The sequence below is a fragment of the Variovorax sp. ISS6 genome, assembly GCF_056523145.1.
The window spans coordinates 1-57,152 of record NZ_JAWRZC010000003.1 but is presented as its reverse complement, the minus strand read 5'-3'; the positions used below and the strand labels follow the sequence as shown (position 1 = coordinate 57,152).

The window sequence follows — 57,152 nt, the reverse complement described above, 5'->3', positions numbered from 1 at the left end:
GGCCAGGCGTGAAGTAACCGCGGTCACGGGCCTCAACGAAGACCGTCGAGTGAGGTGGACATACGGACACGATTTCGCCCACCCGCACTGCGCGGCTCGTGTCGCGGTAGACGCCTCGTTCAATGCTCGGCGTGACGTTCAGAGAAAGGCCCATCAATCGACAGACGCACAGCGCAATGAGGGGGAGGGCGGCCATGCAGCCGACTACCCATGCAACACGAGTAAGCATTTCAACCGCCAGCGCCAGTTGGAGCGTGCGATCGAATGGTGTCGCTGATGGTGGGCGCCGGCACCGCAGCTCGAGCGATGAACGTGTCGTCCTGGAAGTAGAGCGTCTGACGACCGTAAATTGCAGGGTTGCCCGCAACGTAGACGACCATGTCGCCGGGCTCAACGATCTTCTGATCGTCATCCGAGTCCTTGATCGGGCCCTTCATGCGCTGGCACTCATCGGGTGTCAGCAATGGTCTCTGCACTTCTTGGGTGGTGCGCGACACCTGCCCATGAAAGAAGCCCGCTCGCTTGCCGCTCGTCGTCACCTGCTCCTTGATCACGGTCGTCTGTCCCGTCTGCTTCGATAGGTACTCGGCGGTCTCGACGCGGTTGGGCGGGAACGCATTCTGCACATGGCAGTTCGATGTGATCGTCTCGTCAGGTCCGTACCCGGTTTCCTTGCTTTTCAATTGATTGATGTCCTGGCAGATTAGGTAGGCCTTGAGGCCGTACCCTGCGATGAACGCCAGAGACTCTTGCAGGATTTCGAGCTTGCCGAGGGCGGGGAATTCATCCAGCAAGAGCAGCATGCGATGTCGATAACCCTTTACCGTCTGAACATACGCTGACGACTTCTTTCCTTTGCTTCCGAGAAGGCGTTCCCACCAGGTCGGTGGTATCTCCTTGCCGTTCGCCAGCTCGAACTTCATCTTGTCCGCGAGAAGTCGGATGATCATGTTCAGCATCACACGTACCAATGGCCGAAGACGGTTTTTGTCTGTCGGCTCGGTCACGATGTAAAGAGACACCGGGCAACGATGATTCATTAGGTCCTTGATCCTGAACTGACAGGTGCGCGTGTTGTGAGCCACCACAGGATCGCGATAGAGCGACAGGTAGGACTTGGCGGTTGAGAGAACGGACCCGGCCTCTTCGTCGGGCCGATCGAGCATGTCGCGACCAGCCTGGCCAATCACCGGATGGACTCGGCCGTTGACATGTCCGTAGGTCGTCATCTCCATCCACAGTTCGCGCACATCACGATTCGGGTCTGATAACAACCGGTCTACGGATGTCAGATTTGGCTCAGACCCGTCGGCGCGCGCGACATACAACGAGTGCAGGATGACGCCGACAAGCAGCGCTTGCGACGTCTTTTGCCAGTGGCTCTCGAGGCCCTTGCCGTCGGGGTCGACGAGCAGCGTGGCCAGATTTTGGACATCGCCAACCTCAGACTCGGTGCCCACGCGAATCTCACTCAGCGCATTCCACGCGACGCTGCCGTTCATGCTCGCCGGCTCAAACTTCAGAACTTTGTTCGCCGCGTGCTTCTTTCGCCAGCCCGCGGTCATGGCCCAGAGCTCGCCCTTCAGGTCCGTGATCACAGCGCTATGTCTCCACGACAAAAGCGTGGGAAGCACTAGTGATACGCCCTTTCCGGAGCGGGTGGGAGCGTAGGTGAGAATGTGCTCGGGACCGTCATGTCGCAGATACCTGGTTCGGCCGCTCGGATCAACCCAGCCACCCACATACACGCCTTCTTCGGTCAGCAGCCCGGCGCCCTTGATGTCCTTCTCCTCGGCCCACCTTGCCGAGCCGTGCAGGTATACATTGGCCTTCGCCGTGTTCTGGTGCACGTTCATTGCGATGAGAGTCGCGACGAACCCGAGTCCACACACAACCCCGGCAATGCTGCCCGCTTGAATGAAGAGTTTGGGATACCACTCGTACCAGTCCCAAGCCCATGATGCGAGTCTCCAAAAGGGATACGCCCCATGAAAGTTCCAGCCAAGACGTGGGTGGAAATGGGTCTGATAGGCGAAGAACTGGGTGCCTGACCAAAGGGCGATCGCGAAGATGGCCAGCACCACGAGGGGCATCGTGATCGGATGCGTCTTCTTGGAGGCCCGGACATTCGGTCCGATTGCGTTGTTGAACCGCTTGCTCATCGCGCTCGCCCTCTTCTGACTAGTTTGCCGGCCGCATCGAGTGCAATCTCATCCCCTCTTCGCAACCTACGCAGCCTGTTCGCAGTGGCGGAATCAACCGCCAAGACTTCGATCTCCAGGCCTCGGCTAACGAGCGCGAGTTCGACGCCATTCACATGGCGCAAACCCGCGAAGTAAATCGAACCTGACTGGCCTGGAGTATATCGACTGTGTTTCGGTATATCCGTTAGTTGTTGGCGAGTAGCGTTGCGTTCAGCAATGAGCTTGTCGACCGCCTCGATCTGGGCTTTCTTTAGTTCACCGGGATCGACGGGCCGTCGCAGAGCTCTATCGCCAGCGGCTTCTTGCTGTGCCAGCTGACCATGTGCATCACCCTGCAGTAGCACTGAACGTCCACTGGCGTCTTCAACCAAAGGGAGAACGGACAGGTTTCGCAAGCGGTCCTTTGCTTCGGGCGGTCGCTCTCGGCCAATCGTCGAAGAGTAGGCCGCAGCTGGTCGGACTGATCCATCTCCTCGTCCATCAGCGCGAGGGAGCTCCCGTTCTGAGCTGTCACTGACGCCGGCTCGCTCGGCGTTTGCTGCTGGTCGACGAGGAGCATCGCCTCTGCCATCAGCTCCTCGGGTGTTTTTTCCGTCATTGCTCAAGTCCTTTCTGAGGTTCAGCAAGCGTTGATATTCCTGCTGCATTTCGGGGGCATCGAATTCGAATGGCGTCGGCATTGCCGCGGCAATTGCGGCGACGCGAGTCTTGAAGTCTTGTGTGCCTTCAACATGCAGGCGGTTGCCGAAGCGCGCCGAAGCATGCGCAAGAACGGCATGAAGGGCCCGAAGGTCCTTTGCCCGCGAGACATGCAAGGCCGTGCCGCGATCCCGCACAACGGCGTCGCCTATTCGAAAGATTTCCGTACCGTGCTTGGTGATCGAGTCGAGCTCGGCGGCAAGTGGGGCCGCGCGTCGCTCCCCAAAGAGAAGGGTGTTCGCCGCTCGTGCTTGAACGGTTGCTCGCGCGCGCATTGCCTCGACCGCCCTTGCATCCCCATTGACCGCCTGTGCTGCGAGCCAGTCCGCCCAGGTGAGGCCCCGGTGGCGTGACCCAATCGCTCGGCGCGCCGCGGATGACCTCCCGCGGGCACGCGAAAGCTCCTCTTTCAAAGCCTTTGAGGCCAGCGCGTAAGAAATTCGGCGCGACATCCGATCGCCACCCGCCAGCCGTATGGCAGCTCTTCGCAGAGCATTGGAGGCCCTTATGCTCTTGACCTCTCCAACAAACTCAGTTCGCGCAACACCACGTAGTTCATTGCGTGTGTTTGTCGCGTCCTGCCTCGCTTGTTGATACTCGGCATAAAGGTCGGCGGTGTTGATGCGAAAGCCGCGAGGCTGCTTCTGGTACCGCTTCCTTGGAGCGCTTTCTGCCGATGGATCTCCGGCTTCAAGTGGGCCGAGCCGCTTCTCGAGTTGCTGCAGTCCGAGATCCCTCGCTACTGAACTGGCTTTTACGAAGGTTCCTTTCGCGTCGCCAATGACGAGGCCGTTGCCTCGGCGTGCCAGCGCGAGCCCATGCTCCTGCAAGACGGTATGTAGGTCCTGCCAGGTGGTGGCGCTTCTGATCGAGTCGAGGCATTCCCGACGAACCCATGTCAGGAGACTTTCTTGCCCTGAATGACTCTCCATGTCGAGTGCAGGTGCTTCGCTGCCTCGATTGAGGAACTGGTGGTTGTCGACTTCGAGCCCGAATTCCTGCTCAACCTGAACGCAGGTCTCAGCAAGCTTGATGCGATCGTAGTACGGGGTGTGGACGGTGAGGCGCTCGGGATGCACCTTGTTAATGGCGACATGGAGGTGAACGTTGTCGGTGTCGTAGTGCGCTGCGCTCACACGCTGATGGTCCTCGAACCCCAGCGCCTTGCAGAACGCTTGCTCGATCGCTACCAGTTGCTCCACTGTCGGGTCTTCTCCGGCACGAAAGGAGATCAGGAGGTGGTAAGTCTTGTCCGCTCTGGATCGCGTGTTCTGAAGTTGAACCGCCTGCATCTCCAGCGCCGCAGCGGCGGCATCAAGCGATTCACAGTTCGTTATCTGGACGTGGCCAACGCGCTCTTGCTTGTCTTGCTCCCCCGTGATGTACGCGACCAAATCTGCGATGTCGCTCTTTCGTGTGACCCGCATCGCTACGTGCTTCGCAACTACCACGAGATTTAGCCGCTAAATCTTGCTGTTCACGACGCCGTGGATGAGCAGAAGCATTTCCCGCTGGCAAGCCTGGATGCCATCCAAGGTCGAAAGAATGACTGTTCGAAGCTCGTCCTGCGAAAAGCCCTCCAGCCTTTTGTCGCTTGCGAGCCAGAGCTTCATCAATCCACCAAGCCGTCCCAGGTCGGCATTGACCTTCGAAAGCTCCCCTACCCGCTGATAGTCGAGCACGCTTCGCACCGTGTACCCGAGGCCAATCTTGCGCAGGTAGCTCGAGGCACTCTCCCCCGTTGCGGCGGCCATTTCTGCTATCGCTTGTTTCTCCATCGGCGTGACCCACACGTACACCGGGGAGCACTCTCTGCGAGGTCTCGGCTTCGTCTCTTCTTCCATGGCGTCCAAAAAAGATGCGGCAGCAGCTCGGCCCCGCAGGGCAGGAACCGTTGAGCGCCGAAGGTGCGAATAAGGGGAGCGCTGTATCTGGACGGGCTTGCCCGTACAGGTACAGCGCACATCCTGCCCCGGTTCCCGGGGTCATTACGCCAAAGGATGGTACCACTCGCACCCGATTTATCCGCGATGCTTCGCACGACTTACATCGATTTATCGAATTTCATGCCATCGAATCCTATAATTCCTGTGACCGCACGGCTTCATGCGTCGGTCAGACGGCACTTCATTGGCTCTTTATGAAAGAAAAATCGGATGACGATGAGCTACGTCGACGAGCTCAAGGAATGGGTCAACGGTAAGGGCGGGAACGGTCGGGCCCGCAACCTGGTGACGTTCTTGGTAGTTCAGGACGACGTGTTAGCGGCGCGGGAAGCGGGTTTCAGCGTGAAGGCTATTTGGGCCCATATGTCCGAGACGGGACGCGTGAAGTTTGGCTACGAGACCTTCCTTGGCTACGTAACAAGGGAGGAAAAAAGGGCCTCTCAGCGAGAGGCCAGCGGGCGCCAGAGCGTCCGCCCGGCCGCCGGCACGGCGGCCCGCCGCGGCAACGCCGCGGCCGATTTTTCAGAACAGGGGACCTTGAACCCGCCCGCTCCCGAGATTGCCGCAGGAACAGAGCCGCCCCTCGATACACCGGACGACAGGCCTCCAGTCATGCCGACCTTTTCCTTCAACCCTGTACCCACAACCAAACGATAGGAACCAAAAATGGCCAAGATTCACATGTTGCTTCAGGGCAAGGGAGGTGTTGGCAAGTCGTTCATAGCGACGGTCATTGCGCAATATCTCGCCTCGCACAAGCGTCCGGCGCTATGCATCGACACGGATCCGGTGAACGCCACGTTCTTCGGGTTCAAAGCGTTGAACGTCAAGCGCCTAGAACTCATGCAAGGCGACGAAATCGATCCTCGGAACTTCGACGCGCTGGTCGAGCAGATTGCCAGCACGAAGGCTGACGTGGTGATCGACAACGGAGCCAGCTCATTCGTGCAGCTGGCGCACTACCTGGTGACCAACACCGTCCCTCAGCTCTTGCATTCGATGGGTCACGAGCTCATCCTCCACTCCGTCGTGACCGGGGGCCAAGCATTTGAGGACACGATGCACAACCTGACGGTGATCGTCCCTCAATTCCCGACGGAAGCGAAATTCATCGTCTGGCTCAACCCTTTCTGGGGTCCGATCGAAGACAAGGGCAAGACCTTCGAACTACTGCCCGAATATCAGAGCATTAAGGATCGGATCTCAGCCATCCTCCAGATCCCGCCTCTGAAATTGGAGACCTTCGGACGCGACCTCTCGGAAATGCTGCAGGAGCGCCTCACCTTCGACGAAGCGATGGCTGACAAGAAGAAGACGATCATGAACCGCCAGCGGCTCAAAGTCGTTCGGGACCAGCTCTACGGGCAGCTCTCGTTCTCCAAAGTCATGTGATGGACCGCACAGGCATCGAGGACCTGGTCCGCGAGATTTCGCAACGCCATGGTCTCACCCTGGGGCCCGACGATCCGATCCTCATCCTTCACACGTTGAATCAGCGCCTGCTCGCTGACAGCGCCGCAAAGCAAGAGTCCCTTCTTGATGCCTTCCAGCAGTCGATGGAGGCGGCCTCTACCCGCTGGTCGCAGGAGGCAGGCGAGCGATCGGACCGTATGTTGGGAGCCGCACTGAACGGCGCCAGCAACCAACTGGTTGAGGCCGCCGCAGTGATTGGCGAAGAGGCGGCGCAGGCCCTTCGAAGCCAAGCGCAAGCACTCGCTTCGACTGCAAGAGGCGAAATCGACGAGATTCGCAAACTGAGCAGGTCAACATTCCTTGCAGCAGGCCTCGTCCTGATTGCCGCGATCGTGACCCTTGCCGCCGCCATCATCGGTCGGTGAGCGGGTCCGATTGCAGGCGCAGCGCCCGTGCCCCCTGCCTCCTGGTTCGCTGCTGTTCAATCAACCGAAAATGCTCGGCGTGCCGCCGCCGTGCTTCCTCACCACTGACCCAGCCTTCGACGAGCTCACGCGAGGCGTGGCGCAGTTTTCTAAACGCCAAATCCTCAATGGTGGAGCCTGTCGGAGCCAGGCCGTCGCGTATCTCTCGGACCTTTTCGAGGCGGGCCTGTGAGCGGACGATGCGGGACGTCTCGTTCTGATGGCGTTGCTCCCAGGCGAGGCGAACCTTAGCCCGGCTGAAGCGACTTGGTCGGGATTGCTCGAGGTCTACGAGCGAGGCCTGTAGCTTCTCGACCAGGGTTTCTAGCCGGCCCTCCAACCGCCCTATTTGGTCGTGCTTCTCTTCAACCTTTACCAGTAGCGCGTCCTTGAAAGTCGCTTCGTCCTCCCCCGGCGCTTCCTGCGTCTCCGCCACCGCCTGCGCAACAAGAAGTATGCTGCGAGAGCTCTCTAAGCCCTCCCCCGCCGGACTCAATATGGGCGGTTTTTGGACTCGAGGTATGTCGTTTGCGGCCAATCCGATCTCCGGAATTTAGCCGCTAAATCTCAGCGGCTTCTAGCCCGCTTCGGCATCTGCGGCATGGAAACAACCGCCCTGCCCTGCTTGTACTCCACAGTCAGGCCGGCACCGTTTTCCGGCACTTTATCGAATTTGCTTCGCTCATGCCGGACAATATCTTGTCCGACGAGCTGATAGATTGATGTTGCATCGACGTGGAGCACACTTCCGGCAAGAATCACACCGGGATCCGCTTCCTTTGCGGCGAATAGGTTGTAGTAGTTGGGCCGAATTCCCTCCGCCTTCTCGACCTTCTCGACACGCCATTCATTCGGACCGTCCTCTACCTGGACGATCTTGCTGCCGTTCATGACGACGAGGCGTTCTTTCTTCATTGCTTGCCCTTGAGAGAAAAGTCGCAGCCCTCACCCCTGGGCGCCCGACCAACGATTCTAGATTGACGAATCGACTTCCGATCCGCCACTCTTCACACTTTAGGTAAACCGGTGAAGTTATACGAACAAACGAAATCCCGCAATCAGTGGAACCCGGAACCGCGATGCGCTGACCGAAGTGAAATTTAGCGGCTAAATTTCCTTGTGTTCAGATTCACCAGAAGTAGCGCGCGCCGAACGCATGCGTGACGATGGCCAGGCAGCCGGTCACGACCGCATATCCCAACCGGCGGTAGGTGCGATGACGCTCGCGGTGGTTGAGCCCGCGAAGCCGAAACGAGTCATCTTTGAAGCCGTTGTAGGGGTCGCGATCCCGAAATAGGGAGAGTCGGGGCATGGCACGCTCCTGGACTCTAAATCGACTTGCCGATTTGCAGGGCCAGCTCTTCAAGAGCAACATTCAGCTCCTGCTGAAGTTCGGGGTGATCGGCGGAACGTCCAAGCGATAGGGCCCGTGCCGCCCGCGCGACCGCGTTCTTAGCAACAACAAGGTCTGGATTGCCGGCTTCAGCGGCACGAACTCGAGGCACCAGCCAGGCCAGCAGCTTGTATGGGCCCTCCACGTCTCGGTCAACATCGCCCATCTCGCCAAGCATGCGCTCCCGTTTCCAACGGATTGCCGCGCTCAGGACGTGCGAATTGTGGGGTTCGACAACGAATTCGGTCCGGAAGGAGTAAGGCTTCGAAGTAGTGTGGTCGATCGCCATCGACTCGATCGTGGCGGTACCGTCGTTCCAGCTCCAATGGGCCAGGTAGTTTCGCTGCGCCAAAACATCCACGGCTTTCCGCCCGTCTTCGTCGAAGACCGTGACGATCTCCTCCGGCATGGAGTAGGACGCCTCCCGCTCATTCAACTCGACGCAGAGCCGCTTCAAAAACGCCTCGTACGTCGAGGCCGGCATAGGCGTCGCACCGTTCTCCCAGTTCACCACGGTGCGATCGCTGCATTCCAACCAGCCAGCGACGTCTTTCACCGCCAAGCCATGCATCCTGCGCTGCTGCCGCAGGTTCTCGCCAAGGGGGCGTGATCTCAAACCAACCATGATCAGGACCTTTCCATAGAGTTTCCTACTATGCGCAATTCTAAAGAAACGAAAACGAACGGTCAAGCTTGAGGCACGCAAGTCCTTGATTTTCAAGGAATTCGCTCGACACTCATCAAGATCTCCGGATTTGATTGGGATAAATACCGGTATTGATTATTGTAGTTATCAATATCCAAATCTCTTGACGCCGGCAGTCTCTTGCGGAGAATCAGTGTCCGCGCACCACGGGCCGCGTGCGCGGCACCTACGTCCGCCGACGCGACGTTGCATTCGGAGGACATCTTCCCGCGGCGAAGACCTAAAAAACTGGCGCCCGGCGACTCTCCGGCGCCGATCTACTCCAAGAAGAAAGAGGTGAGTCATGCTCCCAGAGCGCCCGCGTGCCAATAAAGCGACTTGATCACGCCGATCGATGCCGAACCGAAAACTTCACAAGGCCCACTTTGCCTTCATGAGGGCCCTGACCCAGGGCATCGACGCTCGCAAGGCTTGGGATCGATATCTGCAGCTAGAAGGCGAATCCATCGACGTCCGCCGCGTGCGCTCAACCATCGCCTGGATTCGAAACGAATTTGCCGCGGCCGCGAAGCGCGAAGAAAGACCTGGCACCGCGCGCCTTGTCCTCTGGGACATTAGCTCGGTACCGGATACGCCGGCTGCTCCGTCTCTCGAGGAATTCGCAGCAGCAAATGGACTTGAGGACTTCTCAATCGCGGAGCAAGAGGCCGCCTATGCCCAGGCCGTCGGCGGACCAACTGCGAAGCGAAGTCCTAGGGCGCGACTCATCGAGCGACAGCTGCGCGCGCTCTACTGGCTCGAGGAGCTGGTCGCTGATAATCCGAGACCAGGTGACGGTGTCGGCGCTTGGTTCGCGAGCTCGCTGGCCTTAAGACTCGAAAACGCAGGCATTCCTACTCTCTACGCATTGGTGGAACGCATCAATGCGATCGGGCTGCGCTGGTGGGCCTCCATACCAGGAATCGGTGCCACGAAGGGCCAGCGTATTCAGGCGTGGCTCGTCGAGAACAGCGCCGCCTTGGGCCTGACGCTTGGCGGCCATGTCGCAGTAAAACGCTCCTCCCTCACGGCGGTGGACCTCAATGTCGTGGTTACCGCGAAAACCGGTCTCGTCCCGCTTGAGAAATTCGTCTTGCCCGAGAGCTTGAGCGGCAAATCCGGACGCTTCAGAGCGCCGGCCGCGCTGTGCAGCCTGTCGGCAACGAACGACTTGCAGGCAATCGAAGCCTGGCTCTCCAGCAAGCGCAGTGGAAGCCGCGGGCCAGGGTTGACGCCGACGCAGCGCTCCTACCGAAAGGAGGCCGAGCGGCTATTGCTCTGGTCCATCCTTGAGCGCGGGCTTCCGATCTCATCGCTCACGGCAGAGGACGCTATTGGGTTCGCTGCCTTCCTGGCGTCACCACCAGAAGCTTGGTGCGGACCTCGGCACCACGAACGATGGTCTCCACTTTGGCGACCGTTGGAGGGGCCACTCTCGCCATCAGCTCTCAGGCAAGCGATCACTGTGGTACGAGGCCTGTACACCTTTCTGGTCGCCCAGAACTACACCATCGCTAATCCGTTCGCGGCAGTGGCTAAGCCAGCCGATCGGCGGAAGCGTCTTGGATCCGATCGAGCCCTGTCGGAAGACCAGTGGCAATTCGTCGAGAACAGGCTTGCTACCCTAGGCGACAGTACGCACGAGCGACGCGTCCGACGTGCGATCCAGTGGCTGTACGCAACAGGCTTGCGCCAGGGCGAGATCCTCGCGGCCCGCTGCGGTGACCTCGAAGAGGTCCAACCCTCAAAAAACGGCGGTGGCGGCTGGCTGCTCAACGTCTTAGGCAAAGGCCAGAGAGAGCGCCAGGTACCAATACCGGGCATCCTTGTAGTCGACCTGCAGGCAATGCTCGCCCAAATCTCCAGGCCTAGCGACACGAGGGCTCTTGCGAACGCTAACATTCCGGTTCTCGCCAGCTTCGAGCTGGGGCCGGAGGGGCTGCAGCCCTGGTCAGCCGCAGGCCTGCACAAGGCTCTGAAGAAGTTCTTTGCCGAGTGCGCTCGAGCAGCCGACCCCTTCGACGCATCACGACTGGTCCGAGCGAGCACGCATTGGATTCGACACACCCACGGCACGCACGCCGCGGCGCGCGGGATGGAGGTGACGATTGTGCGCAACAACATGGGTCATGCTTCACTGGCAACGACTTCAAACTATCTCACCACCGAGCGCGACACGCGAATTGCTGCGATCGAGAAATTCTGGTCCGATCGACATGCACAGTAAATGCGATGTTCTTGCGGAGCCCTACCGCACTCCGCGGGCGACTTATTAGATGGGCCAGCCGGGCAAGCGAGCTTTGCCGCGACACGGTCTTCAGGCACCATCCGCATCGCAGAGATGGCCAAAATGAAAACGCCAACACATCGTTTGCCACCCCGTCTACAAGTCATTCGGAAGTGCGCTCCGTTCGACCTGTCTCCGCTGCGCGGGGACACGCCAGGATTCGCTCTGCTTCTCGCGAGCGCGATTGAGCAACTCTCTGAGCTTCCAGATCTTTCGGAAGCTAACAGCGTCGCTGTGATGACAGACTTTGGGGGCGAACATCCTGGCGCGCAATTTAAGACGTATTCGTTTCTGTTCTTCACCGCCAACCTCTCCGGTCCTTTCGTAAAGGAAGTGAGCGAACTCCGAGCAAGCCACAGAATCCTCGACCCATACAGCGAGTTCAGGTACAAGCGGCTTGCATCCGGAGGCCGCAGCCGAGCGCTGCCAGAGTTTCTCCGCTTGGTCGACAGCTTGATCCATGGCGCCATCGTTACAGTAGCGGTCGATAAAAAAATCGAGTCATTGTTTGGGGGCGCCGCTCACATCGAGCAATCATTGGCGGACCTAGGCTTCGGCCACTGGAAAAAAGGCGCCGGGGAAAAAGTTCTTCGAGTCGCCCATATGTTTGGAATCTTCGGTTCTTTACTCGTCGGACCGGTTCAACCAATCATCTGGTACTGCGACAGCGACGCAATCAACGAAAACACGCAGGGGCGCAAGTTCGACGACACACAACGGCTGCTTTTCACCGCGCTTCGGATGTATTCGAAGCACAGGTCGGCAGAACTGAGGTCCGGAAAATCCTTTGCGGAAAAATCGTTTCTTGACGACTTCTTGAGCGTGCCGGATTTCGCAGCTGGAGTAGTTCAAGACCTTTTGGCTGAATACGAAACGGGGAAGAACCTGGCCGTAAGCACCGAGAAGGCCCAAATCATGAGGTGGATGGCCTGTGAAAGCAGATATCTCTCAAAAATCACCATCCAAATCTTTCTGCGGGGAGATGAAATCCTGACTCGAAAGGTGGATTTTGCGCCTGCCGAATAGTCAATGAACATTGGAGCCTCTTATGGGTAATCGATTGTCTCATCACTTGTTGCAGATGTTCCAATCCGCGATGGCCTGGCTGTTGCTACCTATAACAATCGGCCACTGCTCAACCGCGATCACCAACCTTATGCCCGTTCCTCTCTCACGGAATGTGGAAGTGGGACAAGGATATTCGGTCGCGATCGGCTCGTTCCGCGGCCTTGCAGTGGACCCATCTTTAGCAAAGCAGGCTCCCTCTACCTCCATTGATTTAGACTTGGATTACATTGACAACTTTAACTCACTAGCGAGATTCTTACGGATCGACGCCGCAGCGAGCTATGGAGCCGCCGGAATGGGGGCGAATGCTCGAGCATCAATGCTTCGCGAAAGCACCCTGGACCGACGAAATGCTTATGTCGCAGTGCGTCATCGCGTGGAAAGCCACACAATTAGTCTGTCGCAATTCCGAATCCTACCGGATACTGCGCGCGCCGTTCATTCGTCGGCTGAATTTCTCCAACAATTCGGGGACGCGTTTCTAACTGAGGTGCGGTATGGAGGTGATTTCGTCGCACTTATGGAGTTCTCCACGACCGACGCCTCTCAGACTGAACAATTGAAGACGGACATCAGCTCTCAGATCGGAAAATTTCAAGCTGGCGTTTCAATAGAGCAACGCGTTAAGTCATTGGTGAAAGAGCGTTCGGTCAAGGTCCGCTACGTTCAAACTGGTGGCGATGTCGGTCGAATGAATAAGCTGGCGGCCACGTCGCTTTTCGAAGGAGGCGTAGTTCTTCTGAGCCCTGAACAGCTGCTCGCCAGGCTGCAGACCTTCACGGAGGAAGTGAGAGCCAACCCTACTCAATCTCGACCGTTGGAGGGCACGTTGGGCGATTACGGCCTTATTTCAAATTGGCCGGGCGAGTCCGGGAAACCATCTCCTGCGACTGCCTCACCGCGTTTCAGCGCCTTGATAAGAAGTCTGAAAATGCTAGAAGCAGAACAGGCTTACATGAATGGCCTAAAAACTCCAGTGGCCGCGAAACGATACATTAGCGATTTATCATTTCGACTTCAATTCGTAGACTTTGCGATAACGAAGGCGCGACAATTCGTAGAACATATGGCAGGAGGAACCTCGGACGGCGTATCGCCAACTTTGCCTTCCTTGCGCCAGTTCTCCATGGAGTTAGCTTTAAATCTGCCTTCCGACATTTGGCGAGGCGATCATTCAGAAGTCTGCACTTTGGATGAGGAGGACGTGGAGCGTGTGCGGAATTGCTTATTTGGAACTGGTCGCTTCTTGCCTCCTTCTAACGACTGGCCTGTTTTTGGAGGGCACGCGCTTTTCTCCGCGATGCTTGGCGAGAAGCCCGAACACTTAAGGGAAATGCTGACGGTCCCGACTTATCAAGGGAATTTATATGTCCCGGTAGTCGCTCCCATCAACACAGCATGGCTAGTAACTCAGGTCGGCGACTGCGCCGCAAAAAACGATCCGCGCGAATATGCTCGAGCCCGTTGCGCTGAAGTCTTTCCAAACAAGAAAAATGTGTTTGGTTTCACGCAAGCGGTTCCGGGAACGTTGCATGATGGGAACGCCTGCGGCTATATAAAAGTCAACGTCGCATGCTTAGAGTTCCTTGAGCCTCCTGCCATCCCGTACCCGATTGATGGCTTCGCGCCGCTCGACCAGCCCGGGTCGCCTTCGCCAGGGCGCATCGTGCGAGCAAGTGGCGTGGATTGGATTGAGACTTCAATCCAACCGCCCTGCGATGAAGGCGGGTTCGGCTTTGTGACCGTTTCCATAGAAAGTGAAGAAACTGCGCGTCGGACCTTTCAGTTGTTTTGGTCTTCAAGAAGGGGTTCGCCCGACAATTTAGTTTTGCGGCACCCGCTTTTCGGAGGAAAGCTCGGCCCCAAAGAGGAACTGACAGCCCGGCCAGGTGCGACGAACTGCCTTGTCACTGAGATCCCGGATTCTTGAATTCGTCGTCTTATAGATACTCCCACGCGAAGCGCATGCACAGCGGACTTGCTCCGCGCGGAGTTCTTTTTAGCTTTTCAGCCGGCGCATTTCTTCCGCTAGCACCCACAGCCCGCGGTTCAACTTAACCCCTTGATCGATGCCCGTAACCGCGCGCGTGCGGGTGCGGCGGTTCAGCGCTGTACGGCCCTCCAGGCCTCCACGCACGAGGTTTTCCTGAACTCGGTTGAAAGTGGTCCACAGGTCTGACCTTCCGTCTTCCATCCGACGTGGCGTGAGGATCTGTGCTTCCGTCACGGGGGCGGGCGTCGTGGGTTCGTACTTGAGTGCCAGCGCCGCCCGCGCAAACGCCTGTTCCTCGCCTCTGTTGAGCGTCAGCGCGCGCATGTCGTCTCGCACTTCCCGGACCAACTCCATGCCATCGAGGACCTCGAATGCGCCTTCAATGACCCGGTTCACGACCTGCCCCTTGTGCGGTATGCGCACGTCAGCGACCACGTCCCCACAAACAAGCCCGTTCGTGCAAACAAACCTCAGCATGCCAGCGAGCAGCTGATAACTGCTGCTACCGTCATGGGAGTTCAGAAGCACGACTTCGCCGGACTCGGCATCGCGCGCGCTCGACGGGTGGCGGAGGCGAAGCATGTGCTTGGTGTATTCCCGTCGGCCCTCGTCGCGCACCCGCGTTTGCGCCACGAAAAACGGCTGGAAGCCCTCGCGCCGCAAGCCCTCCAGCACCTTCGCGGTTTCGATGTACGCGTAGCGATCGGAGCGGCTCTCGTGTGCCTCCTGCGCAAAGATCGACGGCGCGACCCGGCGGATTTGATCGTCGCTTAGAGGGGTGGAGCTGTACAAGCTGGGCGAGTTGGGAGCGAAGGACGAAATACGCATGGGATTCTCCTGAATGTGCGCCGTGTGTGTTGGTCGCCCCTGAGCAGGGCACTCCTCCATGGAGTTGGACTTGAAGCGAAGCCGGCCGCCGTTGCTTCGCGTTCATCGCCCGGTGAACGGCAGCGCACGGGACAGCGGGCGAGCAAGGGGGAGGGTCTGTAAAGGCGCAGCCTTTATGGATACCCCCTTGCAGGCGCAGCCGGTCGCCCGATGACACGGGCGCAGAGTCACCGGACAGAGCGATGAATGCGACGCAAAGGCGGCGCGTCGAGTCGACGACGGCAAACCGGAGGAGGGGAGACCTGGTGGTGCGCGCCGCGGGCGCGCCTGGCTGTGTTGGCAAGCGCAGCGCGCAGCGCCGGCGGTGCCGGCGCGGAGGCGTCAGGGATGGAAGCCCGAAGGGGCGAGACAAGCGCAGCGCCGGCTCGATGCGCAGCACGACAGCCCGGCCCGACTATGCCGGGGACGCCCCTTCTACGGGCTGCTGACGACCACGGTCAAGCGGCGCCCAGCGACGCTAGGGCGTAGGCGCTGACGGTTGACGACGAGGATAGGCCGTCCCGACCCAGCGCCTTGGGAGGACACCCAGCTCTAACCGGCTGCTGACGAGGCGGGACATCCGTGCCCCTCAATGCTAGGGCGTTGGCGTCGACGGGAGCACCAGCGCGATGCGCTCGCGGAGGAGTTCTTGAATTTGCGCTGCGCTGGCGTCCAGCGCCCTGCGCAACTCGGCCTGCTCATCATGGGCCCGTGCTGCAGCCTCGCGCGCCCGTGCCGCTGCGTCGCGCGCCTCGGCGTCTATGCGCTCACGAGCCTCGTCGGCGGCTTGTGCTCGAGCCTCTGCGGCCTCGCGCTGCGCTTCTGCCACTGCGGCCAGCTTGTCGCTCTGTGCCTGCGCGGCAGCGGAGGCCTTCTCACTGTTCACGCCGGCCTCTCGCACGCTGACCAACTCAGCGCGAAGTGCAATCAATTCTGCCTGCAGTCTGGGCATTTCCTCGAGCTGCAATATCGCGCGCGCCAACGCCTGGCGAGCGGTTTCCGCCGCTTCGCGCTCGCGCAGCGCTCGCGCGTTCGCTTCCCGCACGTCGACCTCGGTCTGTGCCTTCATTGCATCGACTTCGGACTGCAGGGATGCGTTGCGGCCTATCTGCTGCTGCAGTTCGTCGCGGATCTTATCCAAGGATTGCCCCAGCTCGGAGGCGAGGGCTTCCGCTTCCGAGCCGGCCCGCGCCAGTTCGGCCGCATCTTCCTGCAGAGCGGCAAGGTCGGCCGCAGCCTCTTCGCGTGCCGTTGCTACGGCGACGGCGATCTGTTCCGACAGAACTTGCACGAGACGGGGATCGATCACCACCGGCGCCGCCGCAATGGTGTGCGTCTCCTTCCACTGCGCCAATAGCGGCGCAACGTCGTTCGGGCTTCCGCCGCCGATGGCTTTGATGACGTTGCGCACGCTCGGACGCTGGTTGCCTTTGGCCAACTCGGCCGCGGCCTTGAAAACGGCTTCTTGGGTAACGATGGTTTTGGTTGCCATGTTCGATCTCCTGAGGCTCCATCATAATAACAACATGTGTTATTAATAACAATAACAGTGACGTTATTTCGTTACGTGCACACAGGTGACTCGATGGATTCGGCGGCGGCCTTGACCGGCCGCCTCGACCCTTCATAATGGATAAACGTTTATTCGTTCTGATCGGCGGTTCTCATGCCGCCTGGGACAACCAATGGCTCAGCACATCCGACACGCCAACCGAGAACAGCACGACCGGGCCGTGGTGAAGTTCACGCGGCCGGACCTGCTCTGGCGCGGGCAGCTCGGCCCGCGCGAGGTCCCATTCAAGGATGGGACGCGCACAGTGGGACCGACGGTGCTGGATGTCGTGATGCGTCGTCTGGCAGAACGCGTATCTAGTGATGAGGGGCAGGGCGATAACGAACAAGCCTCATGTAGCGCCGCCTGGTCTATGCGCACCGCGGCGGAGTTCATGGAGCGCGATCCGTCTAAGCGCGTTGACCTGCATCCCTTCAAAGTCGGCCTGGTCAGCGGCGGCCGAGTGGTCGACGTCGACGACGAGTTCGTACATGTCGAAAAGACAAGCTCGGTGAGCATTAGCGCCTACGCCTTCCGCCTGGCAGTGGGCACGCTGGGCAGCGTGGACGCCGCCTACGCCTCGATCGCCGCCAAGGCCACCCTGGCGTGGCGCGCGGACCTGGCACGATCGAGAGCTTTGTTCGATGCAGTGCGCGAGGCTCCGCACGGCCGGCTTGAAGAGACCGAGGAGCTTGCAAAGCTGCGCCCTGCTGGCAGTATTTCCGACCAGATAGAAACTGAGGTGCTGCGCGAGGCCTGCGTGATGCTGGGCGTCGACCCCGACTTGCACATTCGCCGCCCGCCGGGTAGACCTGGCCGCGCCGCGGCTGGTGATACCGAGCAGGGCGACTTCATCTCTGTGACGGTGGTGGATGGCGTTGTGAGCGCAAAGACCATCCGCGCGATCGCCGGCATTCCAGCGCAGGCCGAACTGAGCACACTGGCGGTCCTCAAGCTTGTGGCGCTACTTGACGCGCTGGTAAAAGGCGGCGCTGAGGCCGATGCAGATCTTCTGGAGGCCTACTTGGATGCCGTCGCGCCTGAATGGCGCGAAAGCGTCGGTGGTGCCAGCGCGACCTCCGCCGCGGCTAGCGATGACCCGTACTCGATCCTCGGGGTGCAGCGTGGGATGCCCCTTGATGAAATCACAGCGGTCTACCGGCGTGCGATGCAGGCGATGCACCCGGACAAGGGCGCATGTCCGCCGTGGTTTGCGCAAGCGGCGGGATCGGCCTATCGAAAGATCAAACAGGAACTGACCGGGAGCTCGGCATCATGAACCTCACCCCAAAACAACCGCCCGGCGAGCTGGCGCGCAAGTCCAACGCGCTCGACAAGATACGCGCTGCCAAGCCGGCGCGGCCGCAGGCCGGCAGCGCCTCGGCGCCAGCTCCTGCACGCCGGCCCCGCCTGATCTTCGGAATTGACGCCACGGCCAGCCGTGAAGACACCTGGGACAGTGCCAAGCGCATCACGGATCGCATGTTCGATGCGATCCCGGGTGCACTGGATGTTGCGCTCGCGGTGCATGGCGGCAGCCAGGTGCACACCTTCACGCAGTTCTCGGCCGACGTGGCGGCGTTTCGCCGACAGGCGGCGACGGTGAGATGCGAGAGCGGACAGACCCAGTTATGCGCGCTTTTGACGCGCGCCCTGGACGCTGGCGGAGTACGCGTGCTGTCTTACATCGGCGATGCGTTCGAGGAAGATGCGCAGGAGGCTTTCGCGTTGGCCGATCGCTGCAAGCTTCGCGGCCTGAAGGTGGTCATCCTTGCCGACAAGGCGGACGAAAAGACGCTGGAAGTTTTTAGCGGGATTGCAGCGCGCAGCGGCGGTGCCTTGATGGATTTTAGGGCCTCGAATCTGGACCTAATGGGTGAGGTGCTGCAAGCCATAGCAACGCTGGCCATTGGCGGGCGAAAGCTGCTGCTGGGCAGCAGCACGCGGGGCGCGCAGCTGCTCTTGCAGAGACTCGGGCCATGACTTCGCCCGGTGCTTAATGCCTACCCTTCGTTCGTAGGCTGACCGTCCAAGCCATACGTCACTCCGACGGTCATCGTCCAGATGCCAAGCTGGTCGCAGCACTCGGGCGCATGCAGCCCGACCAAGAAGGGCTCGCCAGGTATGGGAAGTACATGGGTGCTCCCGTCCATCGAAGTCACCAGAATCTCTGTCCCATCGGGCATTTGCATTCCCCATGCGCTGCAACCGCCACCGGTCTCCCACTTTTTGAAGCCATAGTGGCTCGGACTGCAGGGCCTCCCGTCACAGGAGGTCGGGTTGATGATTCGCTCGCCTTCGTAGAAGAACCCGGGAAAATGCACAAGTCGCGCAGTGCCCTCGCTCGAGGCGCCGCCGCTCTCCGGCCCCTTCACCGATTCTCTCCTTGCGCAGGGCTTGCAGGCGGCACGTCAGGCGTCGGCAGCAGTGATTCATACTCCATGGCGCAACGAGTGCAACGTGCCCCGCGATAGACCTGCTTCATGTAAGGCTCGAAGGTCGAGGCCTTGCACTCGTCAATCCGAAAGCTCGTCTCTCTATTGAAACGCATGCCCGGATACTGGTCGAACACCGGCACCAACTTGTGCCCAAAGAAGCGGCAGATCAGGTTGAGCGCCTTGGCAGGCGCCGAAGTGGTTGCAGCCATCGTTTCGATTCTCCTGTGAGTCCGCGCCGTATGTGTGGGTTGCCCCTGTGCGAAGGGCACTCCTCCATGGAGTTGGACTTGAAGCGAAGCCGGCCGCCGTTGCTTCGCATTCATCGCCCGGTGAACGGCAGCGCACGGGGCAGCGGGCGAGCAAGGGGGAGGGTCTTGTAAAGGCGCAGCCTTTATGGATACCCCCTTGCAGGCGCAGCCGGTCGCCCGATGGCACGGGCGCAGAGTCACCGGACAGAGCGATGAATGCGACGCAAAGGCGGCGCGTCGGGTCGACGACGGCAAACCGGAGGAGGGGAGACCTGGTGGTGCGCGCCGCGGGCGCGCCTGGCTGTGTTGGCAAGCGCAGCGCGCAGCGCCGGCGGTGCCGGCGCGGAGGCGTCAGGGATGGAAGTCCGAAGGGGCGAGACAAGCGCAGCGCCGGCTCGATGCGCAGCACGACAGCCCGCCCCGGCTATGCCGGGAGACGCCCGCACCCGCCTACATGTGCGCCATACTTGCCCCATGGCTGCCGAAATGCCCATCCCGAAGATCTATCTTGCGGGCCCGGACGTATTCCGGGTTGATGCGCGAGGGCATTTCGAAATGCTCGCTCTGTGCTGCGAAACCCATGGACTTCAAGCGCTCGTGCCGATCGACAACTCCGACTCGAGTGACGGCGACGACAGCGATCGTGCAAGCACGATCTACGCGAGGAACATGCAGTTGCTGAGAAGTGCAAGTGGCGTGATCGCCAATCTGTGCCCTTTCAGAGGGCCTGAACCAGATTCCGGGACGGTGTTCGAACTGGCTGTGGCGGTGGAGCGAGGCCTTCCCGTCGTAGCGTACGGTTTGCCGTGCGAGCCGTACTCGACGCGCATTCCGGATTGCGCGCGCGATTCGTCAGGAATCCTGCGAGACAAGTCCGGCATGGCGGTTGAAGAGTTTGGACTGCCAGTGAATTTGATGCTCGCAAAGGCTGTCCGCATTGCGCCAAGCGCGCGGGACGCGATCGCTGAAATCGCGCGCGTTCTCGCGCGGGCTTCATGAGTCCGGCATTGGCCGAAGCCGCTCGCTAGGCTGCAGGACCTCGACCAAAGTACCAGCGAAGCGAGCGCCAGAGGCGAAGTGCCGCGATGTAGACATGGCCCGCGAGTTGAGCCTATTGGGTCTTCGAACGAGGGCATGGGAGCTTCGGCCCGCGGTCCGACTGTTTGGTCGGCCGTCATGGCCAGCAGCGCTTTCGTCCCTTGCTCCCATGCATCGATCCACATGTCGTAGAAGGCATCGCTTGAGGCAAGCTCCGCCCACGTGAAGGCGTCAGTGCCTTCTTCCATCAGCACCCAGTGGAAGTGGCCGGGGTCAGGTTCGTCGACGTGTAAAGAGATCCGACGGAGATGGGTCACTTCAGCTTCTCAGCCAGGTACTTTCGCACATCGTCAGCCGAGTTGCCGACGGCCTTCACCGCGTCGCGAAGTTGAGTCTCACTGCATCCGAGGCTTTGCGTCCAAGAACGAACCTCGTGAGCTTCGGTCAGCGATATCAGCTTGCGGTCGAGTCCGGTCTTTTTCGGGTCATCTGTCATAGCGGGCCTCCTGAGGTTGTGTACTTCTAGACAAGCATGTGAGGCACGGACGTAGGTCATAGCCGCGAGAGGCGGACAATGCAAGATGACGGCGTCTGCAACAGAGGCACGTTGTTGGACGCAAGCACGCAGACGCTTCGCGGCACGTTTTGCAGGTCAAATCTTCACCTTCTGCAGCCTCCTGAAAGCGCTGAAATGTCGGATGGCCCCTTGCTGATCTCCGCTATCAGCGTAAAGCATGGCGGCGTTGCGGTGAGCATCCAACAAGTCCGGTTGCAGGCGCAATGACTCCTCATAGCTGGCCAGCGCGCCATTCACGTTGCCCACTCCTTCCAAGGCTACGGCGCGGTTGAAGTGGATCAACGGGTCGCCAGGGCAGTATCGCGCACCGTCGTCATACAGAGCGACGGCAGACTCACATCTGCCGGATTCGCAGAGCATGAAGCCCAGGTTGAGGTAAGCGTGGGCATACCCGGGATCGTCGACGAGGACATGCCGGTACAGCGCCTCGGCTGCCTCAGGGTCAAGCTCCTCCAAGCTTTCCGCGCGCGCAAAACGCTCGGCTAGGCTCGATTCTCTCGAGGCCGTATCTTGGTGCCTTTCAGGAAGCACGGCGAGCGTACTGCCGCCCGCGGTGATTTGTAGATCCAACACGAGTTGGCCGGTGTCTGGCTCCCAATGCGCATCGGCCGATCGAACGGTCACACGGTCACCGGTGGCAGTGATTCGCAAGCCGTCAAGGGGCATGGCTTCCGGCACAGACTCCTTCAACTGACGGAGGGCCTTCAGGATTTGACGGGTAGGAATGTGAGCACTGCGCAGCTCTTGCGCAGAACGAAGAAGCACCAGGTCTTGAAAGGAAAATTGCCAAGCTTTATCCCCCTCTCTGGGCGGGGTCACAAAGCCCAGTTCCATCAGTCGGAGCACCGCATAGCGGGACAGCCCCAACGAGCCTGACACCGCGCCGGCGTGGGCCACTCTTCGGGTCACCTTCTTGCTCGAGTGCGCGGCGCGCCGTCAGGCGCAATCGCTTTTGCAGCGGGCTTGGGAGCCCGTTTGGCTTTGCTTGCCGGTGCGCGCAGGGGGGTGACAACCCGATCCGGTCGACTGGTTGCACTGCGCGAAGGCTTTTCAACGCTCTTGCCTTGCTTTTCGAGGCTCGCCATCAGCATCTGCGTGAGGTCGATCACCTGTGCAGAGCTAGAGTCTTCAGGGTGCTCGGCCGCAACGATTTCCTCGCCGGCGATCTTCGCGTCGATGGCGGACAGGATGCGTTTTTTCTCTTCATCCTCGAACATCGTTGGATCGTAGCTGTCACGCGAGATTCTGCTGGATGAGCTGCAGCGCGAGCTTGAGCTCGGCCGCGGACGGCTCCAGTTGCTCGATGCCAAGATCCTTGATCGATCGAACCTCCTCGGCGTACAGCAACTGCTGCAGAACCAGGCCTTCGTCTTGCGCACGGACCTGAACCACGTACTGCTTCGCCTTCCAGGCCCACTTGGCGAGCGCGCAGCGACCGCTTTCCTGCATGGCTCTCTTAAGGAGGTTGTAAGGTTTCCCACCGCGCTTGTCCGGCGCTAAAAAATACGGTTTGTCGTAGTAGATCGGATCAACCGCATCGGCCGGAATGAATGCAACGATGTCAATAAGATGGCTTGCTCCGTCCTCGAGCGCCTTGAGTTCTTCCGGCTGGAAGATGACGAAGCGGTCTTCCTCGAACTCGTAGCCCTTCACCATTTCCGCGCGAGGCACGATCTTTTTCGCGTTGGACGCCGACACGTACTGCTGCTTCACCCGCTCGCCGCTTTTCGTGAGCAGGTTGAACCGGACCGCTGCCGAGCTTTCGGTCGCGGTGAACAATCGCACGGGAATCGATACCAGGCCGAAGCCGAGAGAGAGCGAAGCAATCGAGCGGGCGGTGGTGACCATGACGAGTTCCTACAACCTGTGAAAGGAAAACATGCCATCTTTTTGAGCGCTCAGGAAGAGGCGGGATTCGACGGCGTTTGCATGATGTAGCGCAGGCCGCGCCGAGCCACGTCTACCGCTTGAAGCCAAGCCGCTTCATCGCCTCCGCCAAAGGCTGGCGCGTCTTCCAGTAATCTGCCCAAGGATCGGTCGTCTGAAAGGACAGATGCTCACGGGCGGTCCGGACATTCCACTGTGCGCCGCTTTTCAGCTTCGAAAGATCATCCCAGCTCACGGGGATGGAAACCCCCAGTCCCGGCCGAGCACGCGCTGAAAAGGCCGCTGCTGTCGTGGCACCCTGGCCGTTGCGCAAGTAGTCGATGAACAACTTTCCGACCCGGTTGCTCGGCCCGCTCTTCGCGACGAACCGAGTGGGAATAGTTCTCGCCATGTGTTGCACGATGGCTTGGGAGAAGCTTTTCACCGTGTCGAAGTCATAACGTGGTGCGAGAGGCACCACGACGTGCAGACCTTTGCCGCCACTGGTCTTCAGCCATGAGGCAAGGCCCAAGGCGTCCAGCATGGTCCGAACGAGGGCTGCCGCCTCCTGGATGTGCTCCCACGCGGTCCCCTCACCGGGGTCCAGGTCAAAAATCATGCGATCGGGCTTATCGATCGTCTTGGCCGACGAATTCCAGGTGTGGAACTCGATCACGTTCATTTGAGCTGCCCCTACCAAGGCCGAGGCGTTCCCGACCTCGAGCAACGCCTTGTGGCCAGGCCACAAGGCCTGCGGCAGCTCATTGATGCCGGGGATTCCGATTTTCTCGCCATGCTTCTGAAAGAACAGCTCTCCACCAACGCCAGAGGGACCTCGAACGAGCGAGCACGGTCGACCTTTAAGATGGGGAAGGATGAACTCAGCCATCGACTCGTAAAAGCGGACCAGATCGAGCTTGGTCACGCCGGACGCCGGATCAATCACACGCTCGCCGTGGCTCACCTTGATGGAAGCGACAGGCGGTTTGGCCTTTCCATCCGTGCGCTCTGTCGGGTCTGTTGCCTCCGGCCCGGCAACAACCTTCGGCCGTTCGCGGACAATCGCTTTCGCCGGCTTATCGTCGCGCAGGCCGATGAACGAGGCGTGCCGGATTTGGCCGTCTGGCGTCCACTCAGCGAAGGTCACTTCTACCAGAAGGGATGGCTTAACCCAGCGTTCCGACCCTACTTTGCGCTTTGACCATCGACCAGGCTTGGACAGGGCCCCTCCAAAGGGGGAAACATCGACCCTCAGGGGGACGAGTTTGCGCTTGATCTCAGCAGCTTCGTCGCCGCTCCATCCGGTTCCGACGCTGCCCGCTGGTACGAGCGCGCCTTCGGCGCTGTGGACGCCAAGGAGGAGGCTTCCAATTTGCGCCGTGTTGTCGCTTCGATCCGTAAAGCCGCAGATGACGAATTCCTGGCGCAGCTTGCACTTGAGCTTTAGCCATGTCTCGCTCCGACGTGAAACATAAGGCGCATCTGCGCGCTTGGCGATCACGCCCTCGAGCTGCATCTGGCAAGCGGAGCGCAGGATGGAAGTCGGGTCCGCGGAAAAATCAGCACTGAAGCGCACATGCTCGGATGCTTTTTCCTCGAAGAACGCCCTCAGCAGTCCTCGGCGCGCCTTCAGCGGAAGCTCACGCAGGTCCGCCCCTTCAAAGAAGGGCGCATCGAACACGAAGTAGACGATGTCGCTCGAACTCTGACGTTTATCAAAGGCGTTCTGCAGTGCGTTGAAGTCCGGAACGCCGTTCGGGCCGAGGACGACAATCTCGCCGTCAAGAAATGATGAAGTCAGCTCCAGTTGCTGCAGCTCAGCGACCAGTCCGGGCATCTTCCCGGCCCAGTCGTGCCCGCCTCGCGTGATAAGGGCGACGTTGCCTTTGTCCAAGCGGGCCATGAGCCGGTAGCCGTCGAACTTGATTTCGTACAGCCATTCCCCAGCACTCGGAACTCCCGCGGCGAGGGTCGCCAGCTGAGGCTTGATAGTCGCGGGGAGAGGCGATGTTTTCGCTCTTGCCTGCGCCGTCTTTTCATCCGAGGTAACCTTCTGCCGCGAGGCTCCTGCCTTCGGTTTGGCGGAGATCTTCTTGAGCGGTTTGGCGATCACGCTGTCGGGAAGCGCGGTCACGACGTCGTATTCCGCATGAGGCCGCGCGAATTCGTCCTTCTTCTTGAACAGGATCCAAGGCTCTTGCCGTTCGCCCCCTTTGGCGATCTTGACTAATTCCCATAAGCCCTCCAGCTTCTGGCCATGAAGCCGGAAGACAAGCTTGCCCGCCGCAATGCCGGCGCGCGGGTCGCCCACGGGCTCCCAGATGCCGTTGTCCCAGACGATCACGGTTCCCGCCCCGTACTGTTTCGGCGGGATCGTGCCTTCGAACGAGGAGTAGGAGATCGGATGGTCCTCGACATGGATAGCCATCCGCTTTTCTTTGGGATCGAAGCTCGGGCCCTTGGGTACTGCCCATGACACCATGACGCCATCCAGCTCGAGGCGAAAATCATAGTGAAGCCGCGACGCGGCGTGCTTCTGAACGACAAAGGTGAGGGCGTTCGGATTCGCCTGGCCACCTTCGCTCGGCTCACGAGTGACGGAGAAGTTACGCTTCGCCTTGTAGACCGCGAGCGAATCGTCTTTTGCCATGGCGCTATGCCTGCCTTTCAGTCGAGTCAGCCGAGGGGAAATATCGCGAGCAACCCACAAAGCCCGTCATGACTGAGAGGTTCTGCCTCGGATGGCGTCGATGTTGTAGGGCTATGCCCTTGATCGGGTTCAGCTGAGATTTACGTGGGCTCGCCAAATCGAGCGCGCGCGTGCCGCAAGGCGCTTCGAGATGCGTGCCGTCCTTCAACGAGGCCGGGCGCGCCGACGGGTCTATCAGTGCCCCAAAAGAATTGAACCCAAGCATCTGCCGGACTTGGCCTACAGACCGTCATCGACTGCAACCGTCTACTACCGGAAACCGGAGGTCAGGCACATGTCAGGAACTGGACGGTCACGCCGACTGCAGCAGTGGCTCCACGCCGAGCGTGCTGCAGATGAGGCACGCACGCGGGTGGTCGACGCCCTGTACAACGGACGGCCCCGAGACGAGCTGGGCCGGGACATGAGGCGCTCTCAGGAAGCTTCCGTTGAAGCTGCCTCCTGTTTCGGCGCGCTCATGGATGAACTTGATGCGCGCCTCCGCGCCACATCGCGAAGCCACCCCGCTCTGAAGCAACACGACCGCTTCCCCCATACTTAACCCACGCAAGCGCGTGAGTCCACCGATCAACCCCCCCCCCCGCGGGGAGGCCCGGCCGCGACTGAGCGTTCGGGACGTTTTTGGCGCAGTCCGAACGAAGGTTAGACGGCCGCCTCACTCGAGGTCCTGTCGCCAGGTGGCTGGACGGCGATGACGCCGGCGACGATGCCCAAGCCTGTGGCATCAGGTACAACCGCGCTCTCCATTGGCGAGGCCGGCATAGCTTTCCTTGCCCGTCGCTTTGGAGGCTTTTCTTCGAAACGAGAGAGGATGCCGGGATTTTCGCGCTCGGTCCGTGCGAGTGTTGCGAAACCCTCTTGAGTGACACACAGCACCACGGCACGAGGGATCCGTGCTTCGCCAGAGCGATCGCGCAATATTGGATCGAAGATCGCCTTGACTAGGCCCGCTGCTTGGAGCCCAAGTAGCCGCTCAATGTCTTCCGGCGCGGTATATGTGATCGGCAGTGTCGAGCGCCCCACCGCATCGAGAAACCGAATGTTTGCGAGCACGCGCTGCTGGCGCTCGCTTAGAACTTTTCTCCGCATTGATGACCTCTGAACCAGTATTCCCAAACGGTTTTTAGCCTTGTAGCATCCGGGTTTCAGTAGGAGCAAACCGCATCCAGCACCAGGGGACGAAACCCTACGCTCGGGACTGGCCCCGTAGCCTAGCTTGAGACGCTATGAGCACCCGTCAAACCGCTACTGCGGCAATCGCCAAGTGGCGACAGGCCCAGATTCAGCTCAGCACGCAGAGCGCGCTGCGGCTGATGCGGAAGTTCGATTCCTTCGAGTTGGAGGAGCCGAGCCAGATCGAACTGCTTTGCTCGAGGCACGTGCAATCGAACGTGCTGCATTCGAGGTGGCCTTGGCAGCGCTCTCAGAGTTCACCGGAGCACCGTCAACCTAGGGGGTGCCGCGGCCATTCGAGTTGAGGAACGCCATCAACCGCGCATGCTTTGCCTGCGCTTCTGCGCGCAAGAGCTCTAGCCGCTGCTCGTCAGGACTGCCGGCTTCTGGCCCTCGTCCTTGCGACTCTGCAAGAACGTGCTGAGTCGCATCCTGCACTGCCTCCTCGGCCGCCATCCACGCCGAGAAAAGGTCCTCGTGGCTATCCTGCATCGAAATCCCCGTCCAGGGCGAACCCATGTCCGCCTGAGCGTTGCTCGCACCAACACTGCCGCGATCATGTAGGCGAACTCCTCGCGAGCCTGACGATACAAACCCGGCACTCTGCGGAGTGTGGGGCGTCCCCTCGCGAGCGCCTTGGCCAAACGAGACCGACGGTCAGAAAGATCGCGGTCTGGCCGATCTGGAGGCAAGGTTCAATCCAGGACTTCTCTCACCTTCGCAGCTAGCTCATCGAACGTGAATGGCTTCGTGATGAGATGCACGCCTCGGTCCAAACGTCCGTGATGGACGATCGCATTGCGTGCATAGCCCGTCGTGAAGAGAGCCTTGATCCCAGGATAAATAGACCGGGCGCGCTGAACGACGTCTGCGCCCGTCATTCCGCCGGGCAAAACGACGTCGGTGAATATCAGATCGACCTTGCGTTTTTCCAGGACAGTGATTGCCGAAGGACCGTCCTGAACTTCGATGACCTGATAGCCGAGTTCCTGGAGTGCGGACACAGAATAGGCTCGAACGTCCGGATCGTCTTCCACGACCAAGATCGTCTCGCCGCTGGCTTCCGGGGTCAAATCGAGGCCGGGCTCCTCTTGGTCGGAAGTCCCACTTTCACTACGAGGCAGGTACATCCGGACAGTCGTGCCTTTTCCCAGTTCCGAGTAGACCTTGATATGACCACCTGATTGTTTGACGAAACCATAGACCTGGCTAAGGCCCAGGCCAGTGCCCTTGCCTTCAGCCTTTGTTGTGAAGAAAGGCTCGAAAACCCGCAGCTTCGTTTCTTCGTCCATCCCGCAGCCCGTGTCGGTCACGCTTATGACCACGTATTGACCAACTGCTACCTCTGCGTGGCGAGCTACATATGCTTCGTCTAAATGAGCATTGGATGTCTCAATCGTCAGCTTGCCGCCAGCGGGCATGGCATCTCGCGCATTGACTGTCAAATTCAGCAGCGAACTTTCGAGTTCGTTGGGGTCGACTTCGACTGTCCAGAGTCCGCCTCCACTGACGGTTTCGATCTCGATAGTTTCTCCCACGGCGCGGCGCAAGAGCTCGGCCATGCCAGTGACGACTACGTTGGCGCTTAGACGCTTAGGGTCCAGCGGTTGGCGCCGGGCGAAGGCAAGCAAACGCTTGGTCAAGGAACCGGCGCGCTTCGCTCCAGACATCGCCTGAACGGCTGCGCGACGTAGCCGCACCATTTCCTCTGGAAGGCCCCGCGAAAGGATTTCCAAGTTGCCGACGATCACTTGCAGGAGGTTGTTGAAGTCGTGGGCGATACCCCCCGTCAACTGGCCGACTGCCTCCATCTTCTGTGCTTGTCGAAGCGCTTCCAAATTCTGGACCAATTCCTCGGTTCGCTTTCGGACTTGCTCTTCGAGGCCAGCATTCAGTTCGCGCAACTGTTCTTCTGCTCGCCGGCGCTCGGCAATCTCCTTTTCTTTTGCGTCAAAAAGCCGAACGTTGTCAATTGCCACCGCCGCTTCTCCGGCGAGACCCGACAAATTGCGCTCGGATTCCTCGCTGAATTTAGCTGGCTGCGAGTGCCCGAAGAAGAGTCCTCCCAGAACGCTCCCGTCTCGCGAAATCACAGGCACTGCTAGGTAGCTGCAAACCGGCAAATGCCCCTTGGGCATGCCCACGTTGGGGGCGTTGTGCCCATAACGACTGTCTTTGGTGATGTCGTCAGAGCGCACTATCCCTTCACCAGAAAATGTCGGGGCGAACACGGCGGTGTTTCGCGGCATGGGGAACTTTGAAAATTTTTCCCGAGGAACACCCGAGATGGAATACAACATATAGCTTTCGCCAGCCGCATTAACTCGGTTGTAGAAAAATGCTCCGAATTCAGCACCGGTGAGTTCTACACCGGCGTCGGTAACCGTCTGCACCAATTCATCCAAGTCATTTTTCCGTGCAAGCGCTGTTCCAGCACGGTTCAATATTTCCAGAGCGCGCGTTCGCTCGCGCAGGGCCGTTTCCACCGTTCTGTGCTTGGTTCGATCTCTCAAGATTTTTACGAAACCGCCTTCTGGATCGGCCTCGAATAGCAGCTTGGTCTCACCAATCCCCCAGAATCGTTGGCCGCCTTTTCGGATGCGCCACCCTTCTGCGCCGCCTGTTCCGTTTGCGGCTGCGGTTTGAATTTCGGCGAGCAGCAGCTTCTCGCCTCCTTCCTCGGTCGGAAATATCCGCCCAAGCGACTCGCCGAGCATTTCGGATTCGGTCCAGCCCAGAATATGCTGGGCGCCAGCGCTCCACCCCGTCACGACGCCCTTTGCGTCGATAGTGATGATCGCTGTTTCTATGGGGCTATTGACCACTCGGCGGTAGCGATCAATGGCTGTCCTGGCCCATTCGATTTCCTCTTGACCGTCTTGACGGCTCAGCGTTGACAGCGGGATATGTTTGGGATCGACTGGCATGCTAGCTTGTGAGGAAGTCTCGAATAATGATGTGGCGGTGACAAAAATCTTTCGGCGCAAGCGACGTGCTGCACCTTTCAACCTGTAGTCTCATTCCTACATCGTTGTAAGCGCAGAGGCGGCTCGGGTGCGGAGTTTATCTTTTTATACTCAGGCCGTGTGAGTGCTAAGGCGCAGTTCGAAGCTGCACGCCTGACGACATCGAATTAGATTGCGACCCAAGTTTTTGTACCAAAGAAGAGTGACTCAAGGGGTATTGAATAGACCAGAGCCTGTGTTGCGGCTTGTGGCCATCTGAAGTTTTCATGAAGTCTGCTGAATTTGGCGGTCCGCCAGTCCGGATTGATAGCGGAAATCAGGTCGATGAAAACGCCAGCCTGTTCCTCCACCGCTGGCAATTGCAATTTTGCCGTTTCAGGCAAATCCCGTCTGGCCCTATCAGCGAATGCTTGGAGGTTCGAGAACAGGATGAGCTACGGTGCACCCTGGTGTCCGTGGGATGGAATCAGACTCGAGCGGAATTGCGCGCTCGATTAGTGACGCTCGCCCATGAATGGGCTATTGAGCGGAAAAATTTGCGGCACCCTCCCGCAGAGTCCGCAGCAGGCCTTTCTGAAAAAGCATTGCGCGGTTGCAGCGCAGCTTAGTTAGGCGACGAGTTATTCCTGGCGTTAAACGTAGCGACTGGCGCTGACCGACAGATCAAAAAGAAGCACCGAGGCGTAGAGTGTTCACAGTTCTCGGCCTACATGGCGGTCCCCTCACAGGCAGCTATGTTCAGCCATCGTCGTGAAGGCAGTGCGGGGGCAGTGGTGATGGAAAAGACGGAGTTAACCGGTGCGGAGCGCCCTTCGGCTAACGAGGAGGCGGATCCTGGCGAAAAGCGCGGCTTCCTGAACCGCCTCGGCCCCGGCCTCATCACGGGTGCTGCCGACGACGACCCGAGTGGCATCGCCACTTACACCCAGGCCGGCGCGCAGTTCGGCTACGGCATGGGCTGGACGCTGCTGTTGACCTATCCGCTGATGGTGGGCATCCAGCTCGCGAGCGCGCGCATCGGCCGCACCACGGGCCGCGGCCTCACCTCGGCCTTCGCCGCGCTGTGGCCGCGCCCGGTGGTGCTGCTCGCGGTGCTGCTGCTGCTGGTCGCCAACGTCGTGAACCTCGCGGCCGACATCGGCGCCATGGCCGAGGTCGCGCGGCTGGGCCTGGGCGGACCCGAGGCGCTCTATGCGCTGGGCTTCGGCCTGCTGTCGCTGGCGCTGCAGGCCTGGCTGCCCTATCACCGCTACGTGCGCGTGCTCAAGTGGCTCACGCTCTCGCTGCTGGCCTACGTGGGCGTGGCGCTGGTGGCGCATGTCGACTGGAAGGCCGCGCTCGCGGGCGCGCTGCTGCCGCGCCTGCACGGGGATGCCGAGAGCATCAAGATGGTGGTGGCGATCCTCGGCACCACGATCAGCCCGTACCTGTTCTTCTGGCAGGCGGCGCAGGAGGTGGAGGAGATCGAGCGCGTGCCGCACGACCATGCGCTGCGGACCCATCCCGCGCAGGCCCGCGCGCAGTTGCGCCGGCTGCGGCTCGACACCTGGGTCGGCATGGGCTTCTCCAACGCGATCGCCTTCTCGATGATCGTGGCCTCGGCCGCCACCCTGCATGCCCATGGCCAGACCGACGTGAGCTCGACCGCGCAGGCGGCCGAGGCCCTGCGCCCGGTGGCCGGCAGCGCGGCGTTCGCGCTGTTCGCGCTGGGGATCATCGGCACGGGCCTGCTGGCGCTGCCGGTGCTCGGCGGTTCCGCCGCCTATGCCTGCGCCGAATTCCTGCGCGTGCGCCGCGGGCTCGAGCAGCCGGTGGGCGCGGCGCCCGCCTTCTACGGCATCCTCGCGGCCGCCATGGCCTGCGGCATCGGCATCAGCCTGTGCGGCGTCGATCCGATGAAAGCGCTGGTGTGGGCGGCGGTGCTCAATTCGCTGATGTCGGTGCCGATCATGGTCGGCGTCATGTGGGCCGCTGGCAGCCGCCGCCTCATGGGCGAGCTGGTGCTGCCGCTGCACTGGCGGGTGCTGGGCTGGGCCGCGACCGCGGTCATGGCGCTGGCGACCCTGGCCTTTCTCTGGACCAGCCTGTGGAGCTAACGCACTGTCGTTTCGGGCGATGAAGCCGAAATTCAACGGCATGTCCCACATCTCGGGTCTATAGTGGCGGGTTTCTGGCAAGTCTACAGATGGTCCCAACGCACTACGAAATGGAGCAACGGCTTCGAAAAGCCGGCGTCGCCCTGCGTGCGTATCCGATGCTGGACAAGGCGCTGGCGGCGTCGGATCCTGCGGCGGCGGATCGAATGCTCGTTGCCGCCGGCACTGCTTGGGAAAACGAAATCGAGCGGCTTTTCGCCATCCAACTCCAAGCCGAGGAACTCAGCAACTACTCGAGTTTCAGCAAGCTTTTTGACGAAATTTGCACGACCGCTGGGCTCGACGCAGCGTTGGAGGCTCTGAACGATGGGGTGCCGCATCGTTACTCAGCGGTTTATCGCCTGGTGGGCGATCGGATGGTGAATGTCGCGATTGCCGACAAGCAGCGTGAACCACGGCCGGCCTACTTGGCCGAAGTGCCGCGCGGGTCCAGTTTTTGCCAATACGTCCTGCGTGATGGATCCTTCTTCACCGGCGATTCGGGCCTCGACAAACGCCTGATAGGGCACCCGTACCAGGGAGTGATGCTGTCGTACTGCGGCATCCCTGTTTTTGACGCCGAGGGAAAGGCTGTAGGCACGGCTTGTCACTTTGATGTGATTTCGCAAGAGATCGCCGAAGAAAAAGTTGCTCAACTCAGAGCAGCCGCACGGATCCTGTCCACGCACCTGACGGAGCAAGCGGCCCGTCGTTGAGTTTTCTTTTCCCGCGAACCGCCTCGCGCGCGGTTTGGCTTGGCGAGGAGTTGGCGCCGACTAGATTGCCATGCTCACGAGAAAATCCGCCTACACAGCCGCTTGGCTGACGAAACGACACCAGTACATGGTGAGCATGAGGCTGGCATAAAGGGACAAGGCTACGGTGCTGGAAGTGCTGATGGACAGCGCCTTAAGTCGCAACGGTCGTGGAGTTGCTCCCGGACGTTGAACCTCCCTAGGCGGCGTAAGTCATTGATTTTATGGCGTATTTTTTCGGTAGCGGCCTTCAAAAGGCGGCGGAGAGCTGATGTGCCGCCAGAACCATCACCCAAATGCCTTAATCTGGCGATACTGTATGTATGTACAGTAAGACGCCGTCTCATGAAGATCCTGACTTTGGAGTCATGGATTTCGACCAGCTCGCTGGCCGGAAGCCTGGGGATGATCCTCCTCCATACGCGGAACTGCACTGCCGGTCGGCGTTTACCTTTCTCGTGGGTGCATCCCAACCCGAGGAGCTGATCGAAAGGGCAGCGGAAAAGCGGTATTCCGCTCTCGCGCTCACAGACGAGTGCAGTGTGGCGGGCGTAGTCCGTGCACACCTTGAGGCTCGCGAGCGCGGGCTCCATTTCATCGTGGGGACGGAGATGCTGTTCCATACGGCCGCCGGCGCCCCGTTCGCGCGCCTCGTGCTTCTGGCAATGGATCGCCGCGGCTATGGAAACCTCGTGGAGCTGATCACCGCCGCGCGGCGGCGAAGTGACAAGGGTCAGTATTCGGCGCTGGTCGGCGATCTCGAGGGCAAGATTTCGCGCGCTCCGCACCTTGCTGGTCTGCCTGGTTGCCTCGCGCTACTCCTCCCGGAGAAAGACGCCACCGTGGAGGGCATTTACAGCCAGTGTATGTGGCTGCGCGCCTGGTTCCCCGATCGCGCCTGGGTGCTAGCGCCGAGGCCTTTCGGCCTGGATGACGACCTGCGGAGCTGGATACTCGAACAAGCCGCCGAAAGGGCCGGCGTGCCCATCGCCGCGAGTCCGGACCCCGTCATGCACTCCCTGGGACGGAAGCGCTTGCAAGACGTGCTGACGGCCACTCGAATTGGCAAGACGGTGCGCACGGCCGGCTTCGAGCTCCAGTGCAACGGTATGGCCTACCTGCGCAGCCGCAACGAGCTCGCGGCCCAGTACCCACAGGAGTGGCTTCACGAGACGATCGCGATCGCGCGGCGATGCACGTTCTCTTTGGAAGAGCTCCGCTATGAATACCCCGAGGAAATCGTGCCGGAGGGCGAAACCGCGACGAGTCACCTGCGCAAGCTGACATACGAAGGGGCGGCGAAGCGCTTCCCGAGCGGCCTGAGCGCTAAGGTGCGGGCGCAGCTCGAGCACGAGCTCGAGATCATCGCGCAGCTCGCCTATGAGCCTTATTTCCTCACGGTCGAAGACATCGTGCGGTGGGCACGCGGCAAGGGCATCTTGTGCCAGGGCCGCGGCTCTGCGGCAAACAGCGCAGTCTGCTATTGCCTGTACGTCACTGAAGTGGACCCCGAGCGCATGAACGTGCTGTTCGAGCGATTCATCAGCGCGGAGCGCCGCGAGCCGCCCGACATCGATATTGACTTCGAGCACCAGCGCCGCGAGGAAGTCATGCAGTACATCTATCGGAAGTACGGCCGAGATCGCGCCGCGATCACGGGCGTCGTGACCAGCTACCGGACGAAGTCAGCGATTCGTGATGTTGGCAAGGCCTTGGGCTTCCCGATCGAGACGGTGGAAAAGCTGGCCAAGACAGCACACGGCGATGAGAACGAGTGGATCACCGATGAGTGCCTGGCCGAGAATGGATTGGACCGGGAGGACTTCCTCGTCAAGCAATGGATGGAGCTTGGGGAGACTGTGCGCGGGTTTCCACGGCACCTGAGTCAACACACGGGCGGGTTCGTCATCGCGCGCGACAAACTCAGCAGGCTGGTGCCAGTAGAAAACGCCGCGATGGAAGACCGCAGCGTCATTCAGTGGGACAAAGACGATCTTGATGCACTGGGCCTGCTGAAGATCGACGTGCTCGCCCTCGGGATGCTCACCGCGATCCACCGCGCGCTCGACCTGGTCGGAGCGAAGCTTGGCCAACGCTTCGAGATGCAAGACGTTCCGTCAGAGGATCCAGCGACCTACGCGATGATCCGCACTGCGGACACCGTCGGTGTCTTTCAGATCGAAAGTCGCGCGCAGATGACGATGCTGCCGCGGCTGCAGCCCGCGTGCTTTTATGACTTGGTCATTCAAGTTGCCATCGTGCGCCCAGGCCCGATACAGGGTGGCATGGTCCACCCATACTTACGCCGACGAGCCGGCGAAGAAGCCATCGAGTATCCGAGCGACGAGATTCGCGTGGCTACGGAACGCACGCTCGGCGTTCCCTTGTTCCAAGAGCAAGTCATGCAGATTGCGATGCTCGCGGCAGACTTCACCGCCGGCGAAGCCGATCAGCTTCGCCGCGCCATGGGCGCCTGGCGCAAGCGCGGAGGCCTCGAGCCGCATCAACGAAAGCTAATCGATCGCATGCTGGCCAAGGGCTACACCGCGGCCTTCGCTGAGCAGATAGCGAAGCAGATCGAAGGTTTCGGGAGCTACGGCTTTCCGGAAAGTCATGCCGCGAGCTTTGCGCTGCTGGTGTACGTCAGCTGCTGGTTGAAACGGCATCACCCTGACGCCTTCCTTGCGGCCCTTCTGAATTCCCAACCGATGGGCTTTTACGCACCGGCACAACTGGTGCGGGACGCGCGCGAACACGGCGTGGTTCTCAGGCCCGTCGACGTCACGATCAGCGACTGGGACATCACGCTCGAAGAGCCAAGTCAAGGCGCGGCCTCGCCGCGCTGGCTCGCGGATTACCGGGAGCCACTTCGAGCAGTGCGCCTCGGGATGCGCAGCATCAGGGGAATGCGCCAAGCAACAGCGATGCGGATCTCGGAAGCGCGCGGCGGGGGACCGTTCTTGACCGTCGAGGACTTGACCAGGCGGGCCGCGCTCGATGCCCACGATCTGCAGTGCCTGGCGAATGCCGATGCTTTGCGCGCTCTTGTGGGCGCGCGGCCAAACGCGATCTGGGAGACCCGCGGCGTGGACACAAGGCCGCCCGAGATGTTGCGCGATGCTCCTACCCTGGAAGACCCGCTTGGGTTCGCTGAACCTCTCGAAGGGGCCGATGTGGCAGACGACTACGCAACGCTCGGCTTGACGTTGAGAAGCCATCCCCTTGCTCTTATTCGCCCCAAGCTGACGGAGTTCGGCGCGTGGACTGCGGAAGATCTTCGAATGTGCGCGCGCGACAAGCAGCGGGTTTGCACGAGCGGCATCGTCACACATCGGCAGCAGCCGAGCACGGCGAGCGGGGTCATCTTCGCCACCTTGGAAGATGAGACCGGCACGGTCAACATCATCGTCTGGCCCTCGATCGCTGAGACATACCGCCGCGCATTGCGCGGAGCAACCCTGCTGACAGTGGAAGGAACCTGGCAGAGCGAGAAAGGCGTGAACTCACTCATCGCGCTCGAGTTGCGCGATCACTCGCCGCTGCTCTCGGGACTGCGTGCGACGAGCCGCGATTTCCGATAGGCGCAAGGCCCCCCGGCCTGTAGACCTCCTCCGCGCCCAGGGTCTGCAGCTGCCCTTGAATCCTCTGCATAAGGCGATCCGCGACTCATGCAAGGTCTCGGCACCGACATTGGCATGTGGATGGTCTGATGGCCTTGCTGGCACTGACAAGGGCTCTTCCGGAGCCCAAGCCCACCGTTTAGTCCAGCAGCTTTTGCTTCAGGCAGTAGTAGGTCAGGTCACTGTTCGTTTGAAGCGCCAGCTTCTCCATGATCCTCGTTCGGTACGTGCTTACGGTCTTCACCGACAGCGATAGCGCCTCGCCGATCGATCCGACGTTCTCCCCCTTAGCTAGTCGGATGAGCACCTGAAATTCACGGTTCGTTAGCCGCTTGTGCGGCGCGTCTTCCACTTTTTTCTCGAGTTCCGAGACAAGGATTTCGGCAACCACAGGGGTGATGTAGCGACGCCCGTCGGCTACGGCACGGACGGCCTTCGGAATATCCTCAGGCGCACAGTCCTTGTTGAGGTAGCCGGCCGCACCTTGCCGGATGAGTGCCACCGCATACTGCTCTTCCGGATATCCGCTAAGCACCAAGACCGCGACATCGGGTGCTTTGGCTCGGATCAAGCCAATCGAATCCATCCCATTTTGCCCGGGCATGGATAGGTCCAGGATAAGCACGTCTAACGGGGTGGTGCGTACGAGATCAATTGCCTCGCGACCTGACCTTGCTTCACCCGCGACGTTGAAGTCTTCGAAGCTGGAGAGCAAGGCCTTCAGGCCTGCCCGAACCAAGGTGTGGTCGTCGACGATTCCGATGTTGATCATGTCAAGTGAGAGGTAAGAGGCAGAGCCTGCAGCTAACCGACACCTTGCCACGCCAGTTCGCCATTCTTCGAGCCCAGACCCAAATTGCGAAGTCGGCCTACGAGTGAGCCGGGGAATATGACAATCTCACGTCGCAAGAACGCGACATGCCTACGAGAGCCGCGGTATGTGTCCGGAAGGCTCGAACGCTTTCACAGACGTCCTAAGATTCTCGGCATAGAAAAACAAGAAAGCCGCGAGAAAGGGGAACGTCAAGCAGCAAGTCGATGCTCATAGAAAGGACGTTCCTCCCTGTCCTGCAAAAGGGACTCCAACGCATCGAGGGAGTGATCTGCCGGGCGGAGCCAGGCTGCGACGTTCTCGCGGCTCAGCTGCACGATGCAGCGGTCATGGCCAGCGGCCGCGACTTCAGGCGGTGGATCGTCGGTGATAGCCGAAAAACTCCACAGGTCCGGCTCCTCCGAACCCGCGGGCGGAATCCAGTGGCTATAGAGGCAGGCGATGACCATCTCCTGCTGCGGCCGAGGCTCAAAGCGCAGCACCAAATTCTCAGGGGCCTCTCCCGCCTGCAGCTCACGATGCTCCGCGACGTGGCGCTTCACATTCTCAAAAAAGGCGGTCGTGAGGATTACCCCATGGGTCTTGCCGAACTCGTGCCGCCAGAAGCGCCTGAGGTTGTCAAAGCGCGAGTTGTATGCACCCGGGAACTTCAGGTCGAAGTCCGCCGGCTTGCCGGCAGGACGAAGCTGATAGCGCATGAGTCGGACCACCGCCTCGCCGTCCTCGATGATCAACACTGGCGCCATCCACCCCGGGAAGATCCTTGTATCGCTCTCGCGCAGCTCGGTGCGGCGCAGGCTCTCCAGCTTGACCAACCCGTCGGCGATCTTCTTGCTCGCGATGCGTCGATCCTCGCTCGCTTTTTTCGTGGGCTTTTCCTGCAGCGCTCGCTCCGCCGTCACCAACCGCTTGCGCTGCACGAAAAGATCCTCTTCGATCGCCCGCGTCGACGCAGCGTCGTGTTCCTCAATCAGGGTGCGGATGGCTTCCTGCGCTTCGTCATCGGACTGCGCGAACATGCGGTCGACGGCCCTTGGTATCCGTAGAGGCGGCTTCGTGGGCTTCTTGCGGCGCCAGTACGTGTCGTAAAACGACTTCAGGTCGAGCCTGGCCTTCGGAAAGAGCCGCTGGAAAGCTTTGAAATCAGATCGAACGGCCGCGGAGTAGCACATGAGTCACCTCGTTCACGGCCTGCGGAGGTCACTCCAAGGGCGTGGGAAGAGTCAGTGAAAAGTCTTTCGCGTCTTGCGCCTTCATCCACCGGAACGCCGGCGTGCGCAACTGGTCGACCAGGTCGAGGCGCTGAGACAAGGTTCGCGATTCACCCAGATGCTCAATCTTGGCGTGGATTTCTTCGTCGCGAAGAATCTCGACACGGCCTGCGCCCTCAGAGACGAAGTACCGCAAAGTCCAGCCAGCGTGCTCTTCTGCGTGGAATGGTATCTGCATGGTAGGCGGGTTGTCGTACGACCATTATCGGTCATCCGCCCCGCGTGGTCCGTTTGGCACGGACACGTATGAGGTTAGGTTTTCAAGTCTCGGCCACGGGAATCACCAGGCGGAAGACCGTGCCGTGCCCGACCGCCGAGCGCACGATCACCCGGTACTCGAGCAGGGCAGCGAAGCGCCTGACGATCGCCAGTCCCAGGCCCACGCCCTTGGTGCGGGCACTATCTGCATTGGCCTCCTGGTGAAAGGCCTCGAAGATCTTCTCGTAGGCTGCTGGCTCGATCCCCGGCCCCCGATCCCAGACCTCGAGCCAGATTTCCCCCTTGCGTCGACGAGCGCAGACGAGCACCTGATCGCGGGTGAACTTCAGGGCGTTGGAGATCAGGTTTTCGAGGATGCGCAGCAGCATCGAGGCATCGGTTTCGATGACATCGTTGGCCAACCGAAACTTCAGCTGCGTGTTGGTTTCCACGGTGAGCCGCTCAAACTGCAGGTCCAACTCCTGGAAGAGAGACTGAATTTCAACGGGCTTGAGCCGCGGCGCCTCTGCCAGCGTCTCCATGCGTGCGAAGTCGAGCACCTGGTTGACGTAAACCTGCAGCGACGACATCTCGTCGCCCAGTCGCTCCAAGACGGGCGCGACTGGCTCCCCGTTCTCGTGCGTGGCCATGCCCGCCAGGACCCACATCTTGGCGGCGTGAAGGCGCTGCTGGAAGTCGTGGCTCGCATGCCGGAAAAACTCCGAGCGCGTATCAAGCGTCTGGTACGCGGTCTTCCTCAGCCGTTCCTCCGCTCGCTTCGCCGCGGCGAGCTCAGCGACCACCTTGCTCATTTCGCGGCTGTCCTCGAGCTGGGCGTTCAGCTGGTGGACCGCGATGTACGTGTAGACCCAAAGGACCGTGAGTATTGCGAGGTCGATCAGGATGAGCTCAACCAGGTTGGCCAGCCCTAGCGTGTAGAGATTGATGCTGAAGCCGAACCACAGCGACGAAACGTAGATGATCACCGCGACGGGTGTCACGGGCCACATTCCCGTCATGGCCAGGCTGATGCTGATCAGCCCGACGACAAGGAAGATCTGCCGCACTGACATGGTGGGCCCTGAAAAAAGCCAGATGGTCCACACCCAAAAGGCACTGGCGATCAACACCATCAGGACCGGTATCAGCTTCAGCAAGCCAGACCGACGGACGTCCTCCGTTGGTACCGACGTGACGCGCTCGAACAGAACGGTTCGCACAAACCAAATCGCGAACGCCGTGGTGACCCATGTAACTAACGTGAATCGCGGCAGATGTGGGGAAGAAAGCTCCGTCACAAGCAAGCCCAGGACCGTGAGCCAGTAGGCCAGATGCTGGACCTGGAACTGGCGCTTCGCCAAGTGCCGATGGGCCAACGTCACATTGATCAGCTGGCGTGAAGCTTTCGGTTGATCCGCGCCCTGATGCGCTGAGGCCTCAATGTCTTCCCGAGAAGCCGGCTTGAAGACATGCATGGGGTTCAACAAAAGATCCTTCATTGACGTTCTCCCTGTGCTTGCGCGATCAGGCCAAGCGAGATTGCTTTGTGCCGTGCGGCCGTTACAGTCTCGCAGGACAAAGCGGCAAGCGCGCTGCTGAGGTGATACTGGGCTGAGCGCTGGTCGATCTCCACGATGCGCGCGATGTCTTTTGCGGCATGTCCTGCCTCCGCCGCCTCCAAACAGAGCCTTTGCATTCGCGTCAAACGGACCGCCGCGTCAACTGCGGTCGGCTGAGCACTCTCGAACACCCGCTCACCCGCGATTGCGCGCTGTAAGCTCTCCTCGAGCTTGTCGATCTCCGTGGCCTTCAGGATGTACCCCTGAAAGTTCTCCGCTTGAGCTTGCGCGAGGTAGTCCGGGCGAAACGTTCCCGTCAGGATGCAAGTGATGTGGGCCTTGCCGATGTCCCGGATCTGCATCGCCAGCGACAGTCCAACGGCACCTGGGACGTCGAGGTCCAGAAGTATCAGCCCCCAACGATCAGGATCATCCTCGAGTGCCCGGATGGCCTCGGGCGCAGTTGCACATATCCGGATTCTCGCCGACCTCCGAGTTCGTGCGGATCCTCCGCGCCGTCGCTTCGCTCACATAGGGCTGGTCTTCGACGAACAGGATGTCAATCATTGTGGGTGGTGCCTTCAGAAAGGATAGACACGAGAAAAAGGCGTACCGAGTACGCCCAAAGCACGCTAGGGGAGGGCCGCTCAATCCTTGCCAGCGGTCGGCAAGGCCTTCAGCGGCTTGCTCTACTGTCTAGCCTCAAACACACGGCACTCAGCCGTCGCCGTCGCATACAAGGTGCCGTCGGGCCCTACAAGGCGAGAGGAAGCCGAGCAGTGCCGCGCCGTCCGCTCGAGCACGGTTGCTTCAGCGCGCACGCGGTCTACAGCCTGGCGCAACTCGGTCACGAACTCGACTTTCACGGCCGAGGTGACATAGCTGAAGCCCGCGGGCAGGGTAGTGAGCACCGCGCTACCCATTGCGGAATCCATGATGGACTGAATCCAACCCGCGTGGATCGCGCCGTCGTGGTCGGTATAGGTCAAGGAAAGCGCCCCTTGGAAGACAGCTTTGCCTTGCGCCACTTCGATCGCGCTGAAAGTCAGTTTCTTGGCGAACTCAGCGTACGGGACGGTGCCCTCGATCATGCCCTCCATCACCTGCTGGCCGGTCCTGGTCTTAAGAAGCTCGAGGCCTGGCACGCCAGCGCCAGGCCCTCGCGAAACAGCGGTTTGGACTTTGCTCTCTTCTTCGAGCCAGAGCCCCAGGCGTTCATTCGGTGTCATGTGCTCATCCTCTACAAGCTATGACTCTGAATTTCAACATCGGGTCCTGATTTTGGGAATCCGATAAACATACAGTCCACGCCGCTGTCCGGCGGCAGCAACACGCGCTCAACCTCGCTCGGCGTTGGTCGCGTTTGGCCGCGCCTGGTCGAGCAGCTTCTCCAAATGAGCACCAGGGTCCGGGCTGGCTTTGCGGATGTGCTCGGAGCCGGTGGCGGAGCGTAGGCAGGCCACGGTCGTGGAATGGCCCGAAGGTAGCGTTGGCAGCTTGCACTCGTAGGCAAGGAGCGCGAGCAGCGCGCGGTCCTGCTGGGGCATTTCCATCAGGTTTGGCCACAGCACCGACAGGCGTGCCTGAACGTCGTCCGCCATCGATTCTCCCGCCCGCTTTCCGATGAACGTCGCTGCCACCATGACGGCCGCTCCAACGACGACTACCAGGGAGATCGCTTTGAGGTTCATTCGGATCTGCTCCTGTCGTCTGGCGTCAGAGGGTACCTTCCATGATGCGGTTGAGCTTCAGCTGTCCAATCTCGATCTCAACCTCCTCGCCGTTGTCCTCGTACTTGATCCACGCGAGACCGTCAGCGGATGGTCGCTTGGTCGTGAGCAAACGTGCGTCGCGCTTCTTGTAGGAGCCGAGCACGATTGCCTTCTTGAATTTTTCCGCCTCACCCGGCTTATCCGCAGGCTGCGAGGTCTCCGGGCGCTCACCGCCTTCTTGGCTGGCAAGCGTTCCGTTCGAGTCGCCTTGCGCTCGCGCCCCACTGTCCGAATCAGGATCGCCTTCCGTCAGGCCGCGGACGTCAGGGTTGGACTGCGCAGAGGCTGCGTCGTTGCTCTGAGTCGGGGAGGGGGGCGTGTCTTGGCGGGCGCCCTGCGCGTCGATGTACTCACGCAAGAGCTTTACAGACCCGCGCGTGATCTCCTGTTCAGGATCCGCGAGCCATCCCTTCACCGCCTCCGGTTTTTTCTTGTAGGCCTTGTTCAGTTCGGCGATCAAGGTCACGTCGGAGGAGCGACCGTTGTGGAAGGCTTCGGCGACGGGCGTCGGCATGTTCAGCAAGCTCATGTGCATCGACACATAGGCAGGGGAAACATTCAGCCTGATCGCGAGCTCACGCTGGGTGATGGACTGTTCTTCCATCTCGCGTTGGTAGGCCATCGCCTTGTCCAACGGGGGAGTGTCCGCACGCACCTTGTTGACCAGCAGCTGCTCAACGCGTGAATACTTTTCCTCGATGAACGCGGGAATGGTCTTGAACTCGTTCGCCTTGACGGCACGCAACCGTCGTGCGCCGTCGTTCAGAATGAAGCGGCCCTGCTTCGTCGGGTGGCGCGAGACGCTGATCGGGACCTTGACGTTGTGACCAGCGATCGACTGCTTCAGCTCTTCCATCTCTTCTTCATCGAACGTCTGGCGCGGCTGATTTTCGTCCTCGTCGATCAAGTCAACGAGAAGCTGGATCGGTGTCCCTTCGGTAACCGCGGGAGTCGATTTTTTGTCGAGGAGGCTCGACAGGTCGCCGAGGGCCTCCAGGGCGAGGCCGCTCGAGCGCGGGGCAGATTTTGTGGTGTCTTTCGTCACGGCGGTGCTCATCCTGCAATCTCCATTTGCTCGTACACGTGCTGGGCCAGGGCCCGCACTTCTTTCGTTGCGACCCTGGCGGCCGTCTTCTTGATAGCCCACACGGGAACGTTCATGCCCAAGGCCTCGGCGATGCTGTCGCGCAGACCCACGCTGACCGGCATCACCTTGTTCGGATAGGTCGCGCGAAGCTCGGCAAGATTGGCAATGTGTCGCGGCTTGCGAGCGTCGACCTTGTTCGGCAGCATTCCAAGAAATTGGAGCGTCGGGTTGTACTGCAGTAGGTTGCCGATCTGCTTGTTCATCAGCACCATGCCCTGCAAACTGTAGGCCTCGAGCTCCACGGGCGACACGACATAGTTCGAGGCCAGGATCGCCGCGGACATCGCCTTGCCAAGAGACGGAGCGGTGTCAATCAAGCAGACATCGAAGTGTCCTGCCAGTTCGGCGATGCTTGCGCGAAGTGCCGTCGCAGCGCCGGCGAGGTCAGAAGTACTGTCGAGGTTGGCGAGAGCATTGTCAGCGGGAATGAGAACAAGTCGGCCTTCGCCCTGGTCTTCTGCCTGAACTGCCTGACGCAATTCCGCCACCCTGGAGGAAAAGAGCCCGCTCGCGGTGAAGGTCGACGCGTAGCGTCCCAGCGTGGTCGACGCATTGCCTTGCAGGTCTAGGTCGAGCACAACGACCCGCAGGCCGCGCTCAACGAAGTCGAAGGCCAGGTGACAGGTGACAAAGGTCTTGCCTTGCCCGCCCTTTTGAATTGCCGTTGTCAGGGTCTTCATTTGTGCCGTTTTTTCTCTTCGGCCGCCCTGGCCCACAGACGAACCTGGTAGGCCTGCACCGCTGGAAGCACCGCCTCCACGCGTTCGTACCCCTCCGGGACTTGGCTGGCCTCCCACACCTTTGACACTGCCTGTGACACCGCCCCGGGTGTCAGGTCGTTTTTCGCCGCGACCGCGCTTTGCATCTGCCCGTCGATCAGGACGGCCCGAACCATTTCGATCGTCTTCGGCGCGAGCGCGAGGCCCTGCACCGCTTTTCGGAATTGATCTTCCGTTAGCCGCTTTTCGCTCATTCGATTCACCCATTTTCAAATCTCCGCACTCTGAAGTTTGCACACGGGCGGTAACCGCCGCCTAGCTTGTAGTTTAGCTAAACCATTCGTGCGGGACAACGATTTTTAGCCGCTAAATTCAATTATTTTCGCTATGTCGTTTGCTCGCGCCTTCAACAAGCACTGAACTGTCAGGCCTTCTTGCCGCCCGACCGGGGCCACGGTAGAGCGGCGTGCCAGACCCGACAAACCAGGTTAGCCCCGCAAAAATAGTGAAGTGACCAACGAACATTAGCCCTGCGTGCCCTTCGACGTTCCACAGCAGCAGCATGCGAACAAAGTGCCAAGCGACGTCCATGGCAAGCACCCATCGCAGCGCAGGCCAAAAGAATGCGACGACAAGTCTTACCGCGTCCACCTGGAGGGCGCTGCTCTGGCGCGAGCCATCCGCTTCAGTGACAGACGCGGCATTTTGTGCGACGGCGGGTCCGCGTACGCTGCGCGTCGGGAAACTCACAATATTGGACATTTTCATCACCCTTGATTGATTTGAAGGTCCGGGGTCGCGCGGGCGCCACGTCCAATTTGCCTACGGCAGGCGCGCGGTCAACGCTGCGTCCAGAAGCAACCCGCCGAGAAAAAGCACGAATAGGACCGCAGGTAACCAAAGAGCCGCTATCGCGATCACTTGATAGGCACTGCTCACGCTTAGAGCTGTCATTTGCGTTGCCCCGACCGCGCACACCAACCAGGCCAAGACGCAAAGCACCGCCCCATCGGCCTTCAACCAACCAGGTACGTGTTCGCCCGCCTGGTGATTGACGCAGACTCCCCAGCTGAGCACGGCGATTGCCATCAACCCCCCGCAGGCAGCAGACCAAAACGATGTCCTGCCAAGCGTCGCCACGCTGATACAGGCCTGGGCAACATTTCCAGCAACACCGACGATCTCGGTCCAGTTCTCGTATGTCCAGCCTCCGATGGCGATAGAGGTGAACACGAGCGCGAGCCCTGCCGCCACCTTGAGTGCGCTGCCTTTTGCTGCCGACCAGACTGGCAGAAGGTCGTGCTCCTTCCGATTCGGAGTATTCATGCTTTCCCTCCGATATGGAGAGCCGTTACCCGTCGAGTGGCATCCAATCCATTCGCAATCAGGTGAGACCGTACCAATTTAGCCGCTAAATTTCCCCAGCTGCGTCTCGGGCTCCCAGATGCATCCGAGCCCGGCCCGGTGGCACAGCAAAGCCCATGCGGAATAGGGTACGTCCGCCTCGCCCCCCGCCCATCTTCGAACCACCCGACTTCCCTTTTCGCCCATCCCGAGGAAGCGCGAAGCCGCGCCACCGCTGAGGTTGGCGCGCCGCAGGATCTCGCGAACTTCGGCGGCGGTTGGTGCTTCCCAGCGCTCGGCCGGCAGAAGGCATTGCTCACGTATGGCATGTTGTTCGTTCACATCGTCCTTTCAATTCAAAGGCCGAAGTGCCTCCATTGAGTAAACGGTTTGGATGCACGACGGATCTCGATCAACGATAACCCGCCCGGTGCGCGTCTTCTTGAAAGTCTTCGGCACATCGTCATGTGCAAAAACCTGCTGGGTGTCCTCGTACACCCGATCAATGATGATCTTCTTCCCCACAAGCGCCTTCATCCCAGGACGAAGCTCAAACGCGATCTCGCACCGCTGCCCCGGTCGAAATTTGACCTCGCTGGCGTAAGACCCTCTACGCCTTTCTCGCTCCGCTGCTTTGGCGCTGGCCAACCGCGCGCGCGCTGCTTTAGCCCACTTGCGGACGATAAAAGCCTGTTGCGCGGGCAAGATCACGTCGACAAGCTCGAACCCAGCCGGAAGGCGCTGTGAGGGGGTCGGCGCCTCAGCGCTCCCTTGGCCCCAATCACCTACCTTCTGGCGCAACCAATGCGGCCGCGATTGCTCCGCCAGGCGTGCCCCGTACTCAGGCTTGATCGATCGACGGCCCTTTGCCACCAAATCGGCGAAAACGCTGCGGACATGCGCCTCGAATCCTTCCCCGGCCCGCGGACTCACAAAGCGCGAAAGGAAGCCCGTTTCGCTGATGAAGGGCCTGTCGAGGTCGATGGCATGGAACTCAAGACCTCTGCGGTAAACCTCTCCCCCGCCTAGCCGGCTGACGACATGGGCTCTGATTCCATCTGTCTCCAGCAAGAACTCGCCGCGCTGGCACCAACCTGGAATCTGGCCAGGTCGTGCCCGGCAATGCCTCTCGACCAAACGACCTGGGGCGCCTTTGCTGGCCACGTCGTATGAAGCGAACATGGTCCCTCCATTCAACTTCCAGATCGCAGCCTCGTAACGACGGGCAGAGACGGCTGCCTCTGCCATGTCGCCCCGCACAATGGCTCGGTCACATGCCAACGCGTCAGCTAGCGTCCCCTCCATCAACGCATCGACCGACTCTGAGAGCGCTGCGGCAAAAGACGCCAGTTCTTTATCTCGCGAGCTCGCATCGCCCGACAAGCCCTTTTGCTTCTTGACCATCAAGATCCCTGATTTCTTGCAAGTGCCCCGGCGATGCCGGGGCATACGTTCAATCGATGGCCTGCGCGATCAATGACGCTTCCGGATGCTCGGAAAGCGCAAAGTCGCGTAGGAGATGAAATTGCTGAATGTGTTCGTCTAGCTCGGTCTCGTTGCACAAGACGTTGAGCGCAAAAATTGTGGCAACAATACCGGCCGCCTCCGAGCTCATCGAGCCATCGAAACCGTTGCTCTCGACGGAGATATGCATCATGGATGGCACGTCCAACGGGGTCATGAAGAACCCGCCATTGCTCAGCTCATGGAAGTTCCAGCTGCCATTGCGGTAATCCTGGCTAAGCGACTCCATGAGGACAAAGGCCAGCACCTCTACCCGCCACCCATGCGCAAAACCGACGTGGTCCGAAAGGACGCGAAAAGCCCGTTCCGGGCCGGCGGGGGTGATTGCGATGCGGCTGAGATTTGCGTCGTGCATGAACTGCTCCGGTGATCGACCATGGCGAAATGCCCGGCCATGCGTTCAGTTTAGCTAAACTTCGATAAATCGTCAATGCATGACGGTTATATCCGATGCCACCCCCCTCATGGAGTCAAACCCGGGCAGTGGCTTTTGCGTGTCTTCCAATGAAGGTGAACGTATTTGTTTGCTCTGTGGTGAGAACGATGGGTGGTAGTGCGAGAGATTTGTTATGTGCAGCGCGAATGCGCTGCTGATTGGGGCGTAGCCCCGCGGTGCCGGGTGGGGAGCGCGAAGCGCGGGGCGGAGGCCGTAGGCCGGAGGAGGCGGCAGGGCGCAGCCCGAGAGCCGGCGCGTTCACCTTGAGCCGTAGGCGCCAGCTAAGGCAGGTGAGCGCAAAGCGCGAGGGGCGCAGCCCCTTGCCTCGCCGCCCAAAAATTTCGTCGATCGCGCGCGAAGTTTCCTTAAACTTTTCTTCTGTTTCTTGAGGCTTGCGACTTTGTAACAAAACGGGCCGGGAACCCGCATGGAGCCTCGATTCTGGCTGTGGACAACTCGGGCCCTATTCGGACATGGGCCGGGGTTATTCGGACGGTTTGCCGGGTGAGTCGGACATTGGCCGATGGCTGTCCACAGATGTGTTCGGACAACGACCGGTTGCTATCCACTGACCTATTCGGACAAACACCGGTATCGCGTGGTTTTGGGCCCACTTTCTGCCCAAAAACCGGGCAAGCGGACATTGACCGCTCGGTGTCCGAATGGTTAGAGTTCGGACATTGACCAATGATGTCCGACAAAACCGGAGTCTGTCCGAATGAGTACTCCCTCTAGCAAGGGCGCCGACATGGCCGTCTTCATGCCCGAAGACGCGCAAGACCGTCACGTCTCGATGAGCAATCGACTTGCACGGTCGGCGCAGGGTTTGAACCTGGCCGAGAAGCGTTTGGTAGCTCTCGGACTGGCCAGCACGGATTCTGTGCCACAGAAGGGGTTGGCTCTAGCGGCCAATGCCGGCTGGAAAATCCGTGTGACCGCAATGGAGTACGCAGAGACCTTCGGCGTACACCCGACCACTGCCTACGAGCAGCTGAAAGCGGCCTCGGAAAAGCTCTTCGAGCGATACGTGAGGTACGAGGTCAAGGCTGGCCGCCGCAATCAACCAGCTGAGAAGAAGTTCCGCTGGGTTTCCGGCGCAACGTACGCACCAGGCGAAGGCTACGTTGAGTTGAACTTCAGTCCCGAAATTGCCCCCCACCTGCTTGGGTTGCGCGAGCAATTCACGAGCTACAAGTTGCGGCATGCGGCCGCGTTCAACAGCGTCTACGCATGGCGGCTTTTCGAGGTCCTCAAGTCCTGGCAGAGCACCGGGTGGTACACCACCACGATCGAGGACTTCTGGGAGGTGATGGAAGCCCCTCCCAGCTGCCGCAAGGATTTCAAGGCCTTTCGCACCCGCGTGATCGAGCCTGCAGTCGACGCAATCCAAGCCAAGGCCGGCATGGTCATCGAGTGGACCCCGGTTCGCAAAGGAAGCCGGCGCGTCCAGGGCCTCGAGTTTCGGTTTGGCAAGGATCCTCAAGGCCGGTTAGACATGGAGATGCCCGATGTCGACCTTGGCGCGTCAGAGGCCGAGCAGGAGGAGCTCGAGCAGTGACGCGAAGGGGCGACGCTTCCCGCCCTCACACCCGGTGTTTGTCCGAATAGAGGGCTCACCTGCGAACCCGGTGTCCGTCCGAATAGGTCCCTGGCTGCGACCCGGGATCCGTCCGAATACGTTTGCACGAACCCGGTCTATGTCCGAATAGACGGCGACCATGGGCGCCAGGCACCGCGCGCTTGCCGCCGCGGGGAACCCGGCCTTTGTCCGAATAGGGAGCCTTCCCACCCGACATGAGGGGTCTGGAACCCTCTTGTCCCCTCCCGGACATCACTCTAGAGCCCAAAAAGGCCATCAAAGGCGCTTCGCGCACCTCCCGCGTGTTTCCTCAGGCGCAGCGAGTGAGTGTGCGCCCACATGAACCCGGCCTTTGTCCGAATAGCTTTAACTCAACCCAATGCGCTTTAGTTGAAGACGGGGGTGGACGGACCCGGTATGTGTCCGAACAGGGAGCCGAGCGCTACGGAACGGGTTAGCTCAACGGGGCGCAAGCCCGACCCGGTATCTGTCCGAATAGGGAGCCAAGAGGGCAGCAGGGGTTTAGCTGAAGGCAAAGCGTCTCGAACCCGGTCTTTGTCCGAATGGGACACCTGGACGACCAGAAGAGGGGCGATCAGTCCCACCAGGCCCCCTGGTCATGCCATCCGTGCCTGAGTTATGCGCTCACGCGGGGTCTCCCGAGTAACCAGAAGCCCGCAGATCGCCCTTTACAGCCCCAGGAGGGCTAGCAGACCACCCACCTCCCTACGCCGTGCGAGCTTGGGCGGGTAAGCGCGCATGAAGCGGCCCCGGGGTGTGAGGACCCAGGCCCGCCCCCGAAAGATCTCATTCGGACATCCGCCGATGAGGAAGGCTTTCCAGTGGGCGAGGTCGTCTGACACTTCGACTTCCGTCACCTGAATTGCGCCTGGGAAGGCAGGGCGGGTCCGCAGGCCAGCTCGAAAAACCGTCCCGAGGCTAGGAAACCAACTGGTCCGCTCGCCATTGGCCAGCTCGTACAGTTTCATAGGACACCTGCAGCTGCGGAAGCGGCCGATGCGCGGGCGCAGGCCTTGGTGAACTTGAGCACCACGACGTCGACCGATGCGCCGGGAAACTGGTCACGAAAGACCTCCGACCATTCCAGCGCGCCACCGGTAAGCGGCAAGGTAGATCCCGGCGATTTCGCCGAGGCGGGCAGCACGGCAGACAGGATGCCCCCAGGACACAGCAGTGCCGCGGCCGCCTCGAGGTGCATGCGCCACCTGCCTTCTGAGTAGGGGGGGTTCATGACGATGCGTTCGAACGCATGCCCCGCGCCTTCAAGAGCCCGAGCGGCCGACCACTGCAGAAAGTCAGCGCACTCCACCGCATGCCCCTTCGCGCGCAGAACGGCACAGTGCAGCGGTGCGATTTCGACGCAGCGAAGCTGCTCCTTGGGCACGAGGTCAGCGATCGAGCCCATGCCAGCACTCGGTTCCAACACACGGTGTTCGCCGGCGATGTCGGCCATTTCGACGACCCTCTCGGCGATGCTGGCAGGGGTCGGAAAGAACTGGTGCGCGACCTGGTCGGGAATACAACCGGAATTGATGATCTCGCGGATGACAGGGCCGGGCCGATAGTCGAAACGCCAGTGGCCAGCCTGGGGCACGCCGCCGATGACGCGCAAGACATCCTCCGCCTGCTTGCGAGCGTTCTTGTCGTGGTCCGAGTAGCTGAATGACAGCGCGTTGGGCACATCCCGGTACCGCTCGGGCCATTCCTTGCCGACACGTTCTCGCGTCAGCCTCATCTCGGACAGCTGCTCGATGACCGCGAAGGGCAGAGGCCGCCCCATCATCTTCCAGTCTTTCGGCCGCTTCTTGGGCTTCACCCGGAACTCGGACGGAATCGCCAGCGGATAGAGGTGAGCGAGGACCTGGTTGAGCCGATAGGCGATCTCCGGATGCACCTCCAGGTGCGCGGTGCCCACCTTGTAGACCCGAATTCGGAGGGTGCCTGCATCGAGCGTGACCCAGGTCCCAGGCGTCCGACGCGCCGCGTCCACAACGTCAGAGGTCGCGTTCCAGCGCGGAGCATCGCGGCCCATGAACTTCGCGATGACCGCCCGTAGATCGTTGATGCGACCGGCGCGGCTGTGATCGACCGACCCGTATTCGCTCACCGCGCCGGCGATGATCATCCGCTGTGAAAAGCCTTCGGGTACGTTGGTGACATGCGCACGCGAGAGAGCTTGAAAAATGCCGTCAACGCGCTCCGCAAAAAACTGGGAACGCATTGCAAGCAAGTCGCGGATCGTGGCGCGAACGGTCTCGCCTTCGAATGCCGGAGCCTGCTGCTTGCGGATCTGCTCATGCCACTCGTCGCGTCGCTTCTGCGGCATCGCATCGAGCACGTCTGTGAGTGCGAGCGCCTTCGACCAGTACGCGCTATTCAGAGCCGCGATCGCGCCCTCGGCGTTGAAAAGCTGCTGAGCCGACATCTCGAGCGTGATCCGCCCGCGATCGTCCGACCGATTCCCCTCCAGGAAGTAGTGCAGGACGCTCGAAGGTGTCTCACTGGCCATGAAGTTGGAGACCTCTGCGATGCGCTTGAGGTGGAATTCGTAGGAACCGATCAGCGGCTCGAGTGCGTCGGTGGGCGTGGGCGCGAAGAACTCGGAGCCGCTCTCCGCGTCGACCAGCACCATTTCGGTTTCGTCGTACATCTGAAATCCTGAGGGTTGTTGCGGCGGCGCTTGGCCACCGCGCGGTTAATGAGTTAGTCGCGGCCCAGGGCAAGAGTGGCGATCGCGTCCGCACAAGGGGCGAATCGGGAATGGGCACGCTTCCACTGCTGGTAGTCCTCGAAGTCCATCGATTCCCGCGTGAACAGTTCACGCTTCACTTGCTCGACAGCAGCGTCTTCGACGACCGCGAACAGAACCTCAAAGGCTTTGCGCACGTCATCGCGTGGGCCCAGTTCCCGCCAGCCACCGAGAACGGAAGGGGCATGGACGACGAAGTGGGAAAGGATCACCCCCGTGCGATCGCCAAACGACCATTGGGCGAGCTCCACGGTAATGAAATGAAAGTGCTGCATGTGAACTCCTGACTGATTTGGGACCGACCACATCGTTTATATCGAAATGGTCCTCTTTTTTGGAGTCGAACCGAACCGGCCTTTGGCCGGTTGCGTTGTGTTCGCCCGGTGAACGGCAGCGCACGGGGCAGCGGGCGAGCAAGGGGGAGGATCTGTAAAGGCGCAGCCTTTATGGATACCCCCTTGCAGGAGCAGCCGGTCGCCCGATGGCACGGGCGCAGAGTCACCGAGCAAGGCGAAGACGACGCAAACCCAAAGGTCGAGTCGACGACGGCAAACCGGAGGAGGGGAGACCTGGTGGTGCGCGCCGCGGGCGCGCCTGGCTGTGTTGGCAAGCGCAGCGCGCAGCGCCGGCGGTGCCGGCGCGGAGGCGTCAGGGATGGAAGCCCGAAGGGGCGAGACAAGCGCAGCGCCGGCTCGATGCGCAGCACGACAGCCCGGCCCGGCTACGCCGGGCGACGCCCTTCATAGCACGTAGAGGCTCGCAGGAGAACCACCTGTTTCTGGGCTCGGGCATCACAGGGGAAGACTATGAGGAGAGCATCATGCTTTGCAGCGGCGCTCGTGTGCCTGCTGTCCGCCTGCGACACCGTGCCTGAGAAGAAAGGCGACACCGCTGGGGCCGCTCAGTCAGCGGGGAGTGGATCCGCGGGAATCATGGATCGTCTCGACGCCCCACCGTCAGTTGGCTATGTTCTCGGCAATCAAAGTCAATTAGCTAGAACACCGGCCCCCCCTGTCGCGCAGGACCCGGCAGTGCGCTTTGATGTCACCCCGTTCTCGGACTTCTCCCAAAACACGCCGCGGCCAAGCGCGCTTGCCTATGCGGGTACCTATACGCGTTTCGAGATCAAGGGCGCGTTGAATGAGGCAGCGGCTAGCGCGCCGGGTGACACGAACTACGGCTATTCGGATCCGCGGGGACTCTTTGCGAAATTCATGTTGGGCCTAAAGTACGACACGAATTTCTCGGTGCAACTGCGCGCCGGGACCTATGAGGAGACAGTGTCTCTGCTGACCTTAGTGGCGACGAGTGACCGCAACGGCTCGAGCTGGTCGCGTGACGTGTCGCACAACGCGTTCAACTTTCCCTGGTTCCTCGTGACACCGACGTCCGGTGCGTTCGTGCCCAGCATCGCACCTCGCGTGCGCGTCGCCTCCCTTATGAGCTCGGGGGTAGCAGCAGCTGCATTGAAGACCACGCTGAGGGCCGTCGAGACTCTCAGCCCGCAGTCAAACGTAGTGACGACCCTGAGCGCAGCCGCGGCGAGAAATCGAGCCGATGCGATCGACGAAATACTCAGCCGCTTGTTTGCGACGCAAATTGAGGAGGCGCAACGCAGCGACCTGGACGTAAAGTGGTGGCACTCACAGGCCGGCGCGACCATCAAGTTGCGCATTCCAAAGGACCCGTCCAACCCAGGCGGCGATCCTGTCGAGGTCGGAAACTGGACCGTCAAGTTCGCTCCGCCTCGCGTTTCCCTCTTCTCGGAATATCGGCTGTGTTCCGCAGGCCTGGACGAGTTTTGCAAGCCGACCTACAACAATGCGGCCGCGGAGGCATACAAGGCTTTCCCGCCGGTGATCTTAGGATTCAACATCAGACCAGGTCTGACCATCAGAAAATGGGTGGAGCAGGAGTCGTGGTGGGCGGCTACCCGAGATCGATTCACCGGAGTCCCGGAGAACGACCAGGAGGTGGCCAGTGAGCTCTGCGCGACCATGAGCGTGACGTTGAACGCACTCGGGCTCAACACGATCGATTCCGATCTCGTCATCTGGTCGATGCTCCAGCTTTCACCGAGACCTCCTCGAAGTGAAAAGAAACCCTTGAAGTACTGGGAGGCGCCAATTTGCAGGGAGATTGGCGAGCGCGTCAGCGGCGCGAAAAATGCGAATGTCCGTTGAGCCATGAGCTCCCTGTGCGCGCGCTTAGCAGAGGCGCTGGGTGCGGCGCGCGCAGCGGCGCCCGGTCGCGCAGCAGGCCGCAAGGCCAGGCACTGGCCGCTCAACCCAGAAGACACCGGCAAAGCCGGCTGATCACTTTTTTTCGCGGCAGCGAACCGATCGCCGCCCTCGCGGCTGCCCCAGGCTGGCAGGTCACATGCCGGTCACGAAGATTCCGAGATCCGCTCCGCGATCAGGCTCGCCTCGTCCATGTCGAAGTACAGCATGAGCCGTTCGCCATGTTGATTCAGGACCTCGATCACGCCGTGCGTATCCAGGGTGAATCGCATCTGCTCGGCCGACACATTCGCCGCGTGAACCTCGAGTTCGCCGTCGGTGTCCGAGGTGGTGACGATGATTTCAGTCGAGTGCACGGATATACGAGCGGGCGCGTGATCAATGGCCATGTTTTTACTCCAAGGAGCGTTGTGAAGGGACCCGCGCCGCAGGGACGCGGGCTAGAAAGAGGCGGCAGTGCCGCCCCTTCGGCTTATTCGGCCGCGCTCTCCTCGTTCATCGGTGCTTCATCGACAACGGGAACACTGCGCAGCGGCCCTGGGAGCCACCCGGTTCCCGCCAGCTTCGAAGCGCAGAAAGAGTCGACATCTGCCTTCTTCATGCCCGAGGCCTCGCTTGACGGGTCGGCCCCAGTTGCCTCGGAGACGGTTTGGAGGCCCTTTGCCTTGCTGACGGCCGAGAAGAAGGTCGCAGGTGTCGCGGTCCAGTAGTGCGCCATGTCGAGCTGCAGGGCATCAGCGATCATGTCGCTGTCGTCGCGCCCTTTGCGCGCGTCGCCTCTGACAACGTTGAGACTCCGAGCCACACAGAACGACAGAAGCTCCGCAAGGGTATCGCCCTCCTGACGCAGCAGCCAAGCGAAAAGCTCGGACGAGCTCTCCGGCAGCATCGACGCCCATTTTTCTTGCAGCGGCTCCAAGTAGGAGCCGGCAGGAGATTCGGCGTAGGTCGGAGCTGCTTGCGCGATGCGCTCGCCCTTGGTGGCTTCCAAGGAAATGTTCAACGGCGAGCCACGATAGCTGCCGCGTGCGCTGAACAGTTGCATGACCAGCACGTGCAACAGCGAGACCAGGGCCACGCGATGATTCTTCGACAGGGTTGCCTGCAAAGCCGCAGTGCGGTGCGAAGTCATGTCGCGCATGTGCCGATCGGAGTACTCGGCACGCAAACCCTTCTGGACGGCGAAGGGCACCTCGCCGCCGCTGGCAGCGATGGCCAGAGCAACGGCCTTCTTGTCGGAGGGCTTCACCAAGCCAACATCCGCGATGAGTTTGCCGGAGTAGTCGAGTCGCAGGACCACTCCGGCGCGAGCCTTCTGCTCTGCCGTCCACTCCTGAGCGGCTTCCTCGAATTCCTGCAGAGCTTTGCAACTCGCTCGGCAGGCGTCATCGAGTGCCGCACTCTTCGTCTCCCATTGCTCATCGGAGTCCTCGGCGTTCTCTTCGAACTCGCTTTGAGCTTTCTCAGCCGCTTCCATCGCATCGGCAAGTTGCTGGTGTTTGCGTGTTTCGGTCGCCGTGAGTTTGCGCATGCCGATCGCCTCGCGGCTAAAGTTCCGATACTCGGTTGCGTCGGCATCCAGGTCGCATTCGACCCAAGACCAGCCCTCGGACTGGAACTCGCTGGCCTTGCGCTGCAGCTTGTCGTCGGCGAGCTTGCGCAGCAGCGGCATGTTCTGGATGTAGCCGTCGTTCGAATCGGAGAACAGGTCACGTCGAACGATGCCCCCGGCCTTCTCATAGCCCTTCACGCCGACGTAGCGGGCAAAGCGGTGCGATAGGGGAGCTTCATCCTTGGTGATCAGGTTGCGCAGGTGGTAGGCCGAGCGCGATCCGCGCGGCATTGCTTCCCAGGCGGCTTCCTGCACCGCGTGGTCGTCGGACTGCGCCAATGCCAGCAGAACGTCGCTCGCTATTTCCCCTTCGCGGTACATCTTGAGGAACCTGGGCGCCAGCCTTGCCAACTTGAGCCGCCGCTCGACGGTCAGGGGCGTCACACCGAACTCCCTGGCGACCTCTGCCACCGACTTGCCCTGTCCGTCTATCCGGTTGCGGAAGGCTACGATCTGCTCGGCAGGATGCATGTCCTTGCGACCCAGGTTCTCCGCAAGCGAAATCCGCACGGCTTCGGCGCTGTCGAACAACCGGCATTCGATCTTGACCTCAGCGGGCCAGCGTCCCTGAGTGATCAGCAGGCCGATAGCGACGAGGCGGCGCCCGCCAGCCACGACGCCGTAGCCGTCGCCTTCCTTGACGACCAGCAGCCGGTGGAGCAGTCCCATGTTCTCGATCAGCGCGGCCAACTCGGCGATTTCCTCGTCGGTGGGTTGAGCGTGCTTGGTTCGTTGGTTCTGCTCGCTGATGCGAAGTTGCTCGTACGCCAGGAGCACGTCCTTGCCGACCGGCGCAATCACGGGCGTGGTCAGTGCTTCGATGGCTTGGGTCGGTGCGTTCTTGCGGTTCTTTGCGGACATGTTGATTGCCTTTCAAAAGTGCGCCGGTTGTTGGTTGCCCCTCTGCGAAGGGCACTCCTCCATGGAGTTGGACTTGAAGCGAAGCCGGCCGCCGTTGCTTCGCGTTCATCGCCCGGTGAACGGCAGCGCACGGGACAGCGGGCGAGCAAGGGGGAGGGTCTGTAAAGGCGCAGCCTTTATGGATACCCCCTTGCAGGCGCAGCGGTCGCCCGATGACACGGGCGCAGAGTCACCGGACAGAGCGATGAATGCGACGCAAAGGCGGCGCGTCGAGTCGACGACGGCAAACCGGAGGAGGGGAGACCTGGTGGTGCGCGCCGCGGGCGCGCCTGGCTGTGTTGGCAAGCGCAGCGCGCAGCGCCGGCGGTGCCGGCGCGGAGGCGTCAGGGATGGAAGCCCGAAGGGGCGAGACAAGCGCAGCGCCGGCTCGATGCGCAGCACGACAGCCCGGCCCGGCTACGCCGGGAGACGCCCAGACGTCCCCATGCGTCACTCACAACAACAGGAAGCAGTTGCCGCTCCCCATCTCGCGCTTCCCGCTGCGTTCAGTCCCTTGGCGGATATTCGATGTGCTCGATGATGAAGTCGATCTCATAACGCTTCATTCCATCGCGCTCGTAGTTGTTGTTCTCCATCCGGCCTTCGACGACTACGCGCATGCCTTTGCGCAGGTACTGCGAGTGGTTCTCTGCACGTCTTCCGAAGTCCTTCAGCCGCAGGTAGGTGACCTGCTCTTGCGTAGACCCCTCGTTGTCGCGCCACTGGCGGTTGCAGGCAACATCGATGAAGACGACCGAGTGAGGCCCATCCGAAGGGCGAAAGTCGGGGTCGCGAGTAAGATTGCCCGTCAACAGAAAACGGTTAAGGTTGTTCGGCATTTTCGATATGTCGGTTGGTTGAGGGACCACCAGACTATCCATGCGGACGATTCCGTACAAGAGATTTAGCGGCTAAATTTCCCGCGAGGACCTACAAACGTCGTGTACATCCACATCTTTTACACCAACGTCCTGAGACTGCTCGATGAGCGTCGGATGACGAAGCAAGAGCTCGCTGAGGCAGCGCAGATCTCGATTTCCTTTCTGTCGGATCTCACGAATGGAAAGGCGAACCCGTCGCTGAAGATCATGCAAGCGATTGCCGACGCGCTCGAGACGCCACTTCCGCTGCTTCTGGAAATGACCGATCTCG

50 protein-coding genes and 1 pseudogene (1 of these 51 running past the window's edge) are annotated in these 57,152 nt (G+C 60.6%); 15 read left to right on the top strand and 36 right to left on the bottom strand.

Annotated elements, in window-relative coordinates:
* The 4 genes in view from traF to AC1HIL_RS41455 are tightly spaced (at most 34 nt apart) and all read right to left on the bottom strand, a layout consistent with a single transcriptional unit that may run on beyond the window.
* Nucleotides 1-196, bottom strand: partial view of a conjugative transfer signal peptidase TraF gene (gene traF, locus AC1HIL_RS41470; protein WP_479669741.1) — the 5' portion only. It extends 302 nt beyond the left edge of the window; 196 of the gene's 498 nt are visible here — the first part of the coding sequence; the start codon lies at nt 194-196; its stop codon lies beyond the left edge, outside the window.
* Nucleotides 197-230: 34 nt separating this feature from the next.
* On the bottom strand, nt 231-2,162 hold the full coding sequence (locus tag AC1HIL_RS41465) for a type IV secretory system conjugative DNA transfer family protein (protein ID WP_479669742.1): 1,932 nt from the start codon (nt 2,160-2,162) through the stop codon (nt 231-233).
* Nucleotides 2,159-4,354, bottom strand: a complete 2,196-nt coding sequence (gene traI / locus AC1HIL_RS41460; RefSeq protein WP_479669743.1) for a TraI/MobA(P) family conjugative relaxase — start codon at nt 4,352-4,354, stop codon at nt 2,159-2,161. The genes AC1HIL_RS41465 and traI overlap by 4 nt, the downstream gene beginning before the upstream one ends.
* 12 nt (nt 4,355-4,366) lie before the next feature.
* Complete coding sequence (locus AC1HIL_RS41455) at nt 4,367-4,747, bottom strand: plasmid mobilization protein (RefSeq protein ID WP_479669744.1); 381 nt, start codon at nt 4,745-4,747, stop codon at nt 4,367-4,369.
* A gap of 318 nt (nt 4,748-5,065) precedes the next feature.
* Between AC1HIL_RS41455 and AC1HIL_RS41450 the strand changes: the two genes are divergently transcribed.
* Genes AC1HIL_RS41450 through AC1HIL_RS41440 form a run of 3 tightly spaced genes read left to right on the top strand, consistent with a single transcriptional unit; the run spans nt 5,066 to nt 6,687 of the window.
* On the top strand, nt 5,066-5,506 hold the full coding sequence (locus tag AC1HIL_RS41450; protein WP_479669745.1) for a TraK family protein: 441 nt from the start codon (nt 5,066-5,068) through the stop codon (nt 5,504-5,506).
* 9 nt (nt 5,507-5,515) lie between these two features.
* On the top strand, nt 5,516-6,241 hold the full coding sequence (locus AC1HIL_RS41445; RefSeq protein ID WP_479669746.1) for a nucleotide-binding protein: 726 nt from the start codon (nt 5,516-5,518) through the stop codon (nt 6,239-6,241).
* Nucleotides 6,241-6,687: a hypothetical protein gene (locus AC1HIL_RS41440; protein ID WP_479669747.1), complete on the top strand. Its 447-nt coding sequence runs from the start codon at nt 6,241-6,243 to the stop codon at nt 6,685-6,687. The genes AC1HIL_RS41445 and AC1HIL_RS41440 overlap by 1 nt, the downstream gene beginning before the upstream one ends.
* Here the strand turns inward: AC1HIL_RS41440 and AC1HIL_RS41435 are convergent.
* The 4 genes from AC1HIL_RS41435 to AC1HIL_RS41420 all read right to left on the bottom strand — a co-directional run bounded on the left by AC1HIL_RS41435 (nt 6,674) and on the right by AC1HIL_RS41420 (nt 8,840).
* A complete protein-coding gene (locus AC1HIL_RS41435) occupies nt 6,674-7,264 on the bottom strand; it encodes an IncP plasmid survival protein KfrC family protein (protein WP_479672830.1) in 591 nt (196 codons plus the stop codon). The two genes, AC1HIL_RS41440 and AC1HIL_RS41435, sit on opposite strands and share 14 nt — an antisense overlap.
* Nucleotides 7,265-7,293: 29 nt before the next feature.
* Nucleotides 7,294-7,641, bottom strand: coding sequence for a KfrB domain-containing protein (locus AC1HIL_RS41430; RefSeq protein WP_479669749.1), 348 nt, complete (start codon nt 7,639-7,641; stop codon nt 7,294-7,296).
* A gap of 214 nt (nt 7,642-7,855) precedes the next feature.
* The gene (locus AC1HIL_RS41425; RefSeq protein ID WP_479669750.1) at nt 7,856-8,038 is read right to left on the bottom strand and encodes a hypothetical protein; all 183 of its coding nucleotides are present in this window, start codon (nt 8,036-8,038) and stop codon (nt 7,856-7,858) included.
* Between the two features lie 16 nt (nt 8,039-8,054).
* A complete protein-coding gene (locus AC1HIL_RS41420; RefSeq protein WP_479669751.1) occupies nt 8,055-8,840 on the bottom strand; it encodes a helix-turn-helix domain-containing protein in 786 nt (261 codons plus the stop codon).
* A gap of 358 nt (nt 8,841-9,198) precedes the next feature.
* Between AC1HIL_RS41420 and AC1HIL_RS41415 the strand changes: the two genes are divergently transcribed.
* The 3 genes from AC1HIL_RS41415 to AC1HIL_RS41405 all read left to right on the top strand — a co-directional run bounded on the left by AC1HIL_RS41415 (nt 9,199) and on the right by AC1HIL_RS41405 (nt 14,089).
* On the top strand, nt 9,199-11,031 hold the full coding sequence (locus tag AC1HIL_RS41415; protein ID WP_479669752.1) for a phage integrase family protein: 1,833 nt from the start codon (nt 9,199-9,201) through the stop codon (nt 11,029-11,031).
* Between the two features lie 114 nt (nt 11,032-11,145).
* A complete protein-coding gene (locus tag AC1HIL_RS41410; protein WP_479669753.1) occupies nt 11,146-12,117 on the top strand; it encodes a hypothetical protein in 972 nt (323 codons plus the stop codon).
* Nucleotides 12,118-12,187: 70 nt separating this feature from the next.
* On the top strand, nt 12,188-14,089 hold the full coding sequence (locus AC1HIL_RS41405; RefSeq protein ID WP_479669754.1) for an MAC/perforin domain-containing protein: 1,902 nt from the start codon (nt 12,188-12,190) through the stop codon (nt 14,087-14,089).
* 69 nt (nt 14,090-14,158) lie between these two features.
* On the opposite strand, the gene AC1HIL_RS41400 is transcribed toward AC1HIL_RS41405, so the two are convergent.
* Both AC1HIL_RS41400 and AC1HIL_RS41395 read right to left on the bottom strand, forming a co-directional pair.
* Nucleotides 14,159-14,980, bottom strand: a complete 822-nt coding sequence (locus AC1HIL_RS41400; protein WP_479672829.1) for a DUF932 domain-containing protein — start codon at nt 14,978-14,980, stop codon at nt 14,159-14,161.
* A 634-nt stretch (nt 14,981-15,614) separates the two neighbouring features.
* Nucleotides 15,615-16,511, bottom strand: a complete 897-nt coding sequence (locus AC1HIL_RS41395; RefSeq protein ID WP_479669760.1) for a DNA-binding protein — start codon at nt 16,509-16,511, stop codon at nt 15,615-15,617.
* 193 nt (nt 16,512-16,704) lie between these two features.
* Here AC1HIL_RS41395 and AC1HIL_RS41390 point away from each other — a divergent pair, with 193 nt between their 5' ends.
* Both AC1HIL_RS41390 and AC1HIL_RS41385 read left to right on the top strand, forming a co-directional pair.
* Nucleotides 16,705-17,850 carry a hypothetical protein gene (locus AC1HIL_RS41390; RefSeq protein ID WP_479669761.1) on the top strand — a complete coding sequence of 382 codons (1,146 nt, stop codon included), beginning with the start codon at nt 16,705-16,707 and terminating at the stop codon, nt 17,848-17,850.
* Nucleotides 17,847-18,554, top strand: coding sequence for a hypothetical protein (locus tag AC1HIL_RS41385; protein ID WP_479669762.1), 708 nt, complete (start codon nt 17,847-17,849; stop codon nt 18,552-18,554). Before AC1HIL_RS41390 ends, AC1HIL_RS41385 begins: the two co-directional genes overlap by 4 nt.
* 388 nt (nt 18,555-18,942) lie before the next feature.
* On the opposite strand, the gene AC1HIL_RS41380 is transcribed toward AC1HIL_RS41385, so the two are convergent.
* Nucleotides 18,943-19,218: a hypothetical protein gene (locus AC1HIL_RS41380; RefSeq protein WP_479669764.1), complete on the bottom strand. Its 276-nt coding sequence runs from the start codon at nt 19,216-19,218 to the stop codon at nt 18,943-18,945.
* A 513-nt stretch (nt 19,219-19,731) separates the two neighbouring features.
* Between AC1HIL_RS41380 and AC1HIL_RS41375 the strand changes: the two genes are divergently transcribed.
* Entirely contained in the window at nt 19,732-20,256 is a 525-nt protein-coding gene (locus AC1HIL_RS41375) for a nucleoside 2-deoxyribosyltransferase (RefSeq protein WP_479669765.1), read from the top strand.
* A 352-nt stretch (nt 20,257-20,608) separates the two neighbouring features.
* On the opposite strand, the gene AC1HIL_RS41370 is transcribed toward AC1HIL_RS41375, so the two are convergent.
* The 5 genes and pseudogenes from AC1HIL_RS41370 to AC1HIL_RS41350 all read right to left on the bottom strand — a co-directional run bounded on the left by AC1HIL_RS41370 (nt 20,609) and on the right by AC1HIL_RS41350 (nt 29,548).
* Entirely contained in the window at nt 20,609-20,791 is a 183-nt protein-coding gene (locus tag AC1HIL_RS41370; RefSeq protein WP_479669766.1) for a DUF3606 domain-containing protein, read from the bottom strand.
* A 156-nt stretch (nt 20,792-20,947) separates the two neighbouring features.
* Nucleotides 20,948-21,769 (bottom strand): tetratricopeptide repeat protein, encoded by an 822-nt coding sequence (locus AC1HIL_RS41365; protein WP_479669767.1) that lies wholly within the window; start codon nt 21,767-21,769, stop codon nt 20,948-20,950.
* Between the two features lie 8 nt (nt 21,770-21,777).
* Nucleotides 21,778-22,720, bottom strand: a pseudogene (ku, locus tag AC1HIL_RS41360) (non-homologous end joining protein Ku).
* A gap of 112 nt (nt 22,721-22,832) precedes the next feature.
* Nucleotides 22,833-25,388 (bottom strand): DNA ligase D, encoded by a 2,556-nt coding sequence (ligD, locus tag AC1HIL_RS41355; protein WP_479672828.1) that lies wholly within the window; start codon nt 25,386-25,388, stop codon nt 22,833-22,835.
* A 1,928-nt stretch (nt 25,389-27,316) separates the two neighbouring features.
* Nucleotides 27,317-29,548: an ATP-binding protein gene (locus AC1HIL_RS41350; protein ID WP_479672827.1), complete on the bottom strand. Its 2,232-nt coding sequence runs from the start codon at nt 29,546-29,548 to the stop codon at nt 27,317-27,319.
* An 815-nt stretch (nt 29,549-30,363) separates the two neighbouring features.
* Between AC1HIL_RS41350 and AC1HIL_RS41345 the strand changes: the two genes are divergently transcribed.
* The 3 genes from AC1HIL_RS41345 (at nt 30,364) to AC1HIL_RS41335 (ending at nt 36,058) form a co-directional block, all read left to right on the top strand.
* A complete protein-coding gene (locus AC1HIL_RS41345) occupies nt 30,364-31,683 on the top strand; it encodes an Nramp family divalent metal transporter (protein ID WP_479669673.1) in 1,320 nt (439 codons plus the stop codon).
* 110 nt (nt 31,684-31,793) lie between these two features.
* On the top strand, nt 31,794-32,438 hold the full coding sequence (locus AC1HIL_RS41340) for a hypothetical protein (RefSeq protein ID WP_479669674.1): 645 nt from the start codon (nt 31,794-31,796) through the stop codon (nt 32,436-32,438).
* Between the two features lie 407 nt (nt 32,439-32,845).
* Nucleotides 32,846-36,058, top strand: coding sequence for an error-prone DNA polymerase (locus tag AC1HIL_RS41335; protein WP_479669675.1), 3,213 nt, complete (start codon nt 32,846-32,848; stop codon nt 36,056-36,058).
* Nucleotides 36,059-36,236: 178 nt separating this feature from the next.
* Here the strand turns inward: AC1HIL_RS41335 and AC1HIL_RS41330 are convergent, their stop codons facing one another.
* The 15 genes from AC1HIL_RS41330 to AC1HIL_RS41260 all read right to left on the bottom strand — a co-directional run bounded on the left by AC1HIL_RS41330 (nt 36,237) and on the right by AC1HIL_RS41260 (nt 46,818).
* A complete protein-coding gene (locus tag AC1HIL_RS41330) occupies nt 36,237-36,869 on the bottom strand; it encodes a response regulator (RefSeq protein WP_479669676.1) in 633 nt (210 codons plus the stop codon).
* A 251-nt stretch (nt 36,870-37,120) separates the two neighbouring features.
* Nucleotides 37,121-38,101: an SOS response-associated peptidase family protein gene (locus AC1HIL_RS41325; RefSeq protein ID WP_479669677.1), complete on the bottom strand. Its 981-nt coding sequence runs from the start codon at nt 38,099-38,101 to the stop codon at nt 37,121-37,123.
* A 28-nt stretch (nt 38,102-38,129) separates the two neighbouring features.
* Nucleotides 38,130-38,378: a hypothetical protein gene (locus AC1HIL_RS41320; RefSeq protein WP_479669678.1), complete on the bottom strand. Its 249-nt coding sequence runs from the start codon at nt 38,376-38,378 to the stop codon at nt 38,130-38,132.
* Nucleotides 38,379-38,460: 82 nt separating this feature from the next.
* Nucleotides 38,461-39,897 (bottom strand): sensor histidine kinase, encoded by a 1,437-nt coding sequence (locus AC1HIL_RS41315; protein ID WP_479669679.1) that lies wholly within the window; start codon nt 39,895-39,897, stop codon nt 38,461-38,463.
* Nucleotides 39,894-40,406: a transcriptional regulator gene (locus AC1HIL_RS41310; RefSeq protein ID WP_479672834.1), complete on the bottom strand. Its 513-nt coding sequence runs from the start codon at nt 40,404-40,406 to the stop codon at nt 39,894-39,896. Before AC1HIL_RS41310 ends, AC1HIL_RS41315 begins: the two co-directional genes overlap by 4 nt.
* On the bottom strand, nt 40,387-40,524 hold the full coding sequence (locus tag AC1HIL_RS41305) for a hypothetical protein (protein WP_479672826.1): 138 nt from the start codon (nt 40,522-40,524) through the stop codon (nt 40,387-40,389). The genes AC1HIL_RS41310 and AC1HIL_RS41305 overlap by 20 nt, the downstream gene beginning before the upstream one ends.
* A 122-nt stretch (nt 40,525-40,646) precedes the next feature.
* Nucleotides 40,647-41,186, bottom strand: coding sequence for a PaaI family thioesterase (locus AC1HIL_RS41300; protein ID WP_479669681.1), 540 nt, complete (start codon nt 41,184-41,186; stop codon nt 40,647-40,649).
* 108 nt (nt 41,187-41,294) lie between these two features.
* Nucleotides 41,295-41,648 carry a hypothetical protein gene (locus AC1HIL_RS41295; protein WP_479669682.1) on the bottom strand — a complete coding sequence of 118 codons (354 nt, stop codon included), beginning with the start codon at nt 41,646-41,648 and terminating at the stop codon, nt 41,295-41,297.
* Nucleotides 41,649-41,673: 25 nt separating this feature from the next.
* Nucleotides 41,674-42,786: a ParB/RepB/Spo0J family partition protein gene (locus tag AC1HIL_RS41290; RefSeq protein ID WP_479669683.1), complete on the bottom strand. Its 1,113-nt coding sequence runs from the start codon at nt 42,784-42,786 to the stop codon at nt 41,674-41,676.
* On the bottom strand, nt 42,783-43,556 hold the full coding sequence (locus AC1HIL_RS41285) for a ParA family protein (RefSeq protein ID WP_479669684.1): 774 nt from the start codon (nt 43,554-43,556) through the stop codon (nt 42,783-42,785). Before AC1HIL_RS41285 ends, AC1HIL_RS41290 begins: the two co-directional genes overlap by 4 nt.
* Complete coding sequence (locus AC1HIL_RS41280; protein WP_479669685.1) at nt 43,553-43,849, bottom strand: TrfB-related DNA-binding protein; 297 nt, start codon at nt 43,847-43,849, stop codon at nt 43,553-43,555. Before AC1HIL_RS41280 ends, AC1HIL_RS41285 begins: the two co-directional genes overlap by 4 nt.
* Before the next feature lie 118 nt (nt 43,850-43,967).
* A complete protein-coding gene (gene kleE / locus AC1HIL_RS41275; protein ID WP_479669686.1) occupies nt 43,968-44,363 on the bottom strand; it encodes a KleE stable inheritance protein in 396 nt (131 codons plus the stop codon).
* Nucleotides 44,364-44,417: 54 nt separating this feature from the next.
* Complete coding sequence (locus AC1HIL_RS41270; RefSeq protein ID WP_479669687.1) at nt 44,418-44,921, bottom strand: hypothetical protein; 504 nt, start codon at nt 44,919-44,921, stop codon at nt 44,418-44,420.
* 369 nt (nt 44,922-45,290) lie between these two features.
* Entirely contained in the window at nt 45,291-46,346 is a 1,056-nt protein-coding gene (locus tag AC1HIL_RS41265; RefSeq protein WP_479669688.1) for a hypothetical protein, read from the bottom strand.
* Nucleotides 46,347-46,392: 46 nt separating this feature from the next.
* The gene (locus AC1HIL_RS41260; protein ID WP_479669689.1) at nt 46,393-46,818 is read right to left on the bottom strand and encodes an antirestriction protein; all 426 of its coding nucleotides are present in this window, start codon (nt 46,816-46,818) and stop codon (nt 46,393-46,395) included.
* 799 nt (nt 46,819-47,617) lie between these two features.
* Here AC1HIL_RS41260 and AC1HIL_RS41255 point away from each other — a divergent pair.
* Complete coding sequence (locus AC1HIL_RS41255) at nt 47,618-48,457, top strand: replication initiation protein (protein WP_479669690.1); 840 nt, start codon at nt 47,618-47,620, stop codon at nt 48,455-48,457.
* A 1,006-nt stretch (nt 48,458-49,463) separates the two neighbouring features.
* Here AC1HIL_RS41255 and AC1HIL_RS41250 read toward each other — a convergent pair.
* Nucleotides 49,464-51,149: a DUF4942 domain-containing protein gene (locus tag AC1HIL_RS41250; RefSeq protein ID WP_479669691.1), complete on the bottom strand. Its 1,686-nt coding sequence runs from the start codon at nt 51,147-51,149 to the stop codon at nt 49,464-49,466.
* A 53-nt stretch (nt 51,150-51,202) separates the two neighbouring features.
* Nucleotides 51,203-51,523, bottom strand: coding sequence for a hypothetical protein (locus tag AC1HIL_RS41245; RefSeq protein ID WP_479669692.1), 321 nt, complete (start codon nt 51,521-51,523; stop codon nt 51,203-51,205).
* A 657-nt stretch (nt 51,524-52,180) separates the two neighbouring features.
* Between AC1HIL_RS41245 and AC1HIL_RS41240 the strand changes: the two genes are divergently transcribed.
* Nucleotides 52,181-53,431 (top strand): hypothetical protein, encoded by a 1,251-nt coding sequence (locus AC1HIL_RS41240; protein ID WP_479669693.1) that lies wholly within the window; start codon nt 52,181-52,183, stop codon nt 53,429-53,431.
* A 203-nt stretch (nt 53,432-53,634) separates the two neighbouring features.
* Here the strand turns inward: AC1HIL_RS41240 and AC1HIL_RS41235 are convergent, their stop codons facing one another.
* The 3 genes from AC1HIL_RS41235 to AC1HIL_RS41225 form a co-directional block, all read right to left on the bottom strand.
* Nucleotides 53,635-53,877, bottom strand: coding sequence for a hypothetical protein (locus AC1HIL_RS41235; protein ID WP_479669694.1), 243 nt, complete (start codon nt 53,875-53,877; stop codon nt 53,635-53,637).
* 83 nt (nt 53,878-53,960) lie between these two features.
* On the bottom strand, nt 53,961-55,961 hold the full coding sequence (locus AC1HIL_RS41230; protein WP_479669695.1) for a ParB/RepB/Spo0J family partition protein: 2,001 nt from the start codon (nt 55,959-55,961) through the stop codon (nt 53,961-53,963).
* A 545-nt stretch (nt 55,962-56,506) separates the two neighbouring features.
* Nucleotides 56,507-56,881, bottom strand: coding sequence for a single-stranded DNA-binding protein (locus tag AC1HIL_RS41225; RefSeq protein WP_479669696.1), 375 nt, complete (start codon nt 56,879-56,881; stop codon nt 56,507-56,509).
* 60 nt (nt 56,882-56,941) lie between these two features.
* Between AC1HIL_RS41225 and AC1HIL_RS41220 the strand changes: the two genes are divergently transcribed.
* On the top strand, nt 56,942-57,152 hold a 211-nt coding region (locus tag AC1HIL_RS41220; protein WP_479672825.1), incomplete at its 3' end, for a helix-turn-helix domain-containing protein.

Bases quoted from the DNA above. Each gene is read 5' to 3' on its own strand.
- AC1HIL_RS41465 (WP_479669742.1), bottom strand. From the start codon at position 2,162: ATGAGCAAGCGGTTCAACAACGCAATCGGACCGAATGTCCGGGCCTCC.
- AC1HIL_RS41455 (WP_479669744.1), bottom strand. From the start codon at position 4,747: ATGGAAGAAGAGACGAAGCCGAGACCTCGCAGAGAGTGCTCCCCGGTG.
- AC1HIL_RS41450 (WP_479669745.1), top strand. From the start codon at position 5,066: ATGAGCTACGTCGACGAGCTCAAGGAATGGGTCAACGGTAAGGGCGGG.
- AC1HIL_RS41445 (WP_479669746.1), top strand. From the start codon at position 5,516: ATGGCCAAGATTCACATGTTGCTTCAGGGCAAGGGAGGTGTTGGCAAG.
- AC1HIL_RS41440 (WP_479669747.1), top strand. From the start codon at position 6,241: ATGGACCGCACAGGCATCGAGGACCTGGTCCGCGAGATTTCGCAACGC.
- AC1HIL_RS41430 (WP_479669749.1), bottom strand. From the start codon at position 7,641: ATGAAGAAAGAACGCCTCGTCGTCATGAACGGCAGCAAGATCGTCCAG.
- AC1HIL_RS41425 (WP_479669750.1), bottom strand. From the start codon at position 8,038: ATGCCCCGACTCTCCCTATTTCGGGATCGCGACCCCTACAACGGCTTC.
- AC1HIL_RS41415 (WP_479669752.1), top strand. From the start codon at position 9,199: ATGAGGGCCCTGACCCAGGGCATCGACGCTCGCAAGGCTTGGGATCGA.
- AC1HIL_RS41410 (WP_479669753.1), top strand. From the start codon at position 11,146: ATGGCCAAAATGAAAACGCCAACACATCGTTTGCCACCCCGTCTACAA.
- AC1HIL_RS41405 (WP_479669754.1), top strand. From the start codon at position 12,188: ATGGCCTGGCTGTTGCTACCTATAACAATCGGCCACTGCTCAACCGCG.
- AC1HIL_RS41400 (WP_479672829.1), bottom strand. From the start codon at position 14,980: ATGCGTATTTCGTCCTTCGCTCCCAACTCGCCCAGCTTGTACAGCTCC.
- AC1HIL_RS41395 (WP_479669760.1), bottom strand. From the start codon at position 16,511: ATGGCAACCAAAACCATCGTTACCCAAGAAGCCGTTTTCAAGGCCGCG.
- AC1HIL_RS41390 (WP_479669761.1), top strand. From the start codon at position 16,705: ATGGCTCAGCACATCCGACACGCCAACCGAGAACAGCACGACCGGGCC.
- AC1HIL_RS41385 (WP_479669762.1), top strand. From the start codon at position 17,847: ATGAACCTCACCCCAAAACAACCGCCCGGCGAGCTGGCGCGCAAGTCC.
- AC1HIL_RS41380 (WP_479669764.1), bottom strand. From the start codon at position 19,218: ATGGCTGCAACCACTTCGGCGCCTGCCAAGGCGCTCAACCTGATCTGC.
- AC1HIL_RS41375 (WP_479669765.1), top strand. From the start codon at position 19,732: ATGGCTGCCGAAATGCCCATCCCGAAGATCTATCTTGCGGGCCCGGAC.
- AC1HIL_RS41370 (WP_479669766.1), bottom strand. From the start codon at position 20,791: ATGACAGATGACCCGAAAAAGACCGGACTCGACCGCAAGCTGATATCG.
- ligD (WP_479672828.1), bottom strand. From the start codon at position 25,388: ATGGCAAAAGACGATTCGCTCGCGGTCTACAAGGCGAAGCGTAACTTC.
- AC1HIL_RS41350 (WP_479672827.1), bottom strand. From the start codon at position 29,548: ATGCCAGTCGATCCCAAACATATCCCGCTGTCAACGCTGAGCCGTCAA.
- AC1HIL_RS41345 (WP_479669673.1), top strand. From the start codon at position 30,364: ATGGAAAAGACGGAGTTAACCGGTGCGGAGCGCCCTTCGGCTAACGAG.
- AC1HIL_RS41340 (WP_479669674.1), top strand. From the start codon at position 31,794: ATGGAGCAACGGCTTCGAAAAGCCGGCGTCGCCCTGCGTGCGTATCCG.
- AC1HIL_RS41335 (WP_479669675.1), top strand. From the start codon at position 32,846: ATGGATTTCGACCAGCTCGCTGGCCGGAAGCCTGGGGATGATCCTCCT.
- AC1HIL_RS41330 (WP_479669676.1), bottom strand. From the start codon at position 36,869: ATGATCAACATCGGAATCGTCGACGACCACACCTTGGTTCGGGCAGGC.
- AC1HIL_RS41325 (WP_479669677.1), bottom strand. From the start codon at position 38,101: ATGTGCTACTCCGCGGCCGTTCGATCTGATTTCAAAGCTTTCCAGCGG.
- AC1HIL_RS41320 (WP_479669678.1), bottom strand. From the start codon at position 38,378: ATGCAGATACCATTCCACGCAGAAGAGCACGCTGGCTGGACTTTGCGG.
- AC1HIL_RS41315 (WP_479669679.1), bottom strand. From the start codon at position 39,897: ATGAAGGATCTTTTGTTGAACCCCATGCATGTCTTCAAGCCGGCTTCT.
- AC1HIL_RS41305 (WP_479672826.1), bottom strand. From the start codon at position 40,524: ATGATTGACATCCTGTTCGTCGAAGACCAGCCCTATGTGAGCGAAGCG.
- AC1HIL_RS41300 (WP_479669681.1), bottom strand. From the start codon at position 41,186: ATGACACCGAATGAACGCCTGGGGCTCTGGCTCGAAGAAGAGAGCAAA.
- AC1HIL_RS41295 (WP_479669682.1), bottom strand. From the start codon at position 41,648: ATGAACCTCAAAGCGATCTCCCTGGTAGTCGTCGTTGGAGCGGCCGTC.
- AC1HIL_RS41290 (WP_479669683.1), bottom strand. From the start codon at position 42,786: ATGAGCACCGCCGTGACGAAAGACACCACAAAATCTGCCCCGCGCTCG.
- AC1HIL_RS41285 (WP_479669684.1), bottom strand. From the start codon at position 43,556: ATGAAGACCCTGACAACGGCAATTCAAAAGGGCGGGCAAGGCAAGACC.
- AC1HIL_RS41280 (WP_479669685.1), bottom strand. From the start codon at position 43,849: ATGAGCGAAAAGCGGCTAACGGAAGATCAATTCCGAAAAGCGGTGCAG.
- kleE (WP_479669686.1), bottom strand. From the start codon at position 44,363: ATGAAAATGTCCAATATTGTGAGTTTCCCGACGCGCAGCGTACGCGGA.
- AC1HIL_RS41270 (WP_479669687.1), bottom strand. From the start codon at position 44,921: ATGAATACTCCGAATCGGAAGGAGCACGACCTTCTGCCAGTCTGGTCG.
- AC1HIL_RS41260 (WP_479669689.1), bottom strand. From the start codon at position 46,818: ATGCACGACGCAAATCTCAGCCGCATCGCAATCACCCCCGCCGGCCCG.
- AC1HIL_RS41255 (WP_479669690.1), top strand. From the start codon at position 47,618: ATGAGTACTCCCTCTAGCAAGGGCGCCGACATGGCCGTCTTCATGCCC.
- AC1HIL_RS41250 (WP_479669691.1), bottom strand. From the start codon at position 51,149: ATGTACGACGAAACCGAAATGGTGCTGGTCGACGCGGAGAGCGGCTCC.
- AC1HIL_RS41245 (WP_479669692.1), bottom strand. From the start codon at position 51,523: ATGCAGCACTTTCATTTCATTACCGTGGAGCTCGCCCAATGGTCGTTT.
- AC1HIL_RS41240 (WP_479669693.1), top strand. From the start codon at position 52,181: ATGGATCGTCTCGACGCCCCACCGTCAGTTGGCTATGTTCTCGGCAAT.
- AC1HIL_RS41235 (WP_479669694.1), bottom strand. From the start codon at position 53,877: ATGGCCATTGATCACGCGCCCGCTCGTATATCCGTGCACTCGACTGAA.
- AC1HIL_RS41230 (WP_479669695.1), bottom strand. From the start codon at position 55,961: ATGTCCGCAAAGAACCGCAAGAACGCACCGACCCAAGCCATCGAAGCA.
- AC1HIL_RS41225 (WP_479669696.1), bottom strand. From the start codon at position 56,881: ATGGATAGTCTGGTGGTCCCTCAACCAACCGACATATCGAAAATGCCG.